The 55,084-nt window shown below is 64.5% G+C and carries 56 protein-coding genes and 3 tRNA genes; 30 read left to right on the top strand and 29 right to left on the bottom strand.

Annotation, left to right across the window (positions count from 1 at the left end):
- Both QRN45_RS12875 and QRN45_RS12880 read right to left on the bottom strand, forming a co-directional pair.
- Entirely contained in the window at positions 1 to 393 is a 393-nt protein-coding gene (locus QRN45_RS12875; RefSeq protein WP_241707902.1) for a hypothetical protein, read from the bottom strand.
- 64 nt (positions 394 to 457) lie between these two features.
- On the bottom strand, positions 458 to 1,297 hold the full coding sequence (locus tag QRN45_RS12880; protein ID WP_241707901.1) for an SGNH/GDSL hydrolase family protein: 840 nt from the start codon (positions 1,295 to 1,297) through the stop codon (positions 458 to 460).
- 69 nt (positions 1,298 to 1,366) lie between these two features.
- On the opposite strand from QRN45_RS12880, the gene QRN45_RS12885 reads away from it, so the two are divergent.
- Positions 1,367 to 2,020, top strand: a complete 654-nt coding sequence (locus tag QRN45_RS12885; protein ID WP_241707900.1) for an alpha/beta hydrolase — start codon at positions 1,367 to 1,369, stop codon at positions 2,018 to 2,020.
- 76 nt (positions 2,021 to 2,096) lie between these two features.
- Here the strand turns inward: QRN45_RS12885 and QRN45_RS12890 are convergent, their stop codons facing one another.
- Positions 2,097 to 2,327 (bottom strand): RNA-binding S4 domain-containing protein, encoded by a 231-nt coding sequence (locus tag QRN45_RS12890; protein WP_078105795.1) that lies wholly within the window; start codon positions 2,325 to 2,327, stop codon positions 2,097 to 2,099.
- A gap of 33 nt (positions 2,328 to 2,360) precedes the next feature.
- Between QRN45_RS12890 and QRN45_RS12895 the strand changes: the two genes are divergently transcribed.
- The 3 genes from QRN45_RS12895 (at position 2,361) to QRN45_RS12905 (ending at position 5,867) form a co-directional block, all read left to right on the top strand.
- Positions 2,361 to 3,377 carry a DMT family transporter gene (locus tag QRN45_RS12895; RefSeq protein ID WP_241707899.1) on the top strand — a complete coding sequence of 339 codons (1,017 nt, stop codon included), beginning with the start codon at positions 2,361 to 2,363 and terminating at the stop codon, positions 3,375 to 3,377.
- Positions 3,378 to 3,504: 127 nt separating this feature from the next.
- On the top strand, positions 3,505 to 4,890 hold the full coding sequence (locus QRN45_RS12900; protein ID WP_241707898.1) for a glycine--tRNA ligase: 1,386 nt from the start codon (positions 3,505 to 3,507) through the stop codon (positions 4,888 to 4,890).
- Positions 4,891 to 4,892: 2 nt separating this feature from the next.
- A complete protein-coding gene (locus QRN45_RS12905) occupies positions 4,893 to 5,867 on the top strand; it encodes a GNAT family N-acetyltransferase (RefSeq protein WP_241707897.1) in 975 nt (324 codons plus the stop codon).
- Positions 5,868 to 6,031: 164 nt separating this feature from the next.
- Here QRN45_RS12905 and QRN45_RS12910 read toward each other — a convergent pair whose 3' ends face one another.
- Both QRN45_RS12910 and QRN45_RS12915 read right to left on the bottom strand, forming a co-directional pair.
- A complete protein-coding gene (locus tag QRN45_RS12910) occupies positions 6,032 to 7,288 on the bottom strand; it encodes an IS110 family RNA-guided transposase (RefSeq protein WP_284763625.1) in 1,257 nt (418 codons plus the stop codon).
- 283 nt (positions 7,289 to 7,571) lie between these two features.
- Positions 7,572 to 8,756, bottom strand: a complete 1,185-nt coding sequence (locus tag QRN45_RS12915) for an integrase catalytic domain-containing protein (protein WP_284763626.1) — start codon at positions 8,754 to 8,756, stop codon at positions 7,572 to 7,574.
- A gap of 212 nt (positions 8,757 to 8,968) precedes the next feature.
- On the opposite strand from QRN45_RS12915, the gene QRN45_RS12920 reads away from it, so the two are divergent.
- The 10 genes from QRN45_RS12920 (at position 8,969) to QRN45_RS12965 (ending at position 20,296) form a co-directional block, all read left to right on the top strand.
- Positions 8,969 to 10,342 carry an FAD-binding oxidoreductase gene (locus tag QRN45_RS12920; protein WP_284763627.1) on the top strand — a complete coding sequence of 458 codons (1,374 nt, stop codon included), beginning with the start codon at positions 8,969 to 8,971 and terminating at the stop codon, positions 10,340 to 10,342.
- 136 nt (positions 10,343 to 10,478) lie between these two features.
- Positions 10,479 to 11,927 (top strand): YibE/F family protein, encoded by a 1,449-nt coding sequence (locus tag QRN45_RS12925; RefSeq protein ID WP_241707895.1) that lies wholly within the window; start codon positions 10,479 to 10,481, stop codon positions 11,925 to 11,927.
- A gap of 103 nt (positions 11,928 to 12,030) precedes the next feature.
- Entirely contained in the window at positions 12,031 to 12,969 is a 939-nt protein-coding gene (locus tag QRN45_RS12930; protein ID WP_241707894.1) for an ABC transporter ATP-binding protein, read from the top strand.
- Positions 12,966 to 13,742, top strand: coding sequence for an ABC transporter permease (locus tag QRN45_RS12935; protein ID WP_241707893.1), 777 nt, complete (start codon positions 12,966 to 12,968; stop codon positions 13,740 to 13,742). The genes QRN45_RS12930 and QRN45_RS12935 overlap by 4 nt, the downstream gene beginning before the upstream one ends.
- Positions 13,743 to 13,764: 22 nt before the next feature.
- Positions 13,765 to 14,871 carry a sensor histidine kinase gene (locus QRN45_RS12940; protein ID WP_284763628.1) on the top strand — a complete coding sequence of 369 codons (1,107 nt, stop codon included), beginning with the start codon at positions 13,765 to 13,767 and terminating at the stop codon, positions 14,869 to 14,871.
- Positions 14,868 to 15,479, top strand: coding sequence for a response regulator transcription factor (locus QRN45_RS12945; protein ID WP_284763629.1), 612 nt, complete (start codon positions 14,868 to 14,870; stop codon positions 15,477 to 15,479). Before QRN45_RS12940 ends, QRN45_RS12945 begins: the two co-directional genes overlap by 4 nt.
- Positions 15,480 to 15,537: 58 nt before the next feature.
- Positions 15,538 to 16,719: a tRNA dihydrouridine synthase DusB gene (gene dusB / locus QRN45_RS12950; RefSeq protein ID WP_284763630.1), complete on the top strand. Its 1,182-nt coding sequence runs from the start codon at positions 15,538 to 15,540 to the stop codon at positions 16,717 to 16,719.
- Between the two features lie 113 nt (positions 16,720 to 16,832).
- Positions 16,833 to 18,143 carry a deoxyguanosinetriphosphate triphosphohydrolase gene (locus tag QRN45_RS12955; RefSeq protein WP_370873900.1) on the top strand — a complete coding sequence of 437 codons (1,311 nt, stop codon included), beginning with the start codon at positions 16,833 to 16,835 and terminating at the stop codon, positions 18,141 to 18,143.
- 60 nt (positions 18,144 to 18,203) lie between these two features.
- Positions 18,204 to 20,162, top strand: a complete 1,959-nt coding sequence (gene dnaG, locus QRN45_RS12960) for a DNA primase (protein ID WP_264637613.1) — start codon at positions 18,204 to 18,206, stop codon at positions 20,160 to 20,162.
- A gap of 61 nt (positions 20,163 to 20,223) precedes the next feature.
- Positions 20,224 to 20,296: transfer RNA gene (locus QRN45_RS12965), tRNA-Asn, on the top strand.
- A gap of 129 nt (positions 20,297 to 20,425) precedes the next feature.
- Here QRN45_RS12965 and QRN45_RS12970 read toward each other — a convergent pair.
- Entirely contained in the window at positions 20,426 to 21,196 is a 771-nt protein-coding gene (locus QRN45_RS12970) for an MBL fold metallo-hydrolase (RefSeq protein ID WP_284763631.1), read from the bottom strand.
- Between the two features lie 227 nt (positions 21,197 to 21,423).
- On the opposite strand from QRN45_RS12970, the gene QRN45_RS12975 reads away from it, so the two are divergent.
- Positions 21,424 to 21,496 (top strand) — tRNA-Asn (locus QRN45_RS12975).
- A 107-nt stretch (positions 21,497 to 21,603) separates the two neighbouring features.
- Here QRN45_RS12975 and QRN45_RS12980 read toward each other — a convergent pair.
- The 3 genes from QRN45_RS12980 to QRN45_RS12990 are packed head-to-tail and all read right to left on the bottom strand — an operon-like array spanning position 21,604 to position 23,522.
- Positions 21,604 to 22,011, bottom strand: a complete 408-nt coding sequence (locus tag QRN45_RS12980) for a hypothetical protein (protein WP_078105782.1) — start codon at positions 22,009 to 22,011, stop codon at positions 21,604 to 21,606.
- Between the two features lie 58 nt (positions 22,012 to 22,069).
- Positions 22,070 to 22,249 carry a YMGG-like glycine zipper-containing protein gene (locus tag QRN45_RS12985; protein ID WP_241707887.1) on the bottom strand — a complete coding sequence of 60 codons (180 nt, stop codon included), beginning with the start codon at positions 22,247 to 22,249 and terminating at the stop codon, positions 22,070 to 22,072.
- 43 nt (positions 22,250 to 22,292) lie between these two features.
- A complete protein-coding gene (locus tag QRN45_RS12990; protein ID WP_284763721.1) occupies positions 22,293 to 23,522 on the bottom strand; it encodes a multidrug effflux MFS transporter in 1,230 nt (409 codons plus the stop codon).
- A 176-nt stretch (positions 23,523 to 23,698) separates the two neighbouring features.
- Between QRN45_RS12990 and QRN45_RS12995 the strand changes: the two genes are divergently transcribed.
- The 5 genes from QRN45_RS12995 (at position 23,699) to QRN45_RS13015 (ending at position 27,609) form a co-directional block, all read left to right on the top strand.
- Positions 23,699 to 24,544 carry a phage holin family protein gene (locus tag QRN45_RS12995; protein ID WP_284763634.1) on the top strand — a complete coding sequence of 282 codons (846 nt, stop codon included), beginning with the start codon at positions 23,699 to 23,701 and terminating at the stop codon, positions 24,542 to 24,544.
- A 50-nt stretch (positions 24,545 to 24,594) separates the two neighbouring features.
- Positions 24,595 to 25,218: a CDP-alcohol phosphatidyltransferase family protein gene (locus QRN45_RS13000; protein WP_264637616.1), complete on the top strand. Its 624-nt coding sequence runs from the start codon at positions 24,595 to 24,597 to the stop codon at positions 25,216 to 25,218.
- The gene (locus tag QRN45_RS13005; protein ID WP_078105778.1) at positions 25,218 to 26,123 is read left to right on the top strand and encodes a DMT family transporter; all 906 of its coding nucleotides are present in this window, start codon (positions 25,218 to 25,220) and stop codon (positions 26,121 to 26,123) included. The genes QRN45_RS13000 and QRN45_RS13005 overlap by 1 nt, the downstream gene beginning before the upstream one ends.
- Positions 26,124 to 26,233: 110 nt before the next feature.
- Positions 26,234 to 27,430: a glycosyltransferase gene (locus QRN45_RS13010; protein WP_284763637.1), complete on the top strand. Its 1,197-nt coding sequence runs from the start codon at positions 26,234 to 26,236 to the stop codon at positions 27,428 to 27,430.
- Positions 27,431 to 27,532: 102 nt separating this feature from the next.
- Positions 27,533 to 27,609, top strand: a tRNA-Ile gene (locus QRN45_RS13015).
- Between the two features lie 83 nt (positions 27,610 to 27,692).
- Here the strand turns inward: QRN45_RS13015 and QRN45_RS13020 are convergent.
- A complete protein-coding gene (locus QRN45_RS13020; RefSeq protein WP_284763638.1) occupies positions 27,693 to 27,998 on the bottom strand; it encodes a hypothetical protein in 306 nt (101 codons plus the stop codon).
- A gap of 67 nt (positions 27,999 to 28,065) precedes the next feature.
- Here QRN45_RS13020 and QRN45_RS13025 point away from each other — a divergent pair, with 67 nt between their 5' ends.
- On the top strand, positions 28,066 to 28,383 hold the full coding sequence (locus QRN45_RS13025; protein WP_284763639.1) for a DUF4193 domain-containing protein: 318 nt from the start codon (positions 28,066 to 28,068) through the stop codon (positions 28,381 to 28,383).
- A gap of 230 nt (positions 28,384 to 28,613) precedes the next feature.
- Here the strand turns inward: QRN45_RS13025 and QRN45_RS13030 are convergent, their stop codons facing one another.
- Complete coding sequence (locus tag QRN45_RS13030; protein ID WP_284763640.1) at positions 28,614 to 29,723, bottom strand: ATP-binding protein; 1,110 nt, start codon at positions 29,721 to 29,723, stop codon at positions 28,614 to 28,616.
- Between the two features lie 793 nt (positions 29,724 to 30,516).
- On the opposite strand from QRN45_RS13030, the gene QRN45_RS13035 reads away from it, so the two are divergent.
- Both QRN45_RS13035 and QRN45_RS13040 read left to right on the top strand, forming a co-directional pair.
- A complete protein-coding gene (locus QRN45_RS13035) occupies positions 30,517 to 30,729 on the top strand; it encodes a hypothetical protein (RefSeq protein ID WP_241707881.1) in 213 nt (70 codons plus the stop codon).
- A 308-nt stretch (positions 30,730 to 31,037) separates the two neighbouring features.
- Positions 31,038 to 31,370 (top strand): DUF4913 domain-containing protein, encoded by a 333-nt coding sequence (locus QRN45_RS13040; RefSeq protein WP_078105772.1) that lies wholly within the window; start codon positions 31,038 to 31,040, stop codon positions 31,368 to 31,370.
- A 119-nt stretch (positions 31,371 to 31,489) separates the two neighbouring features.
- Here QRN45_RS13040 and trxA read toward each other — a convergent pair whose 3' ends face one another.
- The 6 genes from trxA to QRN45_RS13070 all read right to left on the bottom strand — a co-directional run bounded on the left by trxA (position 31,490) and on the right by QRN45_RS13070 (position 37,149).
- Positions 31,490 to 31,942, bottom strand: a complete 453-nt coding sequence (gene trxA / locus QRN45_RS13045; RefSeq protein WP_284763641.1) for a thioredoxin — start codon at positions 31,940 to 31,942, stop codon at positions 31,490 to 31,492.
- Positions 31,939 to 32,226 (bottom strand): metallothionein, encoded by a 288-nt coding sequence (locus QRN45_RS21015; RefSeq protein ID WP_319801844.1) that lies wholly within the window; start codon positions 32,224 to 32,226, stop codon positions 31,939 to 31,941. Before QRN45_RS21015 ends, trxA begins: the two co-directional genes overlap by 4 nt.
- Positions 32,227 to 33,460: 1,234 nt before the next feature.
- Complete coding sequence (locus QRN45_RS13055; RefSeq protein WP_284763643.1) at positions 33,461 to 34,684, bottom strand: redoxin domain-containing protein; 1,224 nt, start codon at positions 34,682 to 34,684, stop codon at positions 33,461 to 33,463.
- On the bottom strand, positions 34,681 to 35,601 hold the full coding sequence (locus tag QRN45_RS13060; protein WP_284763644.1) for a cytochrome c biogenesis CcdA family protein: 921 nt from the start codon (positions 35,599 to 35,601) through the stop codon (positions 34,681 to 34,683). Before QRN45_RS13060 ends, QRN45_RS13055 begins: the two co-directional genes overlap by 4 nt.
- A gap of 1 nt (position 35,602) precedes the next feature.
- Positions 35,603 to 36,637 (bottom strand): cytochrome c oxidase assembly protein, encoded by a 1,035-nt coding sequence (locus QRN45_RS13065; protein ID WP_284763645.1) that lies wholly within the window; start codon positions 36,635 to 36,637, stop codon positions 35,603 to 35,605.
- A 2-nt stretch (positions 36,638 to 36,639) separates the two neighbouring features.
- The gene (locus QRN45_RS13070; protein ID WP_241707876.1) at positions 36,640 to 37,149 is read right to left on the bottom strand and encodes a MarR family winged helix-turn-helix transcriptional regulator; all 510 of its coding nucleotides are present in this window, start codon (positions 37,147 to 37,149) and stop codon (positions 36,640 to 36,642) included.
- Between the two features lie 47 nt (positions 37,150 to 37,196).
- Here QRN45_RS13070 and QRN45_RS13075 point away from each other — a divergent pair, with 47 nt between their 5' ends.
- Positions 37,197 to 38,999, top strand: coding sequence for a chloride channel protein (locus QRN45_RS13075; RefSeq protein WP_284763647.1), 1,803 nt, complete (start codon positions 37,197 to 37,199; stop codon positions 38,997 to 38,999).
- A 52-nt stretch (positions 39,000 to 39,051) separates the two neighbouring features.
- On the opposite strand, the gene QRN45_RS13080 is transcribed toward QRN45_RS13075, so the two are convergent.
- Together QRN45_RS13080 and QRN45_RS13085 are read right to left on the bottom strand one after the other, a co-directional pair.
- The gene (locus QRN45_RS13080; RefSeq protein WP_241707874.1) at positions 39,052 to 39,255 is read right to left on the bottom strand and encodes a hypothetical protein; all 204 of its coding nucleotides are present in this window, start codon (positions 39,253 to 39,255) and stop codon (positions 39,052 to 39,054) included.
- Positions 39,252 to 39,791: a MarR family winged helix-turn-helix transcriptional regulator gene (locus tag QRN45_RS13085; RefSeq protein ID WP_284763649.1), complete on the bottom strand. Its 540-nt coding sequence runs from the start codon at positions 39,789 to 39,791 to the stop codon at positions 39,252 to 39,254. Before QRN45_RS13085 ends, QRN45_RS13080 begins: the two co-directional genes overlap by 4 nt.
- A 41-nt stretch (positions 39,792 to 39,832) precedes the next feature.
- Here QRN45_RS13085 and QRN45_RS13090 point away from each other — a divergent pair, with 41 nt between their 5' ends.
- The 4 genes from QRN45_RS13090 to QRN45_RS13105 all read left to right on the top strand — a co-directional run bounded on the left by QRN45_RS13090 (position 39,833) and on the right by QRN45_RS13105 (position 46,411).
- Entirely contained in the window at positions 39,833 to 41,347 is a 1,515-nt protein-coding gene (locus QRN45_RS13090) for a DHA2 family efflux MFS transporter permease subunit (protein ID WP_284763650.1), read from the top strand.
- A 62-nt stretch (positions 41,348 to 41,409) separates the two neighbouring features.
- Positions 41,410 to 42,300 (top strand): prolipoprotein diacylglyceryl transferase, encoded by an 891-nt coding sequence (gene lgt, locus QRN45_RS13095; protein WP_241707871.1) that lies wholly within the window; start codon positions 41,410 to 41,412, stop codon positions 42,298 to 42,300.
- A gap of 201 nt (positions 42,301 to 42,501) precedes the next feature.
- A complete protein-coding gene (locus QRN45_RS13100) occupies positions 42,502 to 44,823 on the top strand; it encodes a transglycosylase domain-containing protein (RefSeq protein ID WP_284763651.1) in 2,322 nt (773 codons plus the stop codon).
- Between the two features lie 130 nt (positions 44,824 to 44,953).
- Positions 44,954 to 46,411 carry a cation:proton antiporter domain-containing protein gene (locus QRN45_RS13105; protein ID WP_284763652.1) on the top strand — a complete coding sequence of 486 codons (1,458 nt, stop codon included), beginning with the start codon at positions 44,954 to 44,956 and terminating at the stop codon, positions 46,409 to 46,411.
- Positions 46,412 to 46,728: 317 nt separating this feature from the next.
- Here the strand turns inward: QRN45_RS13105 and QRN45_RS20930 are convergent, their stop codons facing one another.
- The 9 genes from QRN45_RS20930 to QRN45_RS13145 form a co-directional block, all read right to left on the bottom strand.
- On the bottom strand, positions 46,729 to 46,944 hold the full coding sequence (locus QRN45_RS20930) for a helix-turn-helix domain-containing protein (RefSeq protein ID WP_350309773.1): 216 nt from the start codon (positions 46,942 to 46,944) through the stop codon (positions 46,729 to 46,731).
- A gap of 489 nt (positions 46,945 to 47,433) precedes the next feature.
- Positions 47,434 to 48,504, bottom strand: a complete 1,071-nt coding sequence (locus tag QRN45_RS13110; RefSeq protein WP_284763654.1) for a YihY/virulence factor BrkB family protein — start codon at positions 48,502 to 48,504, stop codon at positions 47,434 to 47,436.
- Positions 48,505 to 48,597: 93 nt separating this feature from the next.
- Entirely contained in the window at positions 48,598 to 49,173 is a 576-nt protein-coding gene (locus tag QRN45_RS13115) for a DUF3618 domain-containing protein (RefSeq protein ID WP_284763655.1), read from the bottom strand.
- Positions 49,170 to 49,595 carry a phage holin family protein gene (locus tag QRN45_RS13120; protein WP_241707851.1) on the bottom strand — a complete coding sequence of 142 codons (426 nt, stop codon included), beginning with the start codon at positions 49,593 to 49,595 and terminating at the stop codon, positions 49,170 to 49,172. The genes QRN45_RS13115 and QRN45_RS13120 overlap by 4 nt, the downstream gene beginning before the upstream one ends.
- Complete coding sequence (locus QRN45_RS13125; RefSeq protein ID WP_284763657.1) at positions 49,592 to 50,542, bottom strand: hypothetical protein; 951 nt, start codon at positions 50,540 to 50,542, stop codon at positions 49,592 to 49,594. The genes QRN45_RS13120 and QRN45_RS13125 overlap by 4 nt, the downstream gene beginning before the upstream one ends.
- Before the next feature lie 201 nt (positions 50,543 to 50,743).
- On the bottom strand, positions 50,744 to 51,499 hold the full coding sequence (locus QRN45_RS13130; protein WP_264637629.1) for an HAD family hydrolase: 756 nt from the start codon (positions 51,497 to 51,499) through the stop codon (positions 50,744 to 50,746).
- Between the two features lie 469 nt (positions 51,500 to 51,968).
- Positions 51,969 to 52,244, bottom strand: a complete 276-nt coding sequence (locus tag QRN45_RS13135; RefSeq protein ID WP_241707848.1) for a hypothetical protein — start codon at positions 52,242 to 52,244, stop codon at positions 51,969 to 51,971.
- A 244-nt stretch (positions 52,245 to 52,488) separates the two neighbouring features.
- Positions 52,489 to 52,941 (bottom strand): J domain-containing protein, encoded by a 453-nt coding sequence (locus QRN45_RS13140; protein ID WP_284763658.1) that lies wholly within the window; start codon positions 52,939 to 52,941, stop codon positions 52,489 to 52,491.
- 194 nt (positions 52,942 to 53,135) lie between these two features.
- The gene (locus QRN45_RS13145) at positions 53,136 to 53,561 is read right to left on the bottom strand and encodes an Hsp20/alpha crystallin family protein (protein ID WP_284763659.1); all 426 of its coding nucleotides are present in this window, start codon (positions 53,559 to 53,561) and stop codon (positions 53,136 to 53,138) included.
- A gap of 132 nt (positions 53,562 to 53,693) precedes the next feature.
- Here QRN45_RS13145 and QRN45_RS13150 point away from each other — a divergent pair, with 132 nt between their 5' ends.
- On the top strand, positions 53,694 to 54,011 hold the full coding sequence (locus QRN45_RS13150) for a MerR family transcriptional regulator (protein WP_284763660.1): 318 nt from the start codon (positions 53,694 to 53,696) through the stop codon (positions 54,009 to 54,011).
- 226 nt (positions 54,012 to 54,237) lie between these two features.
- A complete protein-coding gene (locus QRN45_RS13155; protein WP_171983377.1) occupies positions 54,238 to 54,393 on the top strand; it encodes a hypothetical protein in 156 nt (51 codons plus the stop codon).
- Positions 54,394 to 54,561: 168 nt separating this feature from the next.
- Here the strand turns inward: QRN45_RS13155 and QRN45_RS13160 are convergent, their stop codons facing one another.
- Entirely contained in the window at positions 54,562 to 54,990 is a 429-nt protein-coding gene (locus QRN45_RS13160; RefSeq protein WP_284763661.1) for a hypothetical protein, read from the bottom strand.
- Between the last annotated feature and the right edge of the window lie 94 nt (positions 54,991 to 55,084).

Raw genomic sequence — 55,084 nt, forward strand, 5'->3', positions numbered from 1 at the left:
TCAGCCGTTCATGATCTCCTGGCGGAGCTTCATGTAATCCTCCATGGCGATTTTCCCGTCGCTGTACTCCTGGTCCAGCTCGGCCAGTTTCCGTGCACGGTAGCCTTGGGGCGCGCTGTTCGGCTGGGGAGCGCCGCTCGCTTGCGGAGTAGCCCACGACGGCGGAACGGCCTGCCGCGCGGGCGTCGCCATCGGGGGTTGCGGCTCAGCCGGGATGACCACCGGGGGTTGCTCCGGGTATCCGACGGGGTTGTGCTGCGGAGGATAGGGCTGCCCGGGGTAATTCTGCGGAGGGAAGTCCTGGATCCTGCGCTGGCGCGACCGGTTGTACATGCGGATCCCCATGGGAATCAGCCAAGAGCAGACGATGATCCAGAAGATCAGATTGTTCACGGCGGAGGCCTCCCTGTCTTTCACCAGCTTAGCCCCGCTCCCTGTGACTAACCTCGCGGTTCGTTCAGCTCCCGGGCAGGAAGGTGTCAGCAGGACCGAAGACGGGTCCCGGCGTCGGGCGTTTCGGCAGGATCCCGTCACCGGAGGAGCGGTGCCTGATCCGGCGGATGACCCACGGGACAAAATATTCGCGTGCCCAGACGAGGTCGCCAGACCTGGCTTGGCGCCAACTGCGCTGGGGGAGCGGCTTGGGGTAGAGCGGCTCAAGGTTGTGCGGCACATTCAGTGAGTCGAGGACCATCGCGGCGATGGTGTGATGGCCGAGCGGCGAGAAATGGAGGCGGTCTTCGTCCCACATCTGGGAGTTGGAAAGCTGCCTCAAGGACCACATGTCAGCCACCACGGCATCGTGGCGGGCGGCCACGGTGCGGAGGTTTTCGTTGTAGATGGCCACCTTGCCGCGGATCCGGCCGAGGACCGATGACGCGGTGTCCGGACCGTTGAAGAGAACCACCGTGGCGCCGTCGGAACTCAGGGTCTGCACTGCGGCATCGAGTTTTTCGGCCAAGGCGTCGGGATCGCCGCCGGGACGGATGAGGTCGTTGCCGCCTGCGGAGATGCTCACGAGATCCGGCTTGAGGTCCATGCACGGGCCAAGTTGTTCGTCGAGGATTTGCTGCAGCAAGCGCCCGCGGATGGCGAGGTTGGCGTAGGCGAAGTCGCGGTGTCCCCGGCTCAGTTCCTCGGCGACGCGGTCGGCCCAGCCGCGATGTGCTCCGGGGTTGTTGGGCTCGGGGTCGCCGATGCCTTCGGTAAAGGAATCACCTAGCGCCACGTAGCGGGTCCACGGATGAATCCGCTCGTCCGACTTTGCCACCGTGGAATCAGTGTCACTCACGTCCATATCCTGCCTCTTGCTGCGTCGCTACGCGCCCGTAGCTTGTTACTCATCGGTAACTGCAAGAATAGTCCCATGAGTCAAGCTTCCGCCTTTCCTGCCCCGGTCGTTTTGTGGTCCCACGAAGAGGAAGAGCGGGCTGGAAAGCCGTTGCTGGTCCTTCTGCACGGTTATGGATCCAACGAGCAGGACCTCTTCAGCCTGGCCGGCCTGTTGCCCCGGGACTTCGTCGTGGCCTCGCTCCGCGCGCCGATCGCCACAGGTCCGGGCTTCACGTGGTTCCCGCTCACGGCGTCCATCGACTACTCCCTCGACGCCGTCAAGGACGCCGCGGAGTATGTGTTTTCCTGGCTGGATTCGTTGAAGTCCAACCACAGTTCAGTGACGCTCCTCGGGTTTTCCATGGGCATGGCCATGGCCACCTCGCTGCTCCGGCACCGCCCGGCGGACTTTGCCGCCGTCGTCGGGCTTTCAGGGTTCGCCGTCGACGCCGGTGAGGACCCCGCGTTCCGTGACGCCGAGCTGGACGGATCCGTGCCGCTCTTCTGGGGACGCGACCAGCAGGACCCTGTCATCACCCCGGACAAGATCGAATACACCATGGATTGGGCCCGAAAGCACACGGACCTTACCAAGGTGCTCTACACGGGCATGTGGCACGGCATCAACCAGCAGGAAATCGGGCACGTTGGCGAATTCCTGGAGCACAAGGTCCTCGCGTCCGTCTGACTCCATCTGACAACAACGCGGGGTCACTTGCGGCCCATGACGAGGCGCGCAATGGGCCGTAAGTGACCCCGCGTTGCTAGGACTCTGTGGTGATCCGCACCGTCTGACCGTTGACGGTCACGGTGTCGCCCACGTGGAGTTGGCGGCCGCGCCGATCATCGATCTCGCCGTTGACTTTGACCAGGCCGTTCTTGATGAGTTCCGTGGCTTCCACGCCATCCTCCACGAGGTTGGCGAGCTTCAGGAGCTGGCCGAGCCGGATCATGTCGTCGCGGATGGGGATTTCTTCGATTTCCGGGTTGCTCATACAAGCAATGATGCCTGAAGTAGGGTGGTGAAAATGCCGCAGTCGTCCCGCACCTTGCCTGGAAGTCCCTCCCGTACGCCCCTGCCCTTGCTCACCGGGCTGCTCCTTGCCGTGGCAACCGGACTCGTGATTCCGCTCCAGGGCCGGATCAACGGCGCCTTGGGGGCAAAGCTCGACGACGGTATCGCGGCCGCCGTCGTGAGCTTCACCACCGGGCTGGTACTGATCGCCGCGATCGGACTCGTGCTGCCGAAAGGCCGCGCGGCCCTTCGAAGGATCCTGCCGGCCCTCACGGAGCGGAGCTTTCCACGGTTCTACGTCCTGGCCGGTGGCATTGGCGCGCTGTTCGTTTTCGCCCAATCGTTCACGGTCGGCCTGCTTGGCGTGGCCTTGTTCACGGTCGCTGCAGTGACGGGCCAGACCCTGAGCGGACTACTCGTGGACCGGCTCGGCATCGGGCCCGGCGGCAAACGCTCGATCACCGGAGTCCGAATCCTCGGCAGCGTCCTGACGATCGCCGCCGTCGTCTGGGCCGTGTCGCCGCGCCTCGGGGCGGCCAGCGACGTCGGGTCCTTGCTGCTCCCCATCCTGTTGCCGGTCGTGGCGGGCTGCCTCATGAGTTTCCAGCAGGCCATGAACGGGACTGCGACCGTGCACTACGGCAGTCCGATCGCTGCAACGCTCGTCAATTTCGTGGCCGGAACGGTGATTCTCTGGATTGCCTGGCTCATCAAAGTGTTGCTCCTTGGTCCCGGCCACGCCCTGCCTTCTGAATGGTGGTACTACCTGGGCGGGCCGATGGGGTGCGTCTTCATTGGCCTGGCTGCTTTGTTGGTCCGGAGCCTCGGTGTCCTGGTCACCGGGCTCGGGATGATCGCCGGGCAGCTGCTGGGATCGCTGGCGCTTGACCTGGTCCTGCCGGCTCCCGGAACAGTAGTGGCGTACCCCACGATCCTCGGCACCCTGCTGACGCTGTTCGCCATCATCGTGGCCACGTTGCCCTGGCCGAAGGGCGCGATCTCGTCCCGCCGTCCCTCGAAGAGCCTTTAGGGCCGGTCCCGGAAGCAGGACCGCGGCCAAAGGCCGGTAGGCTAGGACACGCAGCTTCCTGCACAGCAATACCTTCGCGCACAACCACGGACCGCACCCAGCGGCCCTGTAAAACATTGGAGTACCCATGGCAGCAAAATCCGTCCTCGACCAGGTCATTTCCCTCTCCAAGCGGAGGGGCTTCGTGTTCCAGGCCGGTGAAATCTATGGTGGCTCCCGGTCCGCATGGGACTACGGCCCCCTCGGTGCCGAGCTCAAGGAAAACATCAAACGCCAATGGTGGCAGAGCGTTGTCCGCGGCCGCGAAGACGTAGTAGGCCTCGATTCCTCCGTGATCCTGCCCCGCCAGGTGTGGGAAGCGTCCGGCCACGTCGAGGTGTTCTCCGACCCGCTCGTCGAGTGCCTTTCCTGCCACAAGCGCTACCGCGCCGACCACCTCGAGGAAGAGTACGCGGAAAAGAAGGGCCGTCCCGCCGAAAACGGCCTCAAGGACATCGCCTGCGCCAACTGCGGCACCCGCGGCCAATGGACCGAACCGCAAGAGTTCTCCGGCCTGCTCAAGACCTTCCTGGGCCCCGTGGCCAGCGAAGAAGGCCTGCACTACCTGCGCCCGGAAACCGCGCAGGGCATCTTCGTCAACTTCAGCAACGTGCTGACCACGTCCCGCAAGAAGCCGCCTTTCGGCATCGGCCAGATCGGCAAGTCGTTCCGCAACGAGATCACGCCGGGCAACTTCATCTTCCGCACCCGCGAGTTCGAACAGATGGAAATGGAATTCTTCGTCGAACCGGGCACGGACGAAGAATGGCACCAGTACTGGATGAAGGAACGCATGTCCTGGTACACCGGTCTGGGCATCCGGCCGGAGAACCTGCGCTTCTTCGAGCACCCGCAGGACAAGCTCAGCCACTATTCCAAGGGCACCACGGACATCGAGTACCGCTTCGGTTTCCAAGGCTCCGAGTGGGGCGAGCTCGAGGGCATCGCCAACCGCACCGACTTCGACCTCTCCACCCACTCGAAGGCGTCCGGCCAGGACCTCAGCTACTTCAACCAGGCCACCAACGAGCGTTACACGCCGTACGTCATTGAACCGGCCGCCGGCCTGACGCGTTCCTTCATGGCCTTCCTTGTGGACGCCTACACGGAAGACGAGGCACCCAACGCCAAGGGCGGCGTCGACGTCCGCACCGTCCTGAAGCTCGATCCGCGCCTGGCACCGGTCAAGGCAGCTGTGCTGCCCCTGAGCCGCAACGAGGACCTGTCCCCGAAGGCGAAGGACCTGGGCGCCCAGCTGCGCAAGAACTGGAACATCGACTTCGACGACGCCGGCGCCATCGGCCGCCGCTACCGTCGCCAGGACGAGATCGGTACCCCGTTCTGCATCACCGTGGACTTCGACACCCTTGACGACCAGGCCGTGACCATCCGCGAGCGCGACACCATGAGCCAGGAACGTGTTTCCCTGGACAAGGTGGAGGGCTACCTGGCCGCACGGCTGATCGGCGCCTAAGCGTGTCCATCGAATACCGCGAATGGCGTGAGGGCGACGACCTCGCGCTCCTGGAGATGTGGGGTGGGCCCGAGACCCTGCCGGCCCAGCAATTCCGTGCAGCCCTGGCGCCGTCGAGCAACAGTGGTCAAGGCCAGCCTTGGCGCCGGTGCATCGTGGCGGAAGACGTCGTCGACGGCATCGGCATCCCGGTGGCCGCGGGCGTGGTCCATGAGGCGTCCCTGCACCCGGAACGCCTCTGGGCCTACATCGAGGTCGCCAAGGACCACCGCCGGAGCGGGATAGGGGCCACGCTCCTGACCATGCTGCGGCGCGAAGCCGAGCAGTCGCCGTCGGGCGTTTCCGCGCTGCGCAGCAAAGTGGAGCCAGGCACGGCCGGTGCCGCCTTCGCCGAGTGGGCAGGGCTGGCGCCCATCCAGCGCTCCCGGCTCGTGGTGGTTGATCCCGAACCGCTCAGGCTTCCGGTGTTTGGTGACGGCTCCGAAGAAGCCGCTTCCGAGCAGGTGGAAGACCTCGCCACGGGATCCGTGGAACTGAGCGACGTCGTAGGCCGGTACTACACCGCCGTGCACCACTGGGACAACCCCGGCGAGCTCGGCATCCCCACCGTGCAGCGTCTGTTCCTCGACGACCTGACTGGGGCACACGGGGCGGTTGTGCTTCGCGCGCCGAAGGCGAGTGCCTTTGGCTCGGGCGTCCCGGCCACCCGCAAGGGCAAGCTGCAGGCCTTCGCGATCAGCTATGCACAGGGCAGCTCGGACGGGCCCTCGGAAGTGTTCCTCGGGCACGATCCGCTCCTGCAGGACGACGAAGCGCGCGCCGCAATCCGTGACCTGCTGGCGCTCATTGCCTACCAGCACCCCGTGCTCCTCGAAGTGGACGACTCCATGACGGCCGTGTGCGCCGTCGTCGATCCCTTGCTGGAATTGGGCAAGGCGAAGCTCCGCGGTGCGGACACCCTGGTGGTCAGCGAATAGCGCCCTTCCCCTCGCCCCGCCCAACTGGCTCGCAGTTGTTGTCGTTATGGGCACTCATAACGACAACAACTGCGAGCCAGTTGGGTGAACCCCCTGTTGCCTCACTGCAATACCTCCGGGAAGAGTAATACGTTGCCTGACTCGAAAATGGATGGTGAGTGGTTTCAGGTTGCTGCGGCGGTCTGATGGATGGGGTCGAATCGGACGGTGAGGCCGAGTGCGTTGGCTTGTTTGGTGATGCGGCGCATGACGTTGGCGGGCTCGCGTCGGGTGAAGTGGTCAGGTCCGAGTTCGTGGTAGTCGAGGTTGTTCATGAGCATGTGCCAGATCGCGGTGAGGAGAGAATGCTCGATCGCGACGATGGCTCGTTGTTTGCCTCGTCTGGCAGCGAGGCGGTAGTAGCGTTCGCGTAGGTAGGTGTTTTTGGTCCGGGCTGCGCCCATCGCCGCGTTGCCCAAGGCAGCTTCGAGTGCTTTGTTGCCGTTTCGCCGGCCTCCTGGCTTCTTGATCCCGCCGGATTCGTGGCTGCCAGGGCATACTCCTGCCCACGAGGCCAGGTGCGCGGCGGTCCGGAATCTGGTCATGTCACCTCCGGTCTCGGCGATGATCACGGCGGCGCCTTTGCGGTCGATCCCCGGGATGGTCACGAGATGCTCGACCGTGTTAGCGAACGGGGCGAGTTCGGTATCGATCCGTGCGGTCACCTCCTCGATGACGGCGCTCAGTTCATCGATCCGGCGCAGGATGATTGCGCAGAGGAACGCGTGGTGGTCGGTGAAACGGCCTGTCAGCGCCTCGACCAACGCATCGTGTTTGAGCCGCAGCTTCTGTTTGGCCAGATCGGCGAGGACCTGTGGATCCCGTTCACCCTCGATGAGGGCCTGCATCATCGCTCGACCGGACACCCCGAGGATGTCGGTGGCCACCGCGGAGAGCTTCACGCAAGCGTCTTCGAGGACCTTCTCCAGCCGTTGCGCTTCCCGGTTGCGTTCCCGGACCGTGGTGGTCCGATACCGGGTGAGATCACGCAGTCGGCGGATCGGCTCGGGTGGGACCATCGAGGGTCGCAGTAGCCCGCATTCGGTGAGCTGACATAGCCACGCTGAATCACTGACGTCTGTCTTGCGGCCCGGAAGCCCCTTGGCGTCGCGGGCGTTGACCAGCATCAACTCGAACCCGGCGTCCTCCAGCAGGTAATACGCGGGTTTCCAATAGTCGCCGGTGGCTTCCATCGTGACCACGCTGACCCGTTCGCTGATCAGCCAATCCTTTAACTCCAGCAGAGCATTCGTCATGGACGCGAAGGTTCGAACTTCCTGCCGCCTTTTACCCGTCCGGTGCGGGTCCGGCGCCCGGACACATGCCTTGACGTCACGCTTGCTGATGTCCAAAGCGGCGCACCGTTCTTGTAGCACTTCCATCGCTCGTCCCTTCCCCGGTCTGTCTCGGCGGTGCCGCCCGGGGAGGCCTGCAGGACGAAAGAGTCTGACTCACGTGCTCGAAGCAACAATCAGTAGTTCCTGTCGGCGGCCTCCGGTCTCCAAACTCATTTGCGGGCTCCAACCGCACCAAGTCAACGCGGGGTCACCGGGCGACCATAGAATTTTCCTCCATCCGTGGCGCGGCCGGTAGGCGGCCGATCAACTCATTTGAAAACCTCCGGATGGGTGGTTTCGTTGCCTCGGTGAAGTGCCTCCGCGAGGCCTAGTGGTTCCAGGCGCGGTTGACGGGTTTGAGGGGTGCTGGTTTCTTGGCCAAGGCCAGTGTTTCCAGTTGCCCGGTGAGCGCCAGTATCTGGCGTGAGAGGGCTCCGGGCTTGATGCGTTTGAAGGCGGCGTTCATCTGGATGACCGGGCGTTTGTGCATCCGTTCATGCCGGATCGCGCGTTGGTGGGGTGTGGCGGGGGCGTCGTGTTTCTTGGTGACTTTCGCGCCGTGCCGCTGCTTGAAGAGTAGCTTCTGCTGGGGCAGCAGGTAGTTGGTGAGGACACGGTCCAGCTCCCAGATCTCGTTGAGTTTGGCCAGTTCCGCGGGGGTGTCGTAGCGCAGGTAGCCGACCAGTTCCCGGACCCTGGCCCAGTTCTTCTGCTCCACGTGGGCTCCGTCGTTTTTGTTGCCGGGCCGGGAGCGGGTGAAGGTGATCTCGTGCGCGTGGCAGTAGGCCAGCAGATGCTCGTTGATGAACTCGGAACCGTTGTCTGAATCGATGCCGATGATGGGGAACGGGAACACGGCAGTGACGTGTTCGAGGGCCTCGAAGACCCATTTGGCGGCCTTGTTCCGCACCGACCGGTTCACGGTCCAGCCCGTGGCGATGTCCGTCACCGTCAGGGTGCAGCAGAACTCCCCGAAGCTGTTGCCTCCTTCGTGGCCCACCAGGTCGATCTCCACGAACCCCGGGACGGCGTCATCCCACTCGGCCCAGGTGCGGACCGGGATCTGGGATTTGAGCAGCGTGCCCGGCTTGGTATGGGACCTTCCCCGCGGGAAAAGTTTTGCCCGTTCGCCGGCGAGTTTCCGGTCGATCGTCGCTGCGCTCATCCGCATCAGCAGTCCGGCCTGTTCATCGGTCAGCTCAAGCTCCCGGTCCCGGCGCAGCAGCGGCACCAGGACAGGCAGCATCGGGGCCAGCAGCCTGCCGGCAGGGGCGCGCAGCACGGCCCAGCACTTGATGAGGGCCGGCAGCAGATCAGGCCCGTACACCGGGGTCCTGCCCGGGCGTGGTCTGACGATCTTCAACACCAGGGCATCCCGCAACGCCGCCCGGGCGTAGTCGCGGTGCCACCCGGTCAGCTCGACCAGTTCGTTCAGGATCCGGGACTTCCCTGCACGATCAGCACCCTTATAGGCGAGGGCTTTCTTCTTCGTCACAGCTTGCCGCTGGGCCATCGTTAGCTCCATGAAAACGGGCATAGCCCCCAACCGCCGCCACACCTGCGAACCACGCCGCTACGCGGAGGTTTTCAATGAGTCAACGCGAACCCTTGACGAGTCCGCGGCGTGGGTGTAGGCATAACGACGTAAGCCCCGGCCGTTGGTCTGGTGGGGTGGCGGCGGGTGGAACGGATCCGGTCTCATGAAGAGAATCGGCGGTAACACCTATGAATGGAACAGCCCTCGACGGACTGCGCAAACAGCTCCGCGGGCAACTCATCACCCCAAGTGATCCTGACTATGATTCCGCCCGGGCCGTTTACAACGGGATGATCGACAAACGTCCGGCAGGGGTCGTCCGCGTGGCCCAGGTGGCGGAGGTCATTGCGAGCGTGAACTTCGCCCGGGACAACTCCCTGCCCTTGGCCATTCGCGGCGGCGGCCACAGCGCGCCCGGTTTCGGGACCTGGGACGATGCCCTTGTCATCGATTTCGTCAACCGAACCGGAATCCGCGTTGACCCCGAAGCCGGTACGGCCCGTGCCGAGGCGGGGACAACCTGGGCTGACTTCAACCACGCCACCCATGCCTTCGGGCTGGCAACCACCGGTGGGATTGTGGGATCCACCGGCATCGCCGGCCTGACCTTGGGTGGTGGCATCGGCTATCTCGCCCGCAAGCACGGCCTTTCCTGTGACAACCTGATCTCCGCTGACGTGGTGACTGCGGACGGCAAATTCCTGACCGCCAGCGAAACCCGGAACGAGGACCTTTTCTGGGCGTTGCGGGGCGGCGGAGGCAATTTCGGTGTGGTGACGTCGTTGGAATACAAGCTGCATCCTGTGGACATGGTCCACGCGGCCATCATCATCTACGGCATGGAGCAGGCCGACACCGTCGCGAAGTTCTACCGCGACTACATGGACACCGCCCCTGAGGAATTCGGAGCGTTCGTAGGCTTCCACCAGGGCCCTCCCGTCCCGTTCCTTCCCGAGGAATGGCACGGGAAGCCAGTCTGCGTGGTCATCGGCATGTGGACGGGTGATCCTGCCGAAGGAACAGCCTGCTGGCAGCCTTTCCTGGACGTTGCCCCCGTGGCGGGTTCGCTGGTTGGACCCATGCCGTACCCGGTACTCAACTCGGCATTCGATCCGCTCCTTCCGAAAGGGATGCAGGCCTACTGGAAAGCGGACTTCCTCTCCGAACTCAACGACGGTGCCATCGCGGCCCATCTTGAGTACGGCAGCAAAGTTCCCAGCGTGCAGACGTCCGTCCACGTCTATCCGATCGACGGCGCGGTGCAGCGCGTGGGGCAGACAGACACTGCGTTCGTCAACCGCGGCGTCAAATTCTCTCCCGTGATCGCCTGCATGTGGAACGATCCCGCAGACAACGAGGCGAACATCGACTGGGTGCGCAGTTATGCCGCGGCATTGCGCCCGTACTCCTCGCCGGGAGGCTACATCGGCTTCATGGACGGTGACGACCAAGGCAGGATCAGTGAGAACTACGGGGTCAATTACGGGCGGCTGCAAACCATCAAGGGCAAGTACGATCCCGGAAACCTCTTCCACGTGAACCAAAACATCAAACCCGCCTGACCCCGGGTGCGGACCCGGCCCAACTGACTCGCATTTGTTGTCGTTTTGAGCCCTCAAAACGGCCACAAATGCGACTCAGTTGGGCGGGACACCGGGCTGCCCCACGTAGGCTTGTGGGCATGAGGTTTTGCAGCTAATGGGTCACGGCCATTCACACGGACACACCGAGAATTTCGAGCCAAGCCCGACGGCGCTCGCGGCACGCAAACGGGCCAACTGGCTCCTCGTGGCCGTGTTGGCTCCGATTGCCGCGCTCACGATCGTTGCCATGCTGCTCATGTGGCCGTCCGGGAGCAAGGAGGGCATCACCTTCGCGAGCCCGTACGCCGCTGCTCCCGGGGTGACGTTCGATACCGGCAAGATTCAATCCGTCACCCAAGAGAGCTGCACGCAGGGGACCCAGGCTCCGGTAGCGAACGGGGCGAACGGGGCGAACGGCACAAACCAAAGCAGCGGAACACAGCCGCAGGGGTCCCAGTGCACCTTCGCGTCGACGCAGCCGGATAACGGCGGCAGCCCCGTGAAAGTGGTCATCAACCCGGATGTCGCCAAGTCCCACGGCGTCAAAGCCGGGGACAGCATCCGCTACCTGAACCTCTCCCGGGTGCAGGGCGCAGCGGCAGGCAACGGCTCGCCGTCGTACGTTTTCCTTGACTTCGTGCGGACCGTTCCGATGGCCCTCCTTGCGATCCTGTACGCCGTGGTGGTCATCGCGGTTGCGCGCTGGCGCGGTTTCAGGGCGCTCCTCGGACTGGCCGGGGCCTACGTGGTGATGGTCAGCTTCATGCTTCCGGGATTGGTGGAAGGCAAACCGCCGCTGCTCGTGGCTTTGGTCGGCTCCACGGCCATCATGATGGGAGTGATCTATTTCGCCCACGGATTCTCGGCCAAGACCTCCACCGCGTTGCTCGGCACGATCTTCGGCCTCGGCATCACGGCGCTGCTGGCCGCCTGGGCCACGGATGCAGCCAACCTGACCGGGATCGCCACGAGCGAGGGCGCCACGCTCGTCAACATGTCGGACAAGATCTCGCTCTCCGGGATCATCCTGTGCGGGTTGATCATTTCCGGGCTTGGAGTCCTCAACGACGTGACGATCACCCAGTCCGCGGCCGTGTGGGAACTCTACGAGCTGGCGCCGGAGACCGGGGCGCGCAAGCTGTTCACCTCGGCCATGAGGATCGGCCGGGACCACATCGCCTCCACGGTCTACACCATCGCCTTCGCCTACGCCGGTGCCGCGCTGCCCATCCTGATCATTGTCATGCTGTACGACCGCCCGCTGGTGGATGCCCTCACCAGTGCCGAGTTGTCCGAGGAAGTCATCCGCACGCTGGTGGGCTCCATCGGCCTCGTGCTGGCCATCCCGGTGACCACCTTGATCGCAGTCCTGGTGGTCAAGGCGACCGGTCCGAAGCGGCTCGGGGCCGCCGGCGCGGCGGTTTCGGAAGCAGCCCACGACGACGGCGACGTCCGGGAGCTTGAAGCCGCCGGGCCCGCCGACGCCTTCGAATCCTTCGACACCGGCGAGCTCGCCGCCGTTGTCATGACCAGGCGGGCACGCAGGGAAGCCGAGCGTCGCTAGCCCCCGATGACATTTGTCATCCCGCATTGGTGACACACGCCCCGGCGCCGGACGCGGATCCCGGCTTTGATGGGTAGTGGAGTAAACCAAGCCAAGGAGAGTCATGACAACAGCGAGTGTGCCGGCCGTCCACGCCGCCGGACTGCACAAGAGCTTCGGGAAGGTCCACGCCGTACGCGGCCTCGACCTCACCGTGCAGCCGGGGGAGGTGGTGGCGTTCCTCGGTCCCAACGGGGCGGGCAAGACCACCACGATCGACATGATCCTCGGATTGAGCGCCCCGGACCAGGGAAGCGTTTCAATCTTCGGCCACACTCCGCGGGGAGCGATCGCCCGCGGCCAGGTGGCAGCGGTGATGCAGACCGGCGGCCTGCTGCGGGACATCACTGTGCGCGAGACCGTACAGCTCAACGCCGCCATGTTCGATTCCGCCCGCCCCGTGGACGAAGTCCTGGCGCGGGCGGGCATCCTGGAGATTGCCGACCGCAAGGTCGAAAAGTGCTCCGGCGGCCAGCAGCAGCGGCTGCGCTTCGCCATGGCCCTCGTCTCCGATCCCGGATTGCTCATCCTGGACGAGCCCACCACCGGCATGGATGTCGCGGGACGACGAGACTTCTGGAACGCCATCAGGACCGACGCCCAGCGCGGACGGACCGTCATCTTCGCCACGCATTACCTCGAAGAAGCCGACGCCTACGCGGACAGGATCGTCCTGGTCCGGCAAGGCAGCATCGTTGCGGACGGCACCGCCGCCCAGATCAAGAACCTTGCCTCGGGCCGCACCGTCAAGGCTTCGCTTCCGGCAACCGAACGCGGACTGCTGGCCGGCTTGCCGCCCGTCGAAAGCATGGATTACGACGGCGGCCGCCTCACCGTCCGCACGGGCGACTCGGACGCCGTCGTGCGGTACTTGCTCAACAACACGGGCGCCCACGACGTCGAAGTGGCGGCCAACAACCTCGAGGAGGCTTTCGTCGCCCTCACCGGAGACGATGCCGTTCCGGAGTCCACGAGCATCACTTTTGAAGGAGACCTCGTATGAGCACGGCAGCAGTCGTCCAGGAACGGAAACCGTCCGCCGGCGGGGTCAACCGCACGTTCCTGTGGATCGAGATCAAGCGGATGCTCCGGAACCGCCGGACCATCATCTTCACGGTGTTCATGCCGGCCGTTTTCTTCTTCATTTTCGGCTTGTCCAACAAGGACAAGCTCCTGCCCAACGGGCACAGCTACGGCCAGTACATCCTTATCAGCCTCACGGTCTACGCCGCGATGACCGCCGCTACCGGCGCCGGCAGCCAGGTGGCAGTGGAACGTGCCCAAGGCTGGAGCCGCCAGCTTCGCCTCACGCCCCTCCTGCCCGGTGCGTATATCGCGGTGAAAGCCATGGCCGCGCTGACGCTGTCCCTCGTTGCCGTCGTGGCCCAGTTCGTCATCGGCGCCCTGGCAGGTGTCACCATGGATGCCCGGACCTGGCTGACGGCAGGGTTGGTAGCCTGGCTGGGCTCCCTGGTGTTCGCGGCCCTCGGCTTGTTCGTCGGATACCTCATGCCGAGCCAGAACGTCATGCAGATCCTCGGCCCGGCCCTTGCCATCCTTGCCATGCTCGGTGGGCTGTTCATGCCGATCGAAATCATGGGGGAGACCTTCGGGAACATCGCCAAGTTCACGCCCGCCTACGGGATCGGGCAATTGGCCCGGAGCCCCATCACCGGCGAGTTCGACTGGGCGTGGATCCTCAACGTGCTCATCTGGCTCGCGATCTTCGTGGCCGGGGCCGCCATGGCATTCCGCCGCGACACGAAACGTGTGTGAACAGGCCGCCAGGGTGGGCAGCATGACCAGCAAAGCCATGTTCCGTGGTCCCGGGCCACGGGGCTGGTTCATCGGTGCGGGACTCTCCATCCTCCTCTGGGCGTGGCCGACGTGGAACATCGTGTGGTCCGTGGACGAGCCGCTGGCCTGGAAAATGGCGGCGTCGGCGTCGTTGATCGTGTTCTTCGGTGCCTACGTCTTCCTGCCCCAGGTCAGTTGGCGCCTGGGCGTCCGCGCCGGCATCGTGTCCGTCTGCATCCTGCTCGCGCTGAACGGGCTGATGGTCCTCATCATCGGAAGGGAAGCCTTGTGGACCTGGACGTTCCTCGCCTGCGCCATCGCGATGACGTCCCTTCCGCCGCGCACCGATTTCTTCCTCATCGTCGCGTTGGCCCTCGTCTCCTTCGCCACGCAGCTGGTGACGGGCAACGGGGAGCAGGCCCTGCTCCAGGCCGGGATCATCCTGTCCCTCGGCCTCATGATGTCCGCCTTCGCCCGGCTGATCCGGCAGACAGCACGGCTCAGGGAAGCGCAGACTGAACTGGCCGACGCAGCCGTGGCGGCGGAGCGCAGCCGCGTGGCCCGGGACATGCACGACATCCTGGGGCATTCCCTGACGGTCATCGCCGTGAAGGCCGAGTTGGCGGGCAGGATGCTGGACACCGTCCCCGGCGACCACCCTGCCCGGGACCGGGCGGCCGCCGAGATCTCAGCGGTGCAGGACCTGGCCCGGGGTGCGCTCGCCGACGTCCGGGCCACGGTGGCCGGTTACCGCGGCGTCAACGTCCTGGCGGAACTCGCCGTCGCCCGGACGGCCTTGGAATCGGCCGGGATCGACGCGGAATTGCCGGGAACCGTGGAGCAGGTTCCGGCACGCCACCGGGAGCTCTTCGGCTGGGTTCTGCGCGAAGGCATCACCAACGTCGTGCGGCACTCCGGTGCCGCGCGCTGCCGCGTCCAGTTGACGGCGTCGAGCGTCCTGGTGGAGGACGACGGCGTCGGACCGGGTTCCGGGGGCCGCTCCGGGAACGGACTGGCCGGGATCCGCGAACGCGTGGGTGCCGCCGGGGGAACGGTAAGCATTGGCTTAAGTGACCTGGGAGGGTTCAGATTGGCGGTGGAGGTGTGAGCATCCGATTGGTGATCGCAGATGACCAGGCACTCGTGCGCGGGGCACTGGCCGCTTTGCTGGGCCTGGAGCCGGATATCGAGGTGGTCGCCGAACTGGGCGACGGGACAGGGGTGGCGGCCGCCGTCGTCGAGCACTCCGCGGATGTGGCGATGCTCGACGTCGAGATGCCCGGCCTCGACGGGATCAGCGCGGCAGCGGCCGTGCGGCGGGCCGCACCGTCGTGCCGCGTCCTCATGGTCACCACGTTCGGGCGGCCCGGCTACCTCAAGCGCGCCATGCAGGCCGGCGCCGCCGGATTCGTTGTCAAGGACACGCCGGCGCGGCAATTGGCCGAAGCGGTGCGCCGCGTCCATCAGGGGCTCAGGGTGGTGGACCCCGTGCTCGCCGCGGAATCCTTGACCGCGGGGGACAGCCCGTTGACCGAACGTGAGGGGGAGGTGCTCAAGGCAGCGTCCGACGGCGGCACGGTTGCCGATATCGCGAAGTCGGCGATGCTTTCCGAAGGGACCGTGCGGAACTACCTGTCCGCAGCGATGGCCAAGACCGGCGGGCGGACCCGTGCCGAGGCTGTGCGGATCGCCGAAGACAACGGCTGGCTGCTCTAGCAAGCGCCGCGAGAACGGACGGGCCATCCGATTTGCCCCGCTTTGAGACAATGGACGGGTGACTGTAGTAGCAACGCCCCCTTCGCCCAAGCTCGAACTGCCCCCGCTGCAGCTCGGCCGGATCACCGTGGACACCCCCGTGATCCTTGCGCCGATGGCCGGAATCACCAACTCGGCTTTCCGCCGGCTGTGCCGTGAATACGGCGGCGGCCTGTACGTCGCGGAGATGGTGACCTCCCGTGCCCTGGTGGAGCGCACCCCGGAATCGTTGCGCATCATTTCCCACGACGACGACGAAAAGGTCCGTTCCGTGCAGCTGTACGGCGTGGATCCTGTCACCGTGGGCCAGGCCGTGCGCATGCTCGTCGAAGAAGACCGGGCGGACCACATCGACCTCAACTTCGGCTGTCCCGTGCCCAAGGTCACCCGGCGCGGCGGCGGCTCCGCACTGCCCTGGAAGATCGACCTTTTCACCTCCATCGTCCAGACGGCCGTCAAGGAAGCGTCCAAGGGCGATATCCCGCTGACCATCAAGATGCGCAAGGGCGTTGACGAGGACCACCTCACGTACCTCGACGCCGGACGCATCGCCCGCGATTCCGGCGTTGCCGCCGTCGCGCTCCACGGCCGCACGGCCGCGCAGTTCTACTCCGGCCAGGCCGACTGGTCCGCCATCGCGCGCTTGCGTGAGGCGCTCCCGGACATTCCCGTCCTGGGCAACGGCGATATCTGGTCCGCCGAAGACGCCGTCCGCATGGTGCGCGAAACCGGGATCGACGGCGTCGTGGTGGGCCGCGGCTGCCAGGGCCGCCCGTGGCTCTTCGGCGACCTCCAGGCCGCGTTTGAGGGAAGCGATCACCGCCATCGTCCCGGGCTGCGCGAGGTGGCCGACGGCGTCTACCGCCACGCCGAGCTCATGATCGAAACCTTCGGCAACGACGAGTACAAGGCGCTGCGCGAGATCCGCAAGCACATGGCCTGGTACTTCAAGGGCTACGTCGTGGGCGGGGAACTGCGCGCCAAACTGGCCACCGTGCCGACCCTCGAGGTACTGCGCGAACTGCTGGACCAACTGGACATGGACTTGCCGTATCCGGGAACGGACTCGGAAGGCCCGCGCGGGCGTGCGGGCTCCCCCAAGAAGCCGGCGTTGCCCAAGGACTGGCTGCTCAGCCGCCAGATGGACGCGGAGCAGACCCGCGATATCGCCGCAGCCGAACTCGACGTCTCAGGCGGCTAGGGCGCGGCCCGGACCGGCGCGTGCACGCGCACGGCCCGAGTCGTGGAAAACTTGCTGCATAGGCACCGGCTGAAGAGACGCCGGCGCACGGCAAGCGGAGGAGGCAGATACCCATGGGAACTGAAGCGATGTCTGCAGCACGCCCGGCCGAAAACGCAACGGGCATTCCAGGCTACGTGGAAGCCGACTCGGCACGCTGGGTCCAGGAACCCCGCAAGAACACCTACCGCTCGGACTTCGAGAGGGACCGGGCAAGGGTGCTGCATTCGTCAGCGCTCCGGCGGCTCGGGGCGAAGACCCAAGTGGTGGCCCCGGACACCGACGACTTTGTCCGCACCCGCCTGACGCACAGCCTTGAAGTGGCCCAGGTGGGCCGCGAGTTGGGCCGCGCGCTCGGTTGCGATCCGGATGTTGTGGACACGGCGTGCCTGAGCCACGATCTTGGCCACCCGCCGTTCGGGCATAACGGGGAATCCGCGCTCAACGAGGTAGCCCACGGAATCGGCGGCTTCGAGGGCAACGCCCAGACCCTGCGCCTGCTGACCCGCCTTGAGCCCAAGGTCCTTGCCGCCGACGGCCGGCCCGCGGGCCTGAACCTGACCCGCGCCAGCCTTGACGCCGCCTCCAAGTACCCGTGGTCCGCCGTCGACGCCCCAGTCATCCACGGGCAGCGGAGCAGCAAATTCGGTGCCTATGAAGACGATCTGCCCGTGTTTGCGTGGCTTCGCGACGGAGCGCCGGGCAACCGCTCCTGCATCGAGGCCCAGGTGATGGACCTGGCCGACGACATCTCGTACTCCGTCCACGACGTCGAGGACGCCATCGTTGCCGGCCATTTCCAGCTGAAGTGGCTGGACAATCCGGACCACCGGGCCCGCGTGGTGGGGTACACCAAGCAGTGGTACTTGCCCCACAATGATCCCGCTGAAATCGACGCTGCGCTGGCCCGCCTCGAAGCCACCAGCGTGTGGGTGCGTGAGGCCGACGGCAGCCGGAAGTCGATGGCCGCGCTGAAGGACATGACCAGCCAGTTGATCGGCCGGTTCTGCCAAAGCGCCTTGGAGACTACGAGGGCGCACTTCGGCCCGGACCACCTCACCCGATACGCCGCGGAACTCATGGTCCCCGAGGACACGGTCACCGAGATCGCGGCCATGAAGGGACTTGCCACGACGTTCGTGATCTCCACTGACCATCGGCAGCCCGTCTATGAGCGCCAGCGCGAAGTCCTGCACGCCCTCGTCGGCGTGCTGAACGCGAGCGGAGACCGGCATCTTGAACCGATGTTCGCCGCGGACTGGCGGGACGCGCCCGACGACGGCGCCCGTCTTCGCGTCGTCATCGACCAGGTGGCGTCGCTGACGGACGCTTCGGCGCTGGCGATGTACGAACGGCTTGTAGGCAGCCTGCCGTCGCTCTGGTAGGCCCCGGGAGACACCGACGGCGGCCCACGGTTGCCCGTGCGGAGCGACTAGGATGGTGACGTGGCTGGCCTGATCAAACGTGAAGATATCGACGAAGTACGCCAGCGCACCGATATCAAGGAAGTCGTGGACGGCTACGTCACCCTCAAGGGCGCAGGCCTGGGCACGTTCAAAGGTCTCTGTCCCTTTCACGACGAGCGCTCGCCGTCGTTCACAGTCCGTCCCCAAGTAGGCCGGTACCATTGCTTCGGCTGCGGAGAAGACGGCGATGCCATTTCCTTTGTCCAGAAGATGGATCACAGTTCCTTCCACGAGGCCGTGGAGAAGCTCGCTGCCCGGATCGGCTACGAGCTTCGCTATGAAGACGGCGGCACAGGTCCCAACCGCGAAGAGGTAGGCAAGCGCCAACGGCTGCTCGATGCCCACAAGATCGCTGATGAGTTCTTTCGTGCCCAACTTCTCACTGCGGGTGGCGCCGAGGGCCGGAACTTCCTCCACGGCCGCGGCTTCGATCGGACCGCGGCCGAACAGTTCGGCGTCGGCTATGCGCCACAGGGTTGGGACTCGCTCCTGAAACACCTGCGGGGACGCGGATTCACGGATGCTGAGCTGAAGCTGACGGGGATGTTTTCCGAAGGCAACAGGGGCATCTACGACCGCTTCCGGGGCCGGCTCATCTGGCCCATCCGGGACATCGCCGGCGACACCATCGGCTTCGGTGCCCGCAAGCTCTACGAGGACGACCAGGGCCCGAAGTACCTGAACACTCCGGAGACCGTGCTCTACAAGAAGTCCCAGGTCCTCTACGGCATCGACCTCGCCAAACGGAACATCGCCAAGGACCGGCAACTGGTGGTGGTGGAGGGGTATACGGACGTCATGGCCTGCCACCTTGCCGGCGTCGGCACCGCCGTGGCCACCTGCGGTACGGCCTTCGGCACAGACCACATCAAGATCGCGCGCCGTTTGCTGTCCGACGACGGCACCGGGGGAGAAGTCATCTTCACCTTCGACGGCGACGCCGCCGGGCAGAAAGCGGCATTGCGCGCCTTTGAGGAGGACCAGCGTTTCGTCGCCCAGACCTATGTTGCCGTGGAACCTAGCGGAGCCGACCCCTGCGATTTGCGCCAGCTCAAGGGGGACGCGGCCGTCCGGGACCTGATCGGCACCCGCCGGCCCCTCTTCGAATTCGCCATCCGGGCCTCCCTTAAACGCCACAACCTGGACACCGTGGAAGGCCGGGTGGCCGCCTTGCGGGAGTCCGCCCCTGTCGTGGCCCAGATCAGGGATTCCGGCATCCGTCCGGCCTATGTGCGGGAGTTGGCGGGCTGGCTCGGCATGCCCATCGAGGAAGTCAGCCGCGCAGTGGGCCTGGCCGCCAAACGTGCCGCCTCGGGCGTACCGGCAACGGGCACCGCGGGAACTGCGGGCACTCCAGGAACGCCGGGGCACGGGCAGGGCACGCAGCCGGGCCAAGCCGGCCAGCCGGCGGCAGCACCGCCGTCGGACGCCCACATCGCCTTCATGCGGCCGGATCCCCGGGATCCCATCGCCGCCATGGAGCGGCAGGCGCTCGAAGTGGTCATCCAGAACCCTGCTGTTCTTGGGGGCGAGGCTGCCCTTGGCGGCGGAGCCTGGGAACGGTTTGAGGCCTGCCACTTCGTCACTCCTGCCTACTCAGCTGTGCACACCGCCATCCGGGCTGCCGGGCTGGTCCACGCGGGGGACCCTGTGGCCTGGGTGGAAGGGATCCGGCAGGAGGTTCCGGAGCCGCTCCAGGGCCTGGTTTCCGAGCTTGCCGTGGTTCCATTGCCCGCCAGCACGCCCGAAGCGCTTCAGCGGTATTGCCGCGACATTTTGGCCCGCCTTTTCGAGCTGCAGATCACCAGGGTCAAAGCGGACAAGATGGGCCAGTTGCAGCGCCTGGACGCCTCGGCCCAGCCGGAAGAGTTCCAACGCCTCAACCGGGAACTCATGCAGCTGGAAATGCAGCGCCGCGCCCTGCGCATGGACAGCTAGGGCCTCCCCGGCGCCGATTTCGTTTCCCGTCAGCCCTTTGTTAGGCTTGTACACGCTTCATTCCTCCGTAGCTCAATTGGCAGAGCATTCGACTGTTAATCGAAGGGTTACTGGTTCAAGTCCAGTCGGAGGAGCGCTACTCAAAAATCCCCGTCCTCAGCAGAGGGCGGGGATTTTTGGCGTCTATGCATTTGTGTCGGACCGGGTCTTCCACTCGTCCACTCAGGCTGCGGTGCGCGTACCCGGCCGGAAGGGCCGCCGACTCAGCCGAAAGGGGAGTACGTGCCGTCAGAGACGAGCTCGATTGTCCCGTCGGGCACGCTCATCAACGGTCCATGGCCCGGGAGGATCGTTTCGGCGCCCAACTCCCCGAGTATCCCTATGCTGGCCACGGTCTGCGCCGGGAGGTGATGGAAGACGGCGGGCAACAGCTGTGGCCCGCAGACCGGACTGACGGCGTGGCCTGTGACGAGCGCGTCCCCGGTGACCACGGCTTTGGCTGAAGGGATGAAGAAAGACGCGTGGCCGCTGGTGTGCCTTGCCGTGGCAATGATCCGGGGAGATCCCGGGAGCGCGTCCAGGGTGTCCGGGGTCATCGCAGCGACGCCCGGGACCGCGACGTCGGACAGGCCCCCGGATCGGACGGCGTGCAGGGCCCACGCGCCGACCCTGGGCCGGAGCATCCGCACACCGAGATCCTTGATGGTGACCTGCTCGAGGACCTCCCGGCGGATGTTCGGCAACTCCGCCTGGGACGCGAATACCGGAATGCCCATTGCGGATATTCTCGCCGCATTGCCGATGTGGTCAGAGTGGCCATGCGTCAGGAGAACTCCGGCGGCATTTTCCATGGCCAGTCCCAGGAAATTCACGCTCGATTGGAGCAGCGGCCAGTTCCCGGGATAGCCCGTGTCAATGAGGGTGAATTCTTCGCCCCCCGTGAGGATGGTCCAATTGACTGCCGGGCCTTGGACGAAAAAGACGTCCTCGGCAACTTCCTTCACGTTGTCCTCGGCTGACCAGTTCTTCGACATGCTTCCTTCTGTTCCTGTGCGTCACGGATGCGCCGTGGACGCACCTCGCGAGCCCCGTCCGCGGATCGTGAGCGCCTCGTGCGCGCCGGACCATCCTATCCTCGGGGAGGGAGTCGACATGGCACCATCGAAGATACCCGGGAGGGGTATCTTGCCGTCCTTCCCGCAGTGCCCGGGGCTCGATTTCACTTGAGGCAAAACCTTTGCTAAAGTCATAACCGCTTCATTCCTCCGTAGCTCAATTGGCAGAGCATTCGACTGTTAATCGAAGGGTTACTGGTTCAAGTCCAGTCGGAGGAGCGCGAAAGGCCCCGCACCGGTTTTATTTGGTGCGGGGCCTGTTTTTTGCTTCGTTTTGCCTGATTTTGCGCGATTATTCGAACGGGCAGAATTCCGCCGTCACGACTTCAGACAAAGTCCATCTCCACCTGGAGGAACCTCGCTGCCTCAGCCACGGCGGACTGGAAGGCGTCATCTTCGGTGGGCGGGGTCCGCGGTTCCCTCGGGTGCCATTCGTGGGCGGCGGAGTGGACTCGGGTGAATCCGCCCCCTGGGGGTGCGTAGAAGATTCCGAAGCGCTGGACAGGCCATTCGGGAGAGGTCTCGGGAGCCACGAGCAGGGCCGCGCCGTTGCTCGGATTGAACCATTGCGCAATCGGGCGGCGGCGGTCCTCCGTGAAGAGGCCGGCCGCATAGAGGGCTGCCGATTGCGGGCTGGTCACCGTGCATAGACGATCCCACCACAGCGGCAGGATGCCATCATCCTTGCGCTGCCATGGAGCTGGAATAGGCTGCAGTTCCTGCCAACGGGGCACATCTCAACTTTATCGCCGGGCCATGACCGGCAACAGGCCCCGCAGCAACGGAAGGCCCCTAGTCCTTTTTCCACGGCCCGGGATTGATCCGGTAGAGGAGTGCTGAACCGATCACCGCGCCCAGCAGGGCTCCGAACACAGGGTTTCCGGCCCCGCGGCCCAGCAGGAAGCCGACGACGGCGCCAAGCATCGCCCCGAGGAAAAGGCCCCTGCCGTTGCGGTGCGGTTTGCGCGTCATGACTTGAGCCTACTTCGCCTTGCGGACGGCCCGCCGTCGAACATCAGTGGATGGAGGGGACGAACCGCGGCCGCACGACGAGCCACAGCGCCGCCACGGCGCCTGCGAGACACACGGCCTGGACGGCACCCATGGGAATGGCTGAGCCGACTCCAAGCCAGCCGACCACGGGCGGGATGATTCCGGCCATCAGGAAGTTGGAGGCACCCAGCAGGGAAGCTGCCGTCCCGGCCTGTGCACCATGGTTGGCCAGGGCAATCACCTGGACGCAGGGGAACATGAATCCGGTGGCGAGGATGTAGAACCACAGCGGGACCATGACGCCCCATAGGCCGAAGTGGAGCAGGTCGAACACCACGATCAACACTGCCATCAGCAGCATCCAGACTGTGGCAAAAGCGATGATCCATTGGGGTGCCACCCGTCGGATAACCCTGGAACTGATCTGGACGCCGGCGACGATGCCCAGCGAGTTGACACCAAACAGCAGGCCGTATTCCTGAGGTGAGAAGTTGTAGACCTGTTGGAACAGGAAAGTGGACGCGGAAAGGTAGGCAAACAGGCCGCCGAAGTTGAACCCGCCTACGAGGAGCATCCCGACGAAAATCCGGTCGGCGAACACGGCCCTGTAGCGTTGGGCAGCCGTCGAGGTCGTCTGCCGGCGGAGCTCAGCGGGATACGTTTCCCGGATGAGGAACACTGCGGCAACGATTACCAGGAATCCGTAGCTCGCCAGGAAATAGAAGATCCCGGGCCATGGCACTACCAAAAGCAGTTGTGAACCGATGATCGGAGCCAGGATGGGCGCCAGGCCATTCACCAAGGACATCCGGGAGAACATCCGCACCATCGCATAGCCGGCGAAGAGGTCCCTGACCATGGCCATGGCCACCACGCCACCGCCGGCGGCACCCACGCCCATCAGGACGCGGAACAGGGCAAGCGTGCTGATATCCGTGGACAGCGCTGCGCCGAGGGAAGACCCGATGTGCAGTGCGGTGGCCAGGATCAAGGGCATGCGGCGTCCGAACTTGTCGCTGAACGGGCCCACCACCAATTGACCGATTGCGAAGCCCACCGTGGTGCCGGTCAGTGTGAGTTGGATCGCAGCCGCTGATACGTCGAAATGACGCTCAAGGGCGGGAAACGCCGGTAGGTAGAGATCCACGGTAAATGGACCCAACGCGGTCAAGGCGCCAAGCAGCAGGATATAGAGGAGTTTTTCGCGTCGACTGAGGGAATCGCCCGGTACAGGGGGAGTGTTCACGATTATCAATCCTATGTGCCACAGATCATATTTATCAGCGATAGCGGGGCGCGCCGCAGGCCTGTCCCGGAAGTTGAGGCTGAGGCTGAATGGTAGTTTTGTGGACAGGTGCGCGTGGGCGGTTGTCATCGTGTGCGTGCAGGAGCGGGTAGGAGCAAGAAGGAAGCAGTGAGGCGGGACCTATGAGTGGACGTCACAGCGGCCGGGCCGGCCAACGCCCGGGCATTTCGGCGTTGCCGAATACCCTGAAGCTTGCAGCCCGGCTCGCGCCGAGGCAGCTCAACGACGAAATCAGCTTGGCCAAGCTCGAGCTCAAGGGCAAGGGAAAGCACCTGGGAGTTGCCGGCGCGTTCGTTGGCGTTGCGCTGGTCTTTTTGTCCTTGCTTGTCATTGCCCTGGTGGTGGCGGCAATCTTGGGCCTGGCCACCGTCATGCCCCCGTGGCTGGCTGCGCTTGTGGTGGCGGCGGCGTTCCTTGTGATCATTCTCATCGGAGCCCTTGTCGCCTTCCGTGCGTTCAAGGCGGCCATGCCGTTGGTACCCGAAAAGACCATGCGGAGCATCAAGCACGATCTGGGCATAGTCAAGGAGGGTACGTCGTTCGACGCGAGCGTCCTTGACCCGTCGTCGGAGGCATACAAGGCGGCGGAAGCAGCGAAGGCCGCTGCGGCAGAGAAGGCCAAGGCCGAAAAGGCCGCCAAGGAAGAAGCACGCAAAGCCGAGCAGCCCCCCGCCCCGAGCGAAGCCGAGCTGCTCCGCCGTCTGGAGCAGCGCCGTGAGCATCTCGCCGACGTTCGCGATCAGCTCGGCGTCGAGCTCGACGTCAAGACCCAAGGAAAGGTCCTCCTCGACGTTGCGGGGCACAAGTTCGACGACGGACGCCGGTTCGCTGCCGACAAGTTCACAGATTTCAGTGAGAAGGTTCCGGCCGGCTTGCCGGAACGGCTCGCCGCGCGCTGGAAGGAGCTATTGCTCTTCGCCGCTTCCGCCACGGTGGCCGCAGTCGGCCTACGGAAGCTGTTCAAGTAATCGGGACGGCAATCACCAGCGTCAGCTGCGGACTACGGAAAGGGGGACAGGTGAAGTTCATCGGTGCAGGCGCACGCCGGGGCCAGCCACAGATCGACCACGATCTCATCTTCACCGTCCCCAATTTCCTGACTGTCTTGCGCTTCATGGGCGTCCCGCTGTTCGTGTGGCTGGTGCTCTGGCAGAGGGAATACGGTTTCGCGGTCCTGGTTCTTGCCATCATGGGCGGTACCGACTGGGTGGATGGCTACGTCGCACGGCGTTTCAACCAGACCTCCAAACTGGGCCGCATCCTCGATCCCGTCGCGGACCGCCTGGCACTCATCACGGTCGCTGTCACGCTCGCCATCGCCGGGGTGGTGGATTGGTGGTACCTGGCCGCCCTGGTGGTGCCCGACGTCGTCCTGGCCACAGCCTCGTTGTTCTATTTCCATAGCCACCCCGACCTCCCGGTGAGCCGGATCGGGAAGATCCGCACCGCGTTCCTGCTCCTGGGCACGCCCCTCCTGGTCCTCTCCAAGCTCGCGGTTCCCTTCGCCGGTGTCTATTTCGTGATCGCCTGGATCTGCCTGGGCTTGGGTCTGGCAGGACACTGGGTGGCGGCCTACAACTATTTCTGGGCAATCCTCCGCAAGGGCAAAGAACTCAAAGCCCACGACGGCGGCCGCAGCTGATGGTCTGGTTGGCAGTCCTTCTTGCGGTGCTCGGCGCCTTCTGCCTTGCCATTGGGGCCCAGCGGCAGGGCAGCGCGGTCAAAGCCGATACCGGTGGCCTCGCCTTGAGTTCCCATGGTTTCCTGAGGCTCCTCCGAAATCCGCGCTGGATGTTCGGCCTTCTGCTCCTTGCCTTGGGCATGGGCATGAACGCCATTGCGTTGGTGTCGGCACCCTTGACGGTGGTCCAGCCCATCGGCGCCATCGCCTTGGTCATCACCACGGTGGTCAACGCGAAGGACCAGGGACTCAGCATCAACCGCGGCACCGTGGTGGCGATCTCTGCCTGCGTGACCGGCTCGGCAATGTTCGTCCTGTTGGCCGTCAACGCCACCCAGGAGAACCATCACGTCAGCGGCGAGGACGAAATAACCATCGTGCTGCTGTTGACCCTCGCCGTCGGGCTCTTCGGAACCTTGGCCGTCATGTTCCGTCACCGCCTGAGTGCTTTCGTGTACATCCTGGGAGCCGGGGTGCTGTTCGGATTCGTCGCGGTCCTGACACGTATCATCGGCCGGCACCTGCTGGACCCCAACGGGCACTTTCTGCTCAATGTGCAGTGGTACACCGTGGTCGCCATTGCCGCGGCAGGCGGCCTCGGCTCCTGGTTCGTGCAGAGTGCCTACTCGGGCGGGCCGCCGGATTTGGTGATCGCAGGGTTGACCGTGGTGGACCCCATTGTCGGAATTGCCATCGGGATCGCAATTTTGGGTGAGCTTCGTCCCGATGTCCACGCCGTGCTTGCAATCGGCATGGCTGTGGCCGCTTCCCTTGCTATCGTGGGGGTTATTGCCCTGAGCCGGCACCATCCGGAGGTCACCAAGCGAAAGCGTGACGCGAAGGCGGCTGCAAGCCGGAAGGCCTAGGGCAACGTTCGACAACCGTGCCCCGCACACCCGCGGCAGGCAACCGGCGAAGACACCGCAGGGCCAGGCGTTTTGCGATGTTCGCACCGTGACCATCAGGAGTTCTCCACGTGACCGTTCCCGAAACCAACAAACCCCTCACCATCCTGATTGCGGCCGAGACCTACCGCCCGCAGGTCAACGGTGCTGCTCAGTTCGGGTACCGGCTTGCCAAAGGCATGAAGGCGCGCGGACACAATGTCCATGTGCTGGCCTGCCGGGCGGACAACGGCAAGAGCTTCACCGAATTCGGGGATGAAGGCACGATCCACCGCCTGAAGTCCCACGGAGTCTTCACGCACGAATACTTCCGCATCTGCTACCCCTGGGAAATCAAGAACGACATTCGGCTGCTCTTCGACAAGGTCCAGCCCGACGTCGTTCATATCCAGAGCCACTACTCGATCGGCGAGCACGTTCTCTACGAGGCGAAGAAACGCGGCATCCGGATCATCGCCACCAACCACTTCATGCCCGAAAACCTTAATCCGTTCCTGCCGTTCCCGCAGTGGTTCAAGGACATCATCGGGCGGGTGTCGTGGAAAGACATGGGCAAAGTCATGGGCCAGGCCGACGTCGTCACCACCCCCACGCCGCTCGCTGCGAAGGCCATGCACCAGCACGCTTTCCTTCGCAAGGTCCTGCCTCTGTCCAATGGTATTGACGCAGCCGCTTATGAACTTGGGCCGGGCGAAGAGATCGAGCGGAATCCCGACCCCACCGTTCTCTTCGTCGGCCGCCTTGCTGAAGAAAAGCATGTGGACGTCCTGATCGATGCGGTCGCCAAGACACCTGCCGAACTCAATGTGCATCTTGAGATCGTCGGCGGCGGCGAGGTCCGTCCCGCATTGGAGGAACAAGCCAAACGCCTGGGCCTGAGCGGGCGGGTCAAGTTCCTGGGGCTCGCAAGCGATGAGGAACTCAGGAAGGCATACCTTCGAGCTGATCTGTTCTGCATGCCCGGAACCGCCGAACTGCAGTCCCTCGTGACGCTCGAGGCGATGTCGGCGTCGACGCCGGTTCTTCTCGCCAATGCGATGGCCCTGCCGCACCTTGTGCGCGACGGCGAAAACGGACACTTGTTCACGCCAGGGGACAGCAACGAGCTGGCAGCCAGGATCACAGAGCTTTTCCGCCTGCCGGCCGGCGAACTCGAAGCCATGGGCAAGGCGAGCCGCGCCATGGTGGAACCACACAGCATCCAAGGCACTCTCCAGACGTTCGAGGACCTCTACCGCGGAGCGGGCTACGAGGACAAGGTCATCTAGCCACGCGGATCGGCTTGACCCCAGCTTGGCGTTGGGAGCCGAATAGTTTTGCTAGAGTGTTTTGGCCGGGAGGACGCTGACAAGGCGGCCCCTGGCCGACGCGGGGCTATAGCTCAGCTGGTTAGAGCGCGGGACTCATAATCCTAAGGTCCTCGGTTCAAGTCCGAGTAGCCCTACCAAAAAGAGCCCCTGAGCTGCGGAAACGCAGTTCAGGGGCTCTTTCGGTTTTGCGTTCTGAGGTAGCGATCCACCGGAAACGTTTTTAGTTGCCGAACGCCTCGATCAGCGAGGTGTTATCCGGCGCCTCATGTGTCTTCTGGACGTAGTGCTTCCTCGTCATGTTTTCACTCGAGTGGATTTCACGGACGAGGACGAGGGCCTCGCGGTCGCCGAGAAGCTGGGCCCGGTCCTGGTCTGCGCGCTCGGACACAAGGGCGCCGTCAACGGCATCCTTGTACTGGCCCGCGCCGAAGGCGCGGCAAGCTGGAGCGGGCTTTGAACCGATAGTGCAGTTGAGCGGGCCGGTCGATGGTGCCAAGCCGATCTTCGACCGAGGGAACGAGTGCATCGTGGTGAACGTTTCAGTGTCGTCAGAGTGACGAGTTTCAACGACCGTAAGGAATGAGAACCAGCAAGTGGCAACCGACTATGACGAAGTCCGTTCCGACGTCAAGGAATCCCAAGACCGCTCCCTGGAGGCTCTGCAGTCCGCCGCCGCCCCGGATGCCCGCAGCGTCGTCAACGAACTCGACGAAGCAGATGCCCTCGATGAGGGCCTCACGCCAGGCGGAGAATTTATCTCCGAAGAGCTGGTCGTCCAAGTAGTTCCTCAAGCGGAAGACGAGTTCACCTGCTACTCCTGTTTCCTGGTTCGGCACCGGTCCCAACTCGCTCGTGAAAGCGACGGACACGCATACTGCATCGAGTGCGAGGGCGAAGACAGTCCCCTTTAAGGCCTGCGCGTGGTTGTGCTTGGGGGCACGCTCAGCTTTCCCAGCAAACCTCAAGGCGGCCCGGGGAAGATCTTCGTGGAGCTTCGGTCAACCGCTATTTGACCGGGGCTTCGCCCGTTCCGGGAGCCGGACGCTGGCGAAATACCGTCTTTCGTGGGTGCTTTCCCAATTTGCTCACTGTCGTGTCGGTAGTCCAGAGCGCTTTTGACCACGGGAGTATCCTTACGGACTCAGGAGCCGGGGTTCTTGCGGAGGTACTCCCGCAGCCCAGGAATGGCGTAGTCAACCTTTCCGTGCCCGGTTGATTCGATGAGTCCTGCATCGATGAGGCGGTTCCTGTATTTCGCAACCAGGGTTGGCCGGGACCCGGTTCGGTGAATGATGTCCGCGGTCGTCGACGGCCCGTCATCGGTGGACATTGCATGGAGGAATTCGCGGTCCTTGGCTGAGGCGGTTGCGAGGGCTGCTTCGATGACAACGCGTTCGTTGCGCCGGATGCCGGCGGCGATCGCTCTGTCGACTGCGTCGGGGGAGAGCGGGCCGTTTTCCTTCTCAGCTTCACGCCAGAGGAAGTAGCCGATGAGTTGGATCAGGAAGGGGTAGCCGCCCGTGGCAGCTGCTGCCTTCTGGATCTGTTCCGGCGGGATACTGATGCCAGCGGCGGCGAACGTGCCGGTGTAGGACTTCTCGACGTCGCGCACGGCCGGGGCATGCAAGTCGATTTTGTCGGCCCTTCGAAGGAATGTCGCTACACCTTCGTTCAGCAGGTCTGATACCGCTGAGGGCAATCCCGCGAAGATCAACGCGATGGGCAGCCGATCCTGGATGAAGTGCTGAACGTTGGCAGCAAGCTGGGCAAGCTCGGCGCGGTCAGCTGCGTGAATCTCATCCACCGTGATCAGCAGGCCCGTGCCATGTTCGTTCAGGAGCGCCAGCAGAGCTTCTCCCAGTTCCCGCCAGTCGACCTGGCGTTCGGGTGTCAGCTGCGAGGTGATGCTGAAGCCGGCGATCGATAATCCTGTGATGCGGCGGCGCGATTCGGGCTGGTCGGCCAGTTCCTGAGTCAATCTACGCATCTTCTCCCCAATGCGGCCCATGAACGCAGTGGTGGCAGTCTCGGCGATGACGGCCCATCCGTGTTCGCGGGCAACGTCGTGGGCTGCGCCGAGCATGACGGTCTTGCCGATGCCTCGGGCGCCGGTGAAGATGGACAGCAAGCCTGGCGCGCCCGAGCCAAGTTCCAACCCGTACTCGAATTCGTCCAGAAGCCCGGAACGGCCGATGACCTCGGGTGGTGTGGCGCCGGCCGTGGGTCGAAACGGGTTCTCCGTCGTGGGCACGCTACTTCCTCCAGGAAACAAGTGAATCGGGGTGAATTTGGTTAATTTGGCGAGTATGGTGAGTTTGGTGAATAACCAACATGCTAGCCCATTTGATCTTCCTTGGGCGTTGATGCGCGGCACACTCGATCCGTTCCTCGGCGCAGAGAATCGGCATGCCGGCTCTCCTCTTCACACGCGGCACGAGGGATGTAGCGCGTGGGCCGCTGGCCGGCGTCAGCGGAGCCGCCCAACGGCCAACCAACTTGTGGACATGGCCAAAACACGGGGGAGGCATCAGTCACCTGAATTGACGGGGCGGAAGGTCCTCAGAGCCCGCACCCCAGCTGGACGTCAGGTGATTGGTGTGGAGCTGTCAGAATAGGGCTCATCGCTTCCTTCTCTGGCAACGACTTGTGAAACTCCTAGACCCCAGCCTGACATCAAGTGTCGCAATTCCAGACGTTCCCCGGCAGGGGGAACGTCTGGAAATAGCTGGACTCGGCAACGAAAAAGTTGCCGAGTCCAAAATATGTTCAGTCCTTCGCTCTAACCAACTGATCCTAAGGGCTAAGGAGGTCGCGATGACAGGATCCCCGAACTCCTTCCGGGCCTCTACCGTGAACTGAAAACAACAGCGTTGCGAATGTGCTTTCGCGTCTCGACTATCAAAAGCTCATTGGGGACCCAGGGCGAATGATGGAAGTTGCAGCCAGGGTTCAGTCGCAGCAGTTCCGCACCCCAGAAGAGAAGTCCGGCGAGGTGGCGAGGTCATTCTCTTCTCACTGCTCGAGGGGCAGTTCTAACTGAGGAGTTGGACGAGGAAAGACTCTTAGCCCTGGCAGTGATCTTGCTGCCGTCGGCCGACGGCGGGGACGACGCCATCAAGAAGCACAATACGTTCGGAATTTTTGTGGGCTTTGAGATTGATGTGACTGACCTGAGCGGGGAAGATATGGAGCTTGACGAGACTGAAGCCGAGTTGAAAAGCGCGCGACAGACGCGATCGCGGCCCAGCGCGAAGTGATTGGAAACGAGATCACGAAGCGCGGCACAGATGACAAACTAGCGGGGATCCAAAAGATCCGCTTCGATACGCAACCGGCTAAGGGGTGCTCGACCACCGGCGGCACGTCCCTGCTGCTTCTTCTGGCCAGTACCGAGGATCCACTGCCTTGCCTGCGAATCTCTTATTGCTTCCTTCCGGCGGCCAGGTTCTGAGGATCTCGAATGGCTGCCATCGGTTCTCGCGTCTTCTTTCCGATCCCGAGATGTATCACCATCACGGTGTGGTCGGTGCTTAGGAATGGGGTGTCGTTGATGGGAGAATAGCCCATGTTCTATTCAAATGTTGCCGAGTTTGTCAGCGACAATCTGGCCACAACGTATCGCAGGAAGTTCATTGTCGGCGGCGGTGTGATTTGGTGCCCGCAATGGTGGAAGCATGCCGAAGCAATCAGTCGTTTGGATGCATTGTGGCGTGCGTGGGAATTCTTGCGCCTCGACGAAACCACAGGCATGAGCGTGTGGTGGCGCGACCACGCGGACCATCACATGTCGGTGCTGCTCTCGGTTGACGGCCCGTTCAAGGGGTGCAGCCCGGACGGCGGCCATCTTGCCGAACTCGATCCCCTGCCGTGCGAGGAACCCCTGCCCGGATGGTTTTGATGCCCGGCTATGGCCCGGGACGGGTTGATCGAGCCTGCCGGACGCCGCTGTAATGGGCGTCTGGAAGTACGTCGCCGAGGTTTGGGCCGTTTCCAGATCGCGGACCCGGTCCTGCAGACTCAGCCACTCTTGCTGACTACGTGATTTTGGGAAAGAACGCCATTAATCCATGAGCGCAGGGCTGCTGCCGGTGCGGCCCCGGCGCGGCGTGCGAGGACCTTTCCGCCGATCAGGATCATGAGCGTGGGCACCGCCTGAATGCCGAAACGCCAAGCCAGATGGGGGGAGTTGTCCACGTCGACTTTGACGAGTTTCACCCTTCCGGCCCGTTCCCGCGCCAATTGATCGAGCACCGGGCTGACTGTCCGGCACGGGCCGCACCACACAGCCCAGAAGTCGACAAGTACCGGAAGAGTTGCCCCCTCGGCGACTTCGGCGAAGTCGCCGTCGCTGGCGGCAACGATCCAAGGCAACAGCTGATGGCAGTGCCCGCATCGCGGCAGGCCGCCGGCGCTGGACGGAACCCTGTTTGACTTTGCGCAGTGCGGGCAGACGGTGATGTTTTCTGTCATTCCTGCCGGCTTTCAGACGGCGGGCCGGCCGGAACAACGAGGTCAGTATTGGCATGGGATCTTTCCCGATGCTGTGCTCCCGCTTCGCGCGCGCAATGCTCGCAGCAATAGATTCCTTCGTCGGTCTCGACGCCGTGTCCCAACAACCGGCAGCCACAATGTTCGCACGCCGGTGCCATCATATGGATGGCACATTCGAAGCTGTCGAACGTGCCCTTTTGGTCAGCCCTGGTGACCGTGAAAGTCCTCGGATCGTCGTTTCCACAAACGTCGCATCTTGCCATCGTGGTGTCCTTTCATTGTGACCGTGGAACCGGCTTCGGCATTAGGTCCGAAAAGAGGCCCATGCCCAGTATCTGCCGTGACCCATCCGTGCTGTAGGGGCGAAAGGCCCCGACGATGAGCCATTGTTGGGGTTGACGGGTCAGAGTAATTCGCCAGGCGGTAGGTTTCGCCGCGGCAGAAGCTGACCAGGACGGTCAGGACCGGCATTCGACTCTGGCCGGGCAAGTCCCTGATGTGGGGCGGCGAATGTCGGCTTGTGGGGCCCAGGAGTTGGACGTTGAAGGGTAGTACTAGGGGAAGCCCCACCAGCAATGCTGAAGGGGCTTCGACTGTTTTGATTCTGTTATGACGAACATCATCTCCCGAACTTGCGGAGTCCTGGTGCTTCCTGCCTCGTCACCGGCAGACCAAGGCGGATCAGATCCACTGTGTGTTCCAGGGTTCCCCTGTTGTCCGTTCCCGTTCTTCTTTCGAAGAACGTACTAACAGTGTTACGCCTGATTTTCTGGTGACGCAAGAGCCAAATTTCCCAGTGTCGGCGTCCTTTATGAACGGTCGCTTGAGCCCCGCGGCTCATGTCGCTCCGGGACCGCCCTGCAGTCTTACCCGCAGAACCTGCAGGTACCTTCGCGATCTCGCTAAGAGAAGGCTCGGACATTCTCATGTCCTGAACAACCCGGCGTCATCTGATGGTTACCTGCAGGCGCTCTTAGTGTACGACCGGGCCAGCCACTCCAACAGGGGCCAAGGTCCCCCTGACGGGCGGACTGTTCTCCTGGGCGACGCCTGTGGAGCCGTGTCGCTTCTGGCTGGCCAAGGCGGCTCGCTCGCTATCGCCGGTGCCGCGCTGCCGCGGGACATCGTGGGACCGGTGGCCTCGCGCAGGCGGATCGGGCCGGCCCTGCCGGAATTCGAGCGACGCTGGCGGCCTGTGGTGGAGGCGGCCGGGAGGCGCGCCGTCTCGTTGTTCCAGATCTGCTGTTCCGTTCCCTTGAAAGGAACGCGATGTTCCCCAGAAGGAAAAGCAGCAAGGCAACGCACCACCAGCCGTTGTAGGGCGATCGGGTGCGGCTCGAGGAAAAGCAGAACAGAATCAGCAGGCTCAGAGTCACCACCCCAGGAGCGACCCGCAGGGTTGTTACATCGAGGACCAGGTGTGGCCTTATCGGAACCGCATCGCCATGGGGGCTCCTGCCGCTTATTGAGCGATCCATGCCTGTGCCGGGCCTGTCGTTATTGTGGGTTGTTTTCCAGGGTGTGCAGGACGTATTCGAGCTGTTCGGCGGTGAACGTTCCGGGGTGGCGGACGAGCAGTGTTCCGTCCGGGGCGATGATGGCGGTGAACGGCAGGCCTGATATTTGGTAGGCCCCGGCGGTGGTTCCGTTGGTGTCGGCCAGCAGCGGGTAGGTGGTGCCGCTGCGTGCGGCCAGGTCCGTTGCCTGGCCGGCTGGGTCTGCGACGTCGATGCCAAGGAATGCTGTGGAGGATCCCAGGTCCTGGTGGGCTTGTTGGAGATCGGGCATTTCCTGCGTGCAGGCGGTGCAGGTGCTGGCCCAGAAATTGACGACCGTGTATTTGCCTTTCGTTCCGTCCAGGGAGGTCCGGGTTCCTGGGTTGCCCAGCCTCGGCAGGGTGAAGCCGGGGGCGGCTTGCCCCAGTTCGGCGGGTTTCGCCGCGGTGGCACTGGAGGATGCGGGCCCGCCGACCGTGGCACCGGGACGTCCGGGAACGAGGTCCACGGCCATTTGGGCCATGCCGTGGGCGAAGAGGGCCGTGTTCGCGGATTCGGTGCCGAATTGCCCGATCGCCGCTTCCTTGCCTGCGGGATTGATGAAGAACAGTTCGGATCCGTGGACAACGTCGTGGGTCTGCGGGTCGACGCCTATCGGTACGTGGTATTTCGCGGCCACGGCCGTGAGTTGATCGGGAGTTCCGGTGCCGAAGACCCAGTTGGTCTCGGAGGCGAGTCCATGGTCCTCGGTCCAGGCCTTGACGTCCCCGACCGCCGGATGCGCAGTGTTGGCGTTGATGGAGAGGAAGACGACGTCGGCCGCGGCAGCGCCCAAGTCGCGGTTGGCCTCGGTGACGTCCTGGGCCAGGAGAGTGCACAGGTCCTGGCATTGGTCGTCGTTGAAGGAGAGCACGACGGACTTTCCACGGTATTGGGAGAGGCTGACTGGCTTGCCGTCCTGCGCGGTGAGGGTGAAATCCGGGGCGTTATCCAGCGGGGGGTGCAGAACGTCCAGCTGCAGGAGTCGGGCCGTGGCGGCGTCGATGCCCGGTTCGACCGTCACGGACGCCGGGGTGGCCGCCGTCGTGCCTGGCTTGGACGGGGCCACCAGGAAGATTCCGGCAACGGACGCGGCGATGGCGAGGCCGGCAATGGCCCAGATCGCGGCTGCGATCAGCCGGCGCCTGTTCGTGGCTGGATCGGTGGATGGCGGGGCGGTTCTCATGGTCCGGTGTTCCCTTTCTCCTGTTGGGACGTGGTCGTTGGTGCTGCAGGTGGATGCTGCGGCGCTGGTTGAGGGTGCGGCTCGGTGAGGATCCGGCGGATGACCAAGGCGATCGGGCCGAGCACGAGGACGCCCAGCACCAGCGCGGACAGAGCCGGTGCCGCGCCGATGAGGGAGGCAAGCCAGCCGGAAGCTCCTTGAACGGAAGCCGTGACGGTCGAGACCCCCACCGGATCCAGCAGCTCGGTCAGCCAGTAATAGGCCAGATAGGCGCCCGAGAGGGTCAAAGTGATTCCCGAGATCAGCCCAAGCCAGCGTCCGGCGGCCCCGATGCGCCGCACTGCGGCGGCGCCAAGGACCATCGCGACGACGGCGGCGGCGGTGACGAACAAGGCCATGCCTAGCGCGTAGGCAAGGTAGCTCAGGAGTCCGCCGAAGAAGCCCTGGCCGGTGAACGACCCGGCGACCGCGGCCAGGAACAGCGGCAGCGAGCAGCTCAGGGACCCGGTCGCGTATGCCACCCCGTAAAGGGCCATGGCCAGAATCGACCTTCCGGCGCGCATCCGCGGGGCGGGAAGGCGCAGGACCGGTGGGTGGCCGAACAGGGTGGACACTCCGGCGACTGCCATCAGCAGGCCCACTGCGGCCATGATCGGCGGCAGCCAGCCTGTCGCGAGCCGGGCCCCGGCTTCGAAGAGGAACCCGAGGACGCCGAACACCACCGCGAACCCTGCGCTGACACTGGCCCCGGCGAGCAGGGCCCGGGCCGTCCCGGATCCCAGGCGGCCGGGACGGCTGCCGCAAAACAGTGCGAGGTAGGCCGGGAGCATCGGGAATCCGCAGGGGTTCACGGCAGCGACGAGCCCGAGCGTGAATGCGTACAGGACGGCTCCTGCGCCGGTGCCGGAAGGAGTCATGTCAGCGCCGGCCCCCGTTGCGGGTCTCCAGGGAGAGGAGGTAGGCGTTGTAGTCGGCAAGTTCGGTGTCGCCTTCACGGGACGCACGTCTCTCTGCGGCCCCGGTGGTGCGTTGGTCCGATTTCTGCCATTTCACCACGAGCACCCCGAGGACAAGGAGGGTGGGAAGTTCGGTGAATCCCCAGGCGATGCCGCCGCCGGCGGCCTGGTCAGCCAGCGGAGACACGTGCCAGCCGGGCATCGGCATCGCGTAGAACTTCACCAGCAGCGTTGTGGACATCATGACCACAACCCCGAAAAAGGCGTGGAAGGGCGCGGTAGCGGCCAGTTCGAGCACGGGCAGTACCGGCCCGGCCTTGGCGCGCAGCCCGCCCCGGGCTTTCCGCGGGGAGGGATCGACGCCGATGATCCCCCAGAAGTAGAGGAATCCGATGAGTAAAAAGTGGACGAGCATCAGGGTGTGCCCCCACCAGGTGCCCATCAGGTAGTCGAAGACGGGTGTGAAATACAGCCCGTACAGGCTGGTGATGAACAGGGCGAACGTCACGGCCGGATGCATCAGGACGGCGGCGGCCCGGCTGTGCAGGACCCGCAGAACGCCCCGCCTGATGCTTCCGCGTCCTCCCGGCCCTGCCGGCAATGCCCTGAGCAGCAGGGTCACCGGGGCCCCGAGGACCAGGAAGACCGGGGCGAGCATGTTCAGGACCATGTGCTGGACCATGTGGATGCTGAACAGCTCCATCCCGTAGCCCTCGATCCCGGTGGCGGTGACGAGCAGTACGGTCGCCGTCCCCAGAAGCCACCAGATGATCCGGGCAGGCGGCCAGCGCACACCCCGGCGGAAGAGAATGAAGACGCCGAGGCCGTAAAGGACCAACAGGACCAGGACGAACAACGGCAGAAGGGGGACGGGCTGGGGGTGCCAGGCCAGCACGCGTTCCAGCGTGGGTGGCGGGTCCGGCATCCACATGGGCCCGGTCATCGCTGCTCCCGGATCCCCGGCACCGGGGTCCGGCATGGCGGCCAGCAGCGCCACCCCTAGATCCCCAGGATGAGGGTCTCGTCCGCGGAGGGCTCCCCGGCGGCACGGGCAAAAACCTCAAAACCTGCACGGACCGCGTCCAGATCCGGGCCGGAGAGATCCTGAAGAACCAAGGAGATCTCGCGCCGGCGCGCATCCGTGACTTCGGCGTAGACCCTTTCGCCTTTCTCGGTGAGGGAAATGATCACCTCGCGCCGGCTGTCGGGGCTGGCCGCGCGGGCGATCAGACCGCCGGCGACCATCCTGTCGGCGAAACGGCTGAAGCTTGACTGCTTCGCACCTACATGCTGGGCCAGTTCACCCATGCGCAGCGGACCGAAGTTCGACAGGATCACCAGGACCCGGAACTGGGGCAACGTTACCGTGTCCATCACCGGCGCCAGGGACCGGGCGATCACCCCCAGCAGCGCCCGGGAGGCTGTCAACGTGCTCTCGAGGGCGGCGTCGTCCCGGTGCCTGGTCCGTGCATCACCGGAGGGTCCGACGGCGTTGGTGGTATTCTTCATACTTGTCATAGTACATATGTTGTGTCACGTAATGAATCGGAGTTTCCTTGACCGCGCAGCCCGCTCATTCCAGTCGCTGGTTCCTGCCCGGCCGGTCGGCTGTGTTCCGGAGGACATTGGCGGGCTCCTCCTACCAGCTGGTGGCCATGGCTGTCGTGGTGGGTGCCGGGGCCGGGTTCGCGGCTGTCGGGTTCCGCTGGCTGATCACCGCGGCGACTTTGTTCTTTAGCGGCACCACCGACTACTCGGCCGCTCCGGGTGGCAGTGCCCATCCGTGGGTTCCGTGGCTGGGAGGCGCCTTCGTCGTCCTGGCCCCGGCGGCCGGGGGCCTGTTGTACGGGCCGCTGGTGAAGCGCTTCGCCCCGGAGGCCCGGGGCCACGGCGTCCCGGAGGTCATGTATGCGGTCAGCCAGCACGGGGGCCGCATCAAGGGCAGGGTCGCCGTCGTCAAGGCGCTGGCTTCGGCGATCTGCATCGGTTCCGGAGGATCCGTGGGCAGGGAGGGGCCGATCGTGCAGATCGGTTCGGCCCTGGGGTCCTGGCTTGCCCAGACTCTCAGGCTGCCCGAATCCAGGGTCCGGACCCTGGTGGCCTGCGGAGCCGCCGGCGGGATTGCCGCGACGTTCAACGCCCCCATCGCTGGGGTGTTCTTCGCCCTGGAGCTGCTGCTGGCGGATTTTGCCGCCGGCGCGTTCGGCGCCGTGGTCCTGGCCTCGGTCACCGCATCGATCATCGGCAGGACCTTCCTGGGGAACCAAGCGTTCCTCCAATTGCCTGCCTTCAGCGTCTCCTCGGGGGTCGAGTATCCGCTCTTCATCCTGCTGGGCCTGCTGGCGGCCGTTACCGGCATCGGCTTCACCCGGATCCTGTACAAGATCGAGGACCTGTGCGACTGGGCCTGGCGCGGCCCGGAGTGGCTGCGCCCGGTCGCGGGCGGTCTGCTGCTGGGGTCGCTGCTGCTGGTGCTGCCGCAGATGTACGGGGTGGGCTACCCGGTCCTCCAAGCCGGGGTGGCAGGCAGCTACGCGGTCGGTTTTCTGCTGCTCCTGCTCGTGGGCAAGATCGTCGCTACCAGCCTGACCATCGGTATCGGCGGATCCGGGGGCGTGTTCGCCCCGTCCTTGTTCATCGGAGCCATGCTTGGCGCCGCGTTCGGCGAGGTTGCCGGTTTCCTGGATCCGGCCCTGCACGGCCAGGTGGGGGCCTTCGCCCTGGTCGGCATGGGTGCCGTGTTCGCCGGCGCAGCCCGGGCACCGATCACGGCGGTGCTCATCATGTTCGAACTGACCGGCGAATATTCGATCATCCTGCCCCTGATGCTGGCCATTGTGGTCGCCTCCGGAGTGTCCAAGGCCCTGTCCAGGGACACTATCTACACGCTCAAGCTGCGCCGCCGCGGGATCGACCTCGAACGGCACCCCGGCACCGAACTGCTGCGCAGCATGAACGTAGGAGCCATCATGGACACCGGGCTGCAGCCGCTGCCTTCGGACATGGCCGTCACCGAAGGAGCACGAAGGCTGCTCGCCGAGGGACACTTGGCCTTGCCGGTCACGGACCGGGAAGGATTATTGAAGGGAATAGTGACCGTGCATTCCCTCTCCGAAGTCCTCAACAACGACGAGGACGCGGAGTGGATCCTCCTTTCGGACGCCGCCGAAATGCCCGCTACCGTCCTGCCCGGCGCGAGCCTTGAATCCGTTCTCGACACCCTGCTGGACTCGTCGGCCAGCGCAGGAACTCCGGTAACTGATGACGGCGGCATCCTCCGGGGCTGGCTGGACCAGACCTCGGTCCTGCGTATCCTCTCAGGTCCCGGCGCGACCGGATCCACCCTTCCCGGAAAGTAGTCGTCTTATCGCCGAGTCGGCCTACGGTGCTGTGCCGCGGAAAATCGCGTTTCTAGGGGTGTTCCCGCGCGAGGCTTTGGTGTTGGTTGAGGGCCCGCAGTACGGCGACGGCGGTCCAGAGGGCGGCGAGGTTCCACCACCAGGGACCGGCGGGCAGTGCCAGGGCGAGGACGACAAGAACAGTGACCGCTGTGATGTCGAGCAGGAGAACCGGCCAATACCTGTCGGTGCGTGGCGGCCGGGGCGTGCCCGTCACGGCCGTGTCCCGCTTTGCCGTGCCTGGTCCCGGTTCCGGGTCTGGTCCTCGGCTTCCAGCAGCGCCGCGAGGGCGGCCAGGGCAGGGACGGCGTTTTCTATTACGTTCTGGTAGGCCTCCGGGAGCCGTTCCAAGGCTTGGCCGAGCCTTCGGTCGTTGGCGGCCTGCCATGCTGACAGTATCTCCGTGCCGGTCTGCGTCAGGATCAGGTTCACGGCCCTGCGGTCCCCCGGACGGGGGGTGCGTTCCACGAATCCTGCGGTCACCATTTGCTGGACCAGGCTGCTGACGGTGTTGGTCGCCAGCCGTTGGCGGTCGGCGAGGTCACTGACCCCCATGCCGGGCTCATCGGCAAGGCGTTGCATGACCTCCACCTGGGCCATGGGCAGGGATTCCCAGGGGAACTCCTGCCGCACGCTGGAGCGCAGGACCCGCCGCAGACGCGTGATCACCCCGGTCAGCGACCAGGCATCGGCGCCGGCATAGTCACGGACCGCCGGGTCGGTGGCCGGGTCGGACGCATTGACGGTGTTCATGCCATTAGCCTAACCCGGTATTCCCCCTATAGAATAGTTCTGTGACCGAACAACTTTCTTCAGGCACAGCCCCTTTCTCCTCCGCTCCGCCCACCGGCTGGGGGAAGCTGTGGCGGGAACCGGCCAGGCCTGACTGGATCCGGCGACGACCCGGTGCGCCGTGGCTGGTCGTGGCAACGGTGTGTATCGGCGCGTTCATGGGCCAGCTGGATGCCAGCATCGTGACACTGGCGGTGCCGGCTATCAGGACTGACATGAACGCCACCCTCGCCCAGGTGGAGTGGGTGGCGCTGGTTTACCTTCTGGTGCTGGTGGGCAGCATCTCGGCGGTCGGCCGACTGGCGGACATGGTGGGGCGGAAGCTGCTCTACACCTATGGGTTCGCCCTGTTTACCCTCGCTTCCCTGGGGTGCGCGCTTGCCCCCGACATCACCTGGCTCCTGGTGGCCAGGGCTGTCCAGGCGGTCGGCGGGGCCATGTTGCAGGCCAACAGTGTTGCCCTGATCCGGACGAGCATGCCTGCCGGGAAGCTTGGTAAGGCCATCGGCCTCCAGGGTGCCGCGCAGGCCATCGGCCTGGCCATGGGCCCTTCGGTCGGAGGCCTCCTGATCGGCCTGGGTGGGTGGCGGTGGGTGTTCTTCGTCAACATCCCCGCAGGGATTATCGGGTTGCTGTTGGGCTGGTTCCTGCTCCCGCGCACCCACGTCAAGGCCCCCCGTGCCCGGCTGGACTGGCTGGGGCTGGTTGCCCTGATGCCGGCCGTCGGGGCCCTGCTCCTGGCTTTGTCGGAGGCGGCCAGGCTCGGTTTCGGCAACTCCGTTGTTCTCGGACTGCTGGGCGCATCGCTGGTTCTTTTCGTTCTCTTTGCCCTGCGGGAACGCCGGGCAAGACACCCCTTGGTAGACCTGTCGCTGTTCAGGTCCGGGACATTCAGCCGGGGCGTCGCGACCGGTCTGCTGGGCTATCTCGTGCTGTTCGGGGTCCTGTTCGTCACACCGCTGCATCTGGAATCGGAGTATTTCCTTCCCCCGGCCCAGGCCGGACTGCTGCTGACGGTCCTGCCGGTCTCATTGGGACTCGTTGCACCGGTTGCGGGTCTGCTGGCGGACCGATTCGGCGCCCGGTTGCCGGCGTCCGCAGGCATGGGACTGGCCGCAGCCGCGCTGGCCGCGCTCGTCTTCTCCTCCCATGATCTGTGGGTCACGGCAGCCGCCCTCGCGGCCATGGGTCTGGGGCTTGGCCTGTTCACCCCAGCCAACAACGCCTCCGTGGCAGCGGCCGGACACGACCACCAGGCCGGCATGGTCAGCGGCGTCTTGAACATGACCCGGGGCGTCGGAACCTCCCTGGGCGTCGCCCTGGGCGCCGTCGCGTACTCCCTCGCCAACGCCCTGGGCAACAGTGCCGGAGCCCCGGCGGTCCCCGGACTCGGTTTCCGGATCGCGGTGGCGCTCTTCGCGGTGCTCGGTGCCGCGGCGGCCATACTGTCGTTTCTGGGACGGCGCGCCCGCCCCAAGGCTCTTCCGGCCCGGGAGGACCATTCGGAACCCGGCTGACCTCAAGGTTGCCGAGCAACACTGTTTTTGCCCTAACTTCCCGAACAGGATCCCGAATCTCCATGACTGCCTCTGATTCCTTCTTCCCCTCGCCGACCGTCAGCGCCTTTCACCTAGGCCCCCTGACCATCCATTTCTACGCGCTGTGCATCCTGGCCGGGATCGTGCTGGCCGTCTGGCTGACGTCCCGGCGTTGGACCGCCCGCGGCGGTGCGCCCGGGCAGGTCCTGGACATTTGCCTCTGGGCGGTGCCCGCAGGGATCATCGGGGGCAGGCTCTACCACGTCATCACCGATCCCGAGCTCTACTTCCTTCCGGGAAAGAATCCGTGGAATGCCTTTGCTATCTGGGACGGAGGCTTGGGGATCTGGGGCGCCGTGGCCTTGGGCGTCGTGGGGGCATGGATCGGCTGCCGCAGGGCGAAGGTGTCTTTGGTGGCGTTCCTGGACGCAGTGGCGCCAGGTGTGGTTTTTGCCCAGGCCCTGGGCCGGTGGGGTAACTGGTTCAACAACGAGCTCTACGGGGATCCGACCGCTCTGCCGTGGAAACTCCAGATCCATCAGATGGATGCTGCAACTGGCTCGGCGGTGACCGATCCCTCGGGCGCGCCGGTGGTCCTGGGCTATTTCCAGCCCACGTTCCTCTACGAGTCCCTGTGGTGCGTCGTCGTCGGGCTTCTTCTTTTGTATGTGGACCGGCGCTTCACCCTCGGGGCGGGAAGCGTGTTCTCCCTGTATGTCGCCGGCTACACGGCGGGGCGCTTCGCTTTTGAACTGATGCGCTCCGACTATGCCAACCTGATCCTCGGGCTCCGGGTGAACACCTGGGTTGCCGGCCTCATCTTCCTGGCGGGCGCCGTCGCGTTCGTCCTGCTGTTCCGGCGCAGACGCTCGACGGCCGTGCCTGGGGATTCCGCGCCGGACTCCTCTGAACCGCTGACTACCGGCAGCTGACCCTCAGAGCCCGCATGACGGCGCGGAACCGACCCAGCCCGCACCCCGCCCACGTGTGCGATTTGCGGGCAATGCTCACCACCCGGGCACTTGAGAGACGCGGGGCACGACGCCCGACAACCAACCCGATCCATCGCCAGAGAACCTGAGGAAGATATGTTCAATCGGATACGAATTCGGCCTTGGCCCCGTGAACGAGGCATGCTTCCGCACGGTGCTGGGTCCGATCCGGCCCGGAGCCCTGCGCCGGCCGCTGTGACTTCCGGCAGGAACCCGCTCCTGGACACGGGCACAACGCTCGGCCGGATCCTGCTCTTCCTCGGCGTGAGCGCCGTCTGCGGGATGCTCGTGGCCGGCCTGATGGTCCCCGCCGCAGCGGTGGCCGGGATCACAGCGAGCGGCTCGGCCCAGTTCTTCAACGGGCTGCCCAGTGAGCTGACTGTGGCACCTGCCGGGCAGGTGACGAGGGTACTCGCAGCAGACGGATCCCAGATCGCGACGCTGTTCAACGAGAACCGCACCCAGGTTCCCCTCGAGCAGATGTCCCCGAACATCAAGAACGCCATCGTCGCGATCGAGGATTACCGCTTCTACGAGCACGGCGGCATCGACCCGACCGGCATCCTGCGCGCCCTCGTGACGAACAGCGGCGGGGCCCGGCAGGGCGCCTCCACGTTGACCCAGCAGTACGTGACCAACGTGCTCAACGAGAACCTCATCGCCCAGGGCAAGGACGCCCAGGTGGTGCTCAACGGCCAGAAGACCATCAACGACAAGCTCCGGGAGATGAAGCTCGCCATTGGCCTCGAGAAGCAGTTCACGAAGGACCAGATCCTCGCCGGCTACCTCAACATCGTCGGCTTCAACGCCAACGCCTACGGCATCCAGGCCGCCAGCCAGTACTTCTTCTCCGTTGACGCCAAGGACCTTACGGTGCCCCAGGCGGCCCTGCTCGCCGGCCTGGTCAACGGACCCTCGCTGTTCGACCCCACCCAGCACCCGGTGGCGTCCAAAACGCGGCGGGACCTGGTGCTCGATGCGATGCTCCAGCACGGCTACATCAACCAGCGGCAGCACGACGACGCCGTCAACACCCCGATCCAGCTGAAGGTCAACCCGCCCAAGCAGGGCTGCGCCTACGCCGTCCAGGCCCAGTACTTCTGCGATTACGTCCTCCACCAGATCCAGAACGACCCGGCCTATGGCGCGACACAGGAGGACCGGATCCAGAAGATCATGCGCGGCGGCCTGACCATCAAGACCACCCTGGACCCGCGCCTCCAAGGACCCGCCCAGGCCCAGGTCGACGCCACGACCGGGACGAACCCGGACAAATGGGGCGCCTCCCTCGTGACGGTCCAGCCCGGTACAGGCAAGGTCCTCGCCATGGCACAGAACTCCCGTACGCTCGCCGGCCAGGGCACAAGCTTCGTCTCGACCTACAACTTCAACGTCGACCGCGCGGACGCCAACGGCAACGACCTGGGCGGCGTGGGCGGCATGCAGCCCGGCTCGACCATGAAGCCGGTGACCCTCGCGGCCTGGCTCGGCGAAGGCAAAACAACGAACCAGATTGTCGACGCGTCAAGGCGTCGCTACGGCGTCAACTACCCGTGGAAGACGACATGCGGGGCCGTCCATGGCTGGTTCGACAGCACTCTTCCACCCTCCACGGACCTGCAGAACGACGAACCCGGCTGGTACCGGCCCATGACCGTCCGGCAGGGCATCTACAACTCAATCAACACCGCGACGTTCGCGTCCCTGGCCGGCCTGAACGACTTCTGCGACGTCCAACGGGCGGCCGACGCCATCGGCCTGCACCTGGGCGACGGGAACGACAAGAAGATCGACCTCTCGACCCTGGGTAATATCCTGGGCAGCCAGAACGTCGCCCCCCTGACGATGGCCAACGCCTTCGCTACCTTCGCCGCGGACGGCACGTACTGCGCACCCATCTCGATCGCCGAAGTCGACGACGCCTCGGGCAAGAGAATCGGCGGGCAGGCATCGGCGTGCCAGCCGAACGCCCTGAAACCGGATGTCGCCAAGGCGACCACCAATGTCCTCCAGGATGTCCTCACCAAGGGCTCCGGCCTGCTCATCCCGCAGAAGCTCGGCGTCCCGGACGCTGCCAAGACCGGCACCAACCAGTACAACAACCAGACCTGGGTTCTTGGCTACACCAAAGGCCTGGCAACGGCGTCCTTCTTCGGAGACCCCTTCAACGGCGGTCCCTCCCGGCTCGGACGCGACATCACGGTCAACGGCAGATACTACCCCGTGGTGGACGGGGCCTACATCGCCGGACCACAGTGGGCGCAGTACATGCAGCAGGTCGTCGGTCTCTACGACCACGGCGACTTCGACGCCCCGCCGCAGAGCCTCATCGGCGGTTCCGCGACACAGACCCGCAGCAGCGACCAGGCCACCGGAGGGACCCCGAGCCAGGCACCGCAGCCGACGGCGCCCCAGGCCCCGACAGCCCCGTCGAAACCCGGCAACGGAAACGGGAAGGGCTGATGCCCTCATCGCGGCAGGCCAGGTCGGGCCTCGGTCGACGGAGCGTGGCAGCGATTCTTGACAGGTCAAGCTCTGGCTTCTGACACCGGCTTCAGTTCCCGGTGCCCGTTCGCGGCGTAGCATTCAACACGTGATCGACCTCGAGCCGTTTTCCCTCATCATGCTCTTGGTCGCGGGCGCTCTGCTTGCCGCCGTGTTGACCCATCGCCTCAGCGCCCGGCTCCGTGTACCCGCGCCGGCCTTGTTTCTCTTGGCCGCGTCCCTGGCCTCCGATGTTGTACCCGGGCTCGAACACATCCCGGTGACTGTGGATGAACGAATCGTCACCGTTGCCTTGGTATTCATCCTCTTCGATGGCGGCATGCACATCGGCTGGCACCGGTTCCGTCAATCAGCCGGGGCCATAGCGTGGATCGGGATCGCCGGAACCGCGGCAACGGCAGCCGCCCTGGCACTGGCCGCTCATGCGTTTTTTGGATTCGGTTGGGGCGCGGCCCTGCTCATCGGTGCGGCCCTGTCCCCGACAGATCCCGCCGTCGTGTTCTCCGTCCTGGGCGGCCGGGAAATCACCGGCCGCACAGGCACCATCTTGGAGGGTGAATCGGGGGCGAACGACCCGGTCGGCATCGCCTTGATGATCAGCCTGCTCGGCGCCACAGGTGGCGGGCTTGACGCCGTGGCCGTCGGCACAGCGGACTTCATGCTCCAAATGGCCGTCGGTGCTCTCATCGGTTTCTTGGCCGGACATGGCTTATTGGCGCTGATGCGCAAGGTTGCCCTGCCGAACGAAGCCCTGCACTCGGTGGGAACGATGGCGGCTGTTGCCTTCATCTATGCCGCAACGACCTTGCTCCACGGTTCAGGGTTCTTGGCAGTGTTTCTGGCAGGAATCATCATCGGGGACCAACGCGCCCCTCACAAACGCGACATCGAACGCTTCAGCGCCGGCATCGCCAGCCTGGCCGAAATCGTCGCGTTCACAGTTCTCGGGCTCAGCGTCCCGCTCCTGGAGGTCCTCCGCTCCGGCGAGCTGGGGACCGGGCTGGCCCTTGCCGGCCTGCTCATCCTCATCATCCGCCCCGCCCTTGTCGGATTGCTCACAATACCCATCCGCCTGCGCCGCGGCGAACGCGCCTTCATCCTGCTCGCCGGCCTCAAAGGAGCCGTCCCGATCCTGCTGGGCATGTTCATCCTCAGCGCCGGACCGCCCGATGCGTCACGCATCTACTCCATTATCTTCATCGTCGTCCTGACCTCGGTCATCGTTCAAGGCACACTCGTGCCCTACCTAGCCGCACTCCTGCACGTGCCGATGCGCCGCATCGACCCGGAACCCTGGGGCATTGGCCTGCGGTTCACCGACGAACCGCACGGACTGCACCGCCACGTCGTCGAGCCCGGATCCCCGGCGGATGGCTCGACCATTGCGGAGATGGCCCTGGGCGAATCAGGGTGGATCAGCATGATCCGACGAGACGGCCAGCTCATCCAAGTCCGCGGCGAAACCACACTGCATGCCGGTGACGTCGTGCTCGCCCTCTCGGATTCGGAAACCGGGCTCGCACGACTCTTCAAGCAACCCCGGTAAGGCCTGCAGGCCCCAGACCGGGGCCTCATGGACCATCGGGAATTATCCGGAACACTGGATAATTCAACGCGGTTTCATTGAACGGGCTACATCGTCCCGGTCAGATTTCTGCGTCGTTGTGATAAAGGATCTACCGCTGGGCATAAGGGGCAGGAGCGCAACTTGGGGGACCGGGAACAATCCAAAACTTCGGGAGGAAATGAGCGGAGCGCCGAACGAAGTTTTGGATTGCGAGCGGCGCGCAGCGCCCTGGTTGCGCGGAGGACCCGCCCAGCGATGATCGAGCATCAGAACGACAAAAGCCGCTGGTAAGGCACCTAATCTTCCATGCGCAAGGATAACCACGAATTGAATTCACTCCGACTGATCCACAGATGGCGGCCGATTCGGTAGGGACGGGGGCCGACGTGCTTCACCCGCCACTGGTAGAACGTCTGCTCAGGAATTTGCAAAGGGGTGCAGATGTCTTTCGGGGTCAGCCATTGTTCGTCGGCAGTGTCCGCCGCACTTCTGTGGTCTGGCGTCGTGGTCATCGGTGTCTCCGTCGTGTCCGCGGTTTGGTCGTCGGCGGAAGTGCCGATTGTGTTCCTGGTTCATGGGGACGACGGGGACAGGTGGCATGACGATGGGCTGAGACCGCGGCCAAGTGATCGATTCGACCTTGGCACGGCCACCCAGCCACGGCGATTCGCCCCGCGCCTCGGTTCAAGTCCGGGTAGCCCTACCCGAAAAGGGCCCCTGAGCTGCGGAAACGCAGTTCAGGGGCCCTTTTGACTTTTGGGGTTCCAAGGTCGCCACCCACCGGAATCGAATTGAGCCCGTTCCCGACCGCTCAGTGACGGGACCAGCATGACGATGATCCACGTGAGGTTGCCCAGGCCCTCCTCCTTCAGTCAGGAGCTGGACGCAGGTCGGAGGCCGAGCCATCCTCAAAGCCGGCGCCAACGGCGGACTGGTCCATTAGCCTGGCGTTTGGTGCTCATCCGTCGATCCGGACCCTGATCACTGCTGCCGGGTCCGGGTCAATCCGCGTTCCGGGTGTGTCGCGCGCTAAGCCTTTCGCCGTCGACCACATCTTCTTCTTCCCGTTTCTCAAGTTTCCCGTTGCGCTTCGTTCCGCGAGGCGGGAGCTGGATGGCTTCTTCGGCGTCGATTCCTGCCTGCAGTTCCCGCCCGCGTTCCATTTCGGCGTCGAACTCTGCGCCGAACAGGAGGGACATGTTCAATATCCATAACCACAGGAGCATCACGATGACACCCCCTATTGCCCCGTAGGTCTTGTTGTAGTTGCTGAAGTTGGCCACGTAGAAGCCAAAGCCGAGCGATGCAAGGATGAATGCCAGCAAAGCGATGAAGGAGCCGATGCTCATCCAACGGAACCGCGGCTGCTTCACGTTAGGGGTGACGTAGTACAAGACCGCGATGATCAAGACCACCAGCAGGACGACGACGGGCCATTTTGCGAAGCTCCAGACCGTCAGGAGGTCTCCGCCAAGGTTGACTGCCCTCCCCACGGCGTCGGCCACGGGTCCGCTGAGCACGAGCATGCCGGCGATCAGGGCCACGAGCATCACCGCAAACACAGTGACGCCGAGCATGGTTGCGCGGAGTTTGATGAACCCGCGCCCTTCGTCCACTTCGTAGACGCGGTTCATGGCCCTGCTGAAGGCTCCCACATATCCGGACGCCGACCACAGCGCAGCGGCGAGACCGAGTACCAGGGCGAAGCCGGCCGACGTCGAGGTCGTGAGCTCTTCAATGGGCTGGCGGATGGTGGCGATGGTGGATCCCGGGGCGATGCCTTGGAGGAGGTCCAGGAGCGCGGAGGTGCTCTTGCCTGCCTGCCCGAAAATACCGAGAAGGGAGACGAGCGCAAGCAATGCAGGGAAAAGGGAAAGCACCGCGTAGTAGGTCAGCCCCGCGGCGGCGTCCGGGCACTGGTCCTTGGCGAACTCCCGGAAAGTCCTCTTGGTTATGTAGGTCCAGGTTGGCTTGGCGATGTCCGTGGGCCTGTCCGGTTTTCTGGCATCATCGGCATCCGGGGCTGTTGCTGCCTTGGCCTTGCTGCTTTCGGCGGGGCTGTTCGACGTCATGGATGTCCCTCATTCCAGAGCGGGCTGGAGGCGTACTGTCCTGTATGCCGCATTGGCCTGACAGCACGCCTCCGTGTGGTGGATCCGTGTGGATCAGGCCGGATGGATCCTGTCCCTGGCCGCTGTGGTGCTGTCCGTTACGTCGGAAACGGCGGTCTGGGATTCTTCCTTGACGTTTTCGACTGCCTCAGTGGCCGCGGACTTCACGTTGTCCAGCGCTTCCTGGGCCGGCTCCTGGAGATCCCGGGCCACAGCCTGAGCCGCCGCGGAAAGTTCGGTGGTCAGGGGTTCGGCCGCTTCCTTCAGGGCCGCAGCTGCCTCCTTTTCCTTATCGCTTGCCGGGATCAGGGAAGCCACCAGCAGCCCGGCGCCGAAGGCTATCAACCCGGCCGCCAACGGGCTGCCTTGGGCCTTGCCGGCCAGGCGGTGCGGCACGTCGCCTATGGCCGCACCGGCGTCGTCGAACGCTGATCGCCCGCCATCTGCCAGCCCATCCGCAGCACCCATGACGTTCTCCTTCACGCCGAAGACGGCGTCTTTGACTTTTTCGGTTTGGCGTCGGACTACTTGAGATGGCGTCACTTTATCTGCCACTGCGTCAACGTTGGTACCAAGGCGCCGGCGGGTTTCCTCTATCTCGGAACGGATATCATCCGGGTTTTCACTCATCGTTGCTCCTCGCGTGGTTTGAGTGTTTCTGGGATTTCCTGGACTGTTGCGGCTGTCTGGGGCATGCCTTTGACGGCTTTGAGTTCCTTTCGGCCTATCGACGCCAGTACAGCGGCCACGATCGCCCAGAGGACAGCCACGACGACGGCGGACCAGCCCAGGCCCATCAGCTCGCCTAGTGCGTACCAAAGGGCGAGGGAAAGGAAGAGGAGGACAAAATGTCCGGCAACGCCGGCGCCTGCCAGCATTCCGGCACCTTTGCCTGCCTGCGCCGTGGACTGCTTCAGTTCAGCTTTGGCCAGCTCCACTTCCTGGCGCATCAGCGTGGAAATGTCCCGCGTGACCTCGCCCAGAAGGTCTCCCAGCGATGTCGATTCCGCTTTGGCCTGCGCGGGCGTCGGCGGGATGTGGCTCTCGGTCATCGCGACTCACCGCTGGTGGGCTCGACGCCGGGCCCGCTCCCGCCGTCGGCTGCGTCGTTTCCTGCCAGGGGAGCAGGAGAACCAAGACGGTGCGAACGGTCACGGATGAATGGATCCTCGGCTGTCCCGCCGTCAGGCCACGGATCGGCTTCCGGCTCGGTGACCGGCGCGGGTTGAGGCAGGGTTCCGGGATCGCCTGCAGGCGCAAAGGTCCCATCCCCCAGGCCGGTGCCGGGGTTCGGGTATCCAGCGGTCGTCGTGGCGGGTCCAGGGAGCTGGACCGGAGGAGGGGGCACTGTCATCCCTGGCCCGGGGACGAAAGACCGGTCCCCGCTGCGGTTCGGCTGGACGGCTGCCCGCCCGGGGGCCGTTCTTTGCGGAGTGCGCTCAGCGCCGGCACTCAGTCCGCGGCTCAGGCGGCCGGCCAGGACGCCTGCTCCGGCGGCCAGAAGGAGGAACGCGCCGGGACGCTGTCGCGCGAAGGTCTTCACTTCGTCCAGGAGGGAGCCCGGATCCCGGTCTTCCAGCCAGGTCGCCACGGACGAAGACCGTTGGGCGGCTTGCCGCACCAAATCCGTTGCGACGCCGGGTTGTTCCGAAGCGGTGGCCATGGAATGCAGTTCCTCCGAGATGGATCGAAGGCCTGCCGCGACTTTTTGCTGTTGCCTTCCGGCCTGGTCCGTGAGGTCCAGCCTGGCCTGCTCCAACAGATCCCTTGCGCTTGAATTCACTTCAGAGGCAACGTTCGCAACTTCGGATTTCGCGGTTTCGACGACGTTCATCGCAGAGTCCCCGGCCTGCTCGGCCACGTTCCCTGCTTCGTCCTTGATGGTTTCCGTCGTCGGCATGCCGCTGTTCTGGGTCTGCGGCGGGTGAACTTGCGCATCCGCTGGTCGCTCGGTGGCCGGCGGGGGCGTGTCATTCCCGTCCCGTTGGTTCTCTGTCATCTTCGCTCTCTTTCCAAGAAGGTCGGCTGCGGATCAAGAACCAGAAATACTGGCAGTTAAGATAGTAAGCATGCTTACCTTCCGAGCGTAACCCCTTGTCCATGAATCCGGTGGGAAAGGTCCGCGAACTGCGCCGGGGAACGGCTTGCCCGCGCTTTGCGGGGCATTTCCTGGCCGAGGATGGGGATGCTTTTGCGGCGACTATCCCGACGTGTTGTCCGTAGGTGCCCCTGGTGCGGTTCCGCGGGATTCCGCACCATCAATCCGGCGGGCAAGTTTTCCAATGGAACTGGCGTCCAGTCGATGGAGGAGCGCTCTTGGTCCCGAATAGACTTCGACCGCTCCCGCTTCAAAAAGCTCGGCTGCACTGATTCCGCCGCATGTGAGGCCGATCGTTTCGATGCCGAGCCGGGCGGCAGCCTTGACATCCCAGACGGAATCGCCGACGAATACCACATCTGCGGCCTTTAGATGCAGCTTCTCAAGTGCGGCCAGAAGAATGTCGGGGGAGGGTTTGCTCTCGGCGGCGTCGGCCGAACTTGTCGCACAATCGATCCAGGGTTCGGCGTCGAGAATGCCTCGGAGCACCTGAAGATCCCGCTCGTTTGCCGAGGAAGCCAACGCCACGGCCAACCCTGATTCCACGCACCCTTGCAGGAGTGTCCTTGCCGATTCGAAAGGGCGGATAGCGGGCCAAAAGGTCGAGAATATCGAGCCGTGAGCGCGCTCGACCGTAGCGCGGATATCCCGATCGGAGTCCGCGGGGAGTAGCCGCTCAAGCAGTTTGTCTCCACCCATGCCGATGTGACGGTGGATTGATGCCATCGGCACGTCCAGCCCCTGTTGCCGGAAGGCCTGCCACCACGCCATTGTGTGGAAATAGGTGGAATCAACGAGGGTTCCGTCCACATCGAACAGGACCCCGACGTCTTTGGCGCTTTTCGGTTGGTCATTCATGAGTGGCAACCTTCCTTTGGCTGCTCCGGCCCCGGGCCATGAGGAGATTCCGGGTAAAGCATTCGCGGGTGGACGGTCCTTGACCGTGCTGCCCCAGAGTGCAGCACAATATTGTAAGTATACTTACTGAAAGGAACGCCAGACCTTATTGCGGAGGCCGCGTGGAACACCAGACGGAGTACAAGCCGGGACCTTCACGGTAGAAACAAGTAGCCGTTACTCAATCGCCGGGCCGTTTCGGCGGTTTACGATCGGCGCGAGGGCGATTTCCTGGAAGACGCTCTCGGCGGTAGCTGCGCCAATGCCCGGCACAGGGTGACACCGGGCATTGGCGCGCTTCATTTCCCAGGTACGGCGCTCAGTAGGTCGGCGGACCGTTCAGCGCAGCCCGGCCGGCCCGCTGCGGCGGGCGCGTTCAGTCCGCCGTACTGCCCTACTTGCCATGCCGTGGGCGCCATGGTGTCCGGGTTTAGTCGCTGCTGTTGAGGATGTAGTCCACTGCTGCCGGCCCTGTCATACGCAAGCCTTGGAAGACGCCCTTCTTGCCTTTCCCGTTCTTTTCCGTCTGGAGGCCCGCGATCCGGAGGGCCGTGCGGAAGGCGTGGTCGGGGAGGGGGACTTTGCGGTTAAGGGAGCACCAGCTGACGTAGAGCCCATAGAACGCGTCGGCGTTGAGTCCTGAATCGTTCGTGTCATCTTTGATGATGCAATCCTCGAGGAACTGGCTGATCTGTGGAGGGGTCATGGTGCGCTCCGGGTCATTGATTTCTCATCCGGGTATTGTCCATCAGGGCCCGGACCATGGCAGGAAGCTTCCGGCCAGTCCGGGTACGGTATTCAGTGCTGGGTTCCTTAGGTGAACTCCTTGGCGCTGTTCCTTTGCCCCAGCGCTGTTCGAAGCGTTCGTGGAACGCGTGCATCAATTGATTGTCGAATGAGCTCAGGTACTCATGGAGGCTCCTAGTGATTGCGTGGGTGGCTTTGGGCGCTCAGCGCCCTATCCGCAGGATCAGCGTGTAACCGTTTGGGAGATTTAAACATTGCCAGCCCGGCGATCCCGGGGACCGTCCGCCGGGCGGCTCCCGGATAACCGGTCCAATCAGCAGCGAGGCGGCGGGTAGTACCTGCTCTGAGGTCCACACGGAGGCTTCGTCCGGCCGCTGCCGCTTCGTGTCCGTAGTTGGCTGCCGGTGTTCCCGGTCGTAGGTCGCCCGCTTTTCCCGGTTGCCGAGGATGGCATAGGCAGCCATGATGTCCTGCAGCTCCTGGAGCTCCTCCTGCAATTCCGGTTCCGCCGGACCGGGATCACGAGCCACACGGGCAGGCCGGGTGTCCGGGTGCCGGCCGCGCACGAGCGTGCGGTAGGCGCGGGTCACCTCACGCGCCGTGGCGGTCGGGGCGATATGCAGGATGTCGTAGGGATTCGGGCCGTTGTTCCTCATCGTAGGTGCTTGGTTCAGGTGGGCGGGGGGATGGTCCCCGGCCTGTTCGGCCGGGGACCATCGTTGCGGGAGTCATCCTCGGGGCCTCATCCATCCGTGCGCTGGCTGCGCTGTGGCGTGGTCTGTGAACTCGACCGCCCTTTGCGTGTGGTGGGCCGATGGGGTGCTCCCGGTCCGGGAGGCTGCGCCGAGGGTCAGGCGCTGATTTCCTGGCGCTGTTTTCCGGCGGTTTCGATTTCGATGCGGCGCGCCTTTGCTTTCTCCGCCACCGGGATGCGCAGGGTCAGGACTCCGGCGTCGTAGCTTGCTTTGACACCGTTCGTGTCCAGCGCGTCGCCGAGGATGAGCTGGCGGCTGAAGACGCCGCGGGGTCGTTCGGAGGCAATCATTTCGGTGCCCTCGCTGACGGGGTCCGTGCGTTCGGCCTTGACAGTCAGGACGTTGCGTTCGACGTCGATGTCCACCGAGTCCACGTTGACTCCGGGCAGATCGAAGGCGACTACGAAGTCCTCGCCTTCGCGCCAGGCGTCCATCGGCATCGCCGCCGGCCGTGCCGTGGTGCCGAGCACCTGCTCGGCCAGCCGGTCGAATTCACGGAACGGATCCGTTCGCATCAGCATGGTGTGTCACTCCTTGCGGATCGAAGTTTTTGTTGTCAACCCAGCCGATCTATGGTGGCTGGTATATATTTCTTATAGCACCATGAATGGATCAGGGCAAGGCTGATTTTTGAAGGATTTTGGAGGTACCCGATGGGGCAGGCCGAGGACCGGGGGAGGGGCGTGTACGCGATTTCCGTCGCCGCCGAACTGGTGGGGACGGGCCAGCAGAACCTGCGCCTCTACGAACGCAAAGGCTTGTTGGAACCGGGCAGGACCCTGGGCGGGACCCGCCAGTACAGCGAGGACGATCTCGTGATATTGCGGCGGATCGGTGAGCTGCTGGACTCGGGGTTGAACCTGGCGGGCATCCGGATGGTCCTTGTGTTGGAGGCCGACAACCGCCGTCTTGAGGCGGAGCTCAGATCCGCGAACGCTACACGGAACGCCGCTCGGCCTAGGTCAGGATGAGCAGGGAGAACCGGGAAAGGGAAGATGGAGTCTGACCGTGGCACAGGACTGGGGTTCGGGACCCGGAGCTTGCGGCGGCCGCCATTGACGACTTCCGCGAATCGTCGGACGCAACGGCTCATCCGGTACCGGCCAGTACCACTGGAAACGCTGTTCCGCGCGGAGTAGATTAGGGCCAGCCGCCGACCCGGGGCTGTTCGAGAACACAATTTGGGAGGTAATGGTAATGAGCGCGTTGCTTTGGATCCTGGCCGTTATCGCGATCGTTTTGTTCATCATCGGCGGCACGGTCAAGGCTGTCGGCTTCCTGCTCTGGATCGCTCCGATCGTGCTTGTGGTCGCTGTGATCATGTTCTTCGTCAACCGCGGCCGAAGCGTCTAAGCCCCGATCACGCAAGGGAATCGCGGGTTGGCCTGTGCTGGTGCACGTGCCTTTCGCCGTGCAGGTGGCCTTTCGACGTGCTGGTTACGGTCTGAATTTCGGTACGGCGAGTTGACCCGCGGTTCTCAGATGCCCGGCGGGATCGATGGGGACGGCATTCTGGCTTCCTCAGCCCCTGCCCATGCCGACAGAAGGATCCTCGTCGGATTCGAGGGCCTCGGACGTCCCGTCCTGGGGGTCAGGCTCCGGAAGGCCGGCAGGCCCTGGAACCCGGCTCCTGGCAGCTTCTGCAGAGGCACCTTCCGCCCCGGGGCTCCGGCCAGCATCAGTTGAATCCAGACTCTCGGCAGAGGTCTGTGAGTTGCCTTCACGAAGGCCAGATGAGGGTGCATCGACTGACGAGCCACCAGCGCCCGCGGCTTCGCGTGCGGCTGCTGTGGCGTTGGTGGCCTCGCTGACCGAGGAGTTCCCTTTGATGGGCTCGCCAGGCCTTCCGGGGTGGGGTACATGCCCGTCGTCGTTTGGTTCTGACGATCGGGCGAGGTCCTCCATGGCGTTCTCCGCTGCCTTGCTGATTTCGTCGCGCGCACTCATCATGCCTCCCAAGGTCCGGCGGAGCCGGGGGTTCCGGCATCTTCAATCCCAGGTTAGTTCCCGAGGAGCTTCGTTCCGTCGTAGGGGTGGAAAATAT

Origin of the sequence: Arthrobacter sp. efr-133-R2A-63 (genome assembly GCF_030209795.1) — a bacterium.
Classification (GTDB): Bacteria; Actinomycetota; Actinomycetes; order Actinomycetales; family Micrococcaceae; genus Arthrobacter; species Arthrobacter bambusae_A.

What these genes read in the sequence shown, in the direction of transcription:
- QRN45_RS12890 (WP_078105795.1), bottom strand. Translation starts at nt 2,327, where the DNA reads ATGAGCAACCCGGAAATCGAAGAAATCCCCATCCGCGACGACATGATC.
- QRN45_RS12940 (WP_284763628.1), top strand. Translation starts at nt 13,765, where the DNA reads ATGACCAGCAAAGCCATGTTCCGTGGTCCCGGGCCACGGGGCTGGTTC.
- QRN45_RS13160 (WP_284763661.1), bottom strand. Translation starts at nt 54,990, where the DNA reads ATGATGAGTGCGCGCGACGAAATCAGCAAGGCAGCGGAGAACGCCATG.
- QRN45_RS12930 (WP_241707894.1), top strand. Translation starts at nt 12,031, where the DNA reads ATGACAACAGCGAGTGTGCCGGCCGTCCACGCCGCCGGACTGCACAAG.
- QRN45_RS13140 (WP_284763658.1), bottom strand. Translation starts at nt 52,941, where the DNA reads ATGAGGAACAACGGCCCGAATCCCTACGACATCCTGCATATCGCCCCG.
- QRN45_RS13085 (WP_284763649.1), bottom strand. Translation starts at nt 39,791, where the DNA reads ATGAACACCGTCAATGCGTCCGACCCGGCCACCGACCCGGCGGTCCGT.
- QRN45_RS13070 (WP_241707876.1), bottom strand. Translation starts at nt 37,149, where the DNA reads ATGAAGAATACCACCAACGCCGTCGGACCCTCCGGTGATGCACGGACC.
- QRN45_RS12935 (WP_241707893.1), top strand. Translation starts at nt 12,966, where the DNA reads ATGAGCACGGCAGCAGTCGTCCAGGAACGGAAACCGTCCGCCGGCGGG.
- QRN45_RS13060 (WP_284763644.1), bottom strand. Translation starts at nt 35,601, where the DNA reads ATGACTCCTTCCGGCACCGGCGCAGGAGCCGTCCTGTACGCATTCACG.
- QRN45_RS13150 (WP_284763660.1), top strand. Translation starts at nt 53,694, where the DNA reads ATGGGGCAGGCCGAGGACCGGGGGAGGGGCGTGTACGCGATTTCCGTC.
- QRN45_RS13100 (WP_284763651.1), top strand. Translation starts at nt 42,502, where the DNA reads ATGCTTCCGCACGGTGCTGGGTCCGATCCGGCCCGGAGCCCTGCGCCG.
- QRN45_RS13145 (WP_284763659.1), bottom strand. Translation starts at nt 53,561, where the DNA reads ATGCTGATGCGAACGGATCCGTTCCGTGAATTCGACCGGCTGGCCGAG.
- QRN45_RS13125 (WP_284763657.1), bottom strand. Translation starts at nt 50,542, where the DNA reads ATGACAGAGAACCAACGGGACGGGAATGACACGCCCCCGCCGGCCACC.
- QRN45_RS21015 (WP_319801844.1), bottom strand. Translation starts at nt 32,226, where the DNA reads ATGGCAAGATGCGACGTTTGTGGAAACGACGATCCGAGGACTTTCACG.
- QRN45_RS13110 (WP_284763654.1), bottom strand. Translation starts at nt 48,504, where the DNA reads ATGACGTCGAACAGCCCCGCCGAAAGCAGCAAGGCCAAGGCAGCAACA.
- QRN45_RS12900 (WP_241707898.1), top strand. Translation starts at nt 3,505, where the DNA reads ATGGCAGCAAAATCCGTCCTCGACCAGGTCATTTCCCTCTCCAAGCGG.
- QRN45_RS12880 (WP_241707901.1), bottom strand. Translation starts at nt 1,297, where the DNA reads ATGGACGTGAGTGACACTGATTCCACGGTGGCAAAGTCGGACGAGCGG.
- QRN45_RS12995 (WP_284763634.1), top strand. Translation starts at nt 23,699, where the DNA reads ATGAGTGGACGTCACAGCGGCCGGGCCGGCCAACGCCCGGGCATTTCG.
- QRN45_RS13115 (WP_284763655.1), bottom strand. Translation starts at nt 49,173, where the DNA reads ATGAGTGAAAACCCGGATGATATCCGTTCCGAGATAGAGGAAACCCGC.
- QRN45_RS12970 (WP_284763631.1), bottom strand. Translation starts at nt 21,196, where the DNA reads ATGTCGAAGAACTGGTCAGCCGAGGACAACGTGAAGGAAGTTGCCGAG.
- QRN45_RS13120 (WP_241707851.1), bottom strand. Translation starts at nt 49,595, where the DNA reads ATGACCGAGAGCCACATCCCGCCGACGCCCGCGCAGGCCAAAGCGGAA.
- QRN45_RS13020 (WP_284763638.1), bottom strand. Translation starts at nt 27,998, where the DNA reads ATGCACTCGTTCCCTCGGTCGAAGATCGGCTTGGCACCATCGACCGGC.
- trxA (WP_284763641.1), bottom strand. Translation starts at nt 31,942, where the DNA reads ATGACAGAAAACATCACCGTCTGCCCGCACTGCGCAAAGTCAAACAGG.
- QRN45_RS12925 (WP_241707895.1), top strand. Translation starts at nt 10,479, where the DNA reads ATGGGTCACGGCCATTCACACGGACACACCGAGAATTTCGAGCCAAGC.
- QRN45_RS13155 (WP_171983377.1), top strand. Translation starts at nt 54,238, where the DNA reads ATGAGCGCGTTGCTTTGGATCCTGGCCGTTATCGCGATCGTTTTGTTC.
- QRN45_RS12895 (WP_241707899.1), top strand. Translation starts at nt 2,361, where the DNA reads ATGCCGCAGTCGTCCCGCACCTTGCCTGGAAGTCCCTCCCGTACGCCC.
- QRN45_RS13040 (WP_078105772.1), top strand. Translation starts at nt 31,038, where the DNA reads ATGTTCTATTCAAATGTTGCCGAGTTTGTCAGCGACAATCTGGCCACA.
- QRN45_RS13135 (WP_241707848.1), bottom strand. Translation starts at nt 52,244, where the DNA reads ATGACCCCTCCACAGATCAGCCAGTTCCTCGAGGATTGCATCATCAAA.
- QRN45_RS12910 (WP_284763625.1), bottom strand. Translation starts at nt 7,288, where the DNA reads ATGGAAGTGCTACAAGAACGGTGCGCCGCTTTGGACATCAGCAAGCGT.
- QRN45_RS12885 (WP_241707900.1), top strand. Translation starts at nt 1,367, where the DNA reads ATGAGTCAAGCTTCCGCCTTTCCTGCCCCGGTCGTTTTGTGGTCCCAC.
- QRN45_RS12985 (WP_241707887.1), bottom strand. Translation starts at nt 22,249, where the DNA reads ATGACGCGCAAACCGCACCGCAACGGCAGGGGCCTTTTCCTCGGGGCG.
- QRN45_RS12915 (WP_284763626.1), bottom strand. Translation starts at nt 8,756, where the DNA reads ATGGCCCAGCGGCAAGCTGTGACGAAGAAGAAAGCCCTCGCCTATAAG.
- QRN45_RS12955 (WP_370873900.1), top strand. Translation starts at nt 16,833, where the DNA reads ATGGGAACTGAAGCGATGTCTGCAGCACGCCCGGCCGAAAACGCAACG.
- QRN45_RS13005 (WP_078105778.1), top strand. Translation starts at nt 25,218, where the DNA reads ATGGTCTGGTTGGCAGTCCTTCTTGCGGTGCTCGGCGCCTTCTGCCTT.
- QRN45_RS12920 (WP_284763627.1), top strand. Translation starts at nt 8,969, where the DNA reads ATGAATGGAACAGCCCTCGACGGACTGCGCAAACAGCTCCGCGGGCAA.
- lgt (WP_241707871.1), top strand. Translation starts at nt 41,410, where the DNA reads ATGACTGCCTCTGATTCCTTCTTCCCCTCGCCGACCGTCAGCGCCTTT.
- QRN45_RS20930 (WP_350309773.1), bottom strand. Translation starts at nt 46,944, where the DNA reads ATGACCACGACGCCAGACCACAGAAGTGCGGCGGACACTGCCGACGAA.
- QRN45_RS13130 (WP_264637629.1), bottom strand. Translation starts at nt 51,499, where the DNA reads ATGAATGACCAACCGAAAAGCGCCAAAGACGTCGGGGTCCTGTTCGAT.
- QRN45_RS13055 (WP_284763643.1), bottom strand. Translation starts at nt 34,684, where the DNA reads ATGAGAACCGCCCCGCCATCCACCGATCCAGCCACGAACAGGCGCCGG.